General features: G+C 50.2%; 53 protein-coding genes, 1 tRNA gene and 4 pseudogenes (1 of these 58 running past the window's edge). 33 read left to right on the top strand and 25 right to left on the bottom strand.

Translation table 11 applies throughout. The annotated features are described in order from the left end of the window. Positions 1–165: the end of a reactive chlorine species resistance protein RclC gene (rclC, locus tag BEB54_RS20885; protein ID WP_001355150.1), read on the top strand. Its footprint begins 429 nt before the window's first position; 165 of the gene's 594 nt are visible here — the last part of the coding sequence; the start codon falls outside the window, past its left edge; it ends in the stop codon at positions 163–165. A 159-nt stretch (positions 166–324) separates the two neighbouring features. Here rclC and BEB54_RS20880 read toward each other — a convergent pair whose 3' ends face one another. Then, the gene (locus BEB54_RS20880; RefSeq protein ID WP_123059756.1) at positions 325–1194 is read right to left on the bottom strand and encodes an aldo/keto reductase; all 870 of its coding nucleotides are present in this window, start codon (positions 1192–1194) and stop codon (positions 325–327) included. A 247-nt stretch (positions 1195–1441) separates the two neighbouring features. Here BEB54_RS20880 and BEB54_RS20875 point away from each other — a divergent pair, with 247 nt between their 5' ends. Continuing rightward, positions 1442–2299 (top strand): helix-turn-helix domain-containing protein, encoded by an 858-nt coding sequence (locus BEB54_RS20875; protein WP_123059755.1) that lies wholly within the window; start codon positions 1442–1444, stop codon positions 2297–2299. A gap of 120 nt (positions 2300–2419) precedes the next feature. Here BEB54_RS20875 and fdeC read toward each other — a convergent pair whose 3' ends face one another. Then, positions 2420–6673 (bottom strand): inverse autotransporter adhesin FdeC, encoded by a 4254-nt coding sequence (gene fdeC, locus BEB54_RS20870; RefSeq protein ID WP_105277155.1) that lies wholly within the window; start codon positions 6671–6673, stop codon positions 2420–2422. A gap of 597 nt (positions 6674–7270) precedes the next feature. Between fdeC and BEB54_RS20865 the strand changes: the two are divergent. After that, positions 7271–7798, top strand: a pseudogene (locus BEB54_RS20865) (aldo/keto reductase); the annotation flags it as partial. 207 nt (positions 7799–8005) lie between these two features. Then, entirely contained in the window at positions 8006–8362 is a 357-nt protein-coding gene (locus BEB54_RS20860; RefSeq protein WP_001038968.1) for a hypothetical protein, read from the top strand. A gap of 288 nt (positions 8363–8650) precedes the next feature. On the opposite strand, the gene BEB54_RS20855 is transcribed toward BEB54_RS20860, so the two are convergent. Further along, positions 8651–9577, bottom strand: a complete 927-nt coding sequence (locus BEB54_RS20855; protein WP_001307603.1) for a LysR family transcriptional regulator — start codon at positions 9575–9577, stop codon at positions 8651–8653. Between the two features lie 156 nt (positions 9578–9733). On the opposite strand from BEB54_RS20855, the gene BEB54_RS20850 reads away from it, so the two are divergent. From BEB54_RS20850 to ykgO, 5 genes are all read left to right on the top strand, one after another. After that, the gene (locus tag BEB54_RS20850) at positions 9734–10654 is read left to right on the top strand and encodes an alpha/beta hydrolase (RefSeq protein ID WP_105277154.1); all 921 of its coding nucleotides are present in this window, start codon (positions 9734–9736) and stop codon (positions 10652–10654) included. A gap of 172 nt (positions 10655–10826) precedes the next feature. After that, the gene (locus BEB54_RS20845; protein ID WP_105282257.1) at positions 10827–11969 is read left to right on the top strand and encodes an NADH-dependent flavin oxidoreductase; all 1143 of its coding nucleotides are present in this window, start codon (positions 10827–10829) and stop codon (positions 11967–11969) included. Positions 11970–12428: 459 nt separating this feature from the next. After that, positions 12429–12530 carry a small membrane protein YkgR gene (gene ykgR, locus BEB54_RS29980; RefSeq protein ID WP_032183332.1) on the top strand — a complete coding sequence of 34 codons (102 nt, stop codon included), beginning with the start codon at positions 12429–12431 and terminating at the stop codon, positions 12528–12530. 364 nt (positions 12531–12894) lie between these two features. Then, the gene (locus BEB54_RS20830; protein WP_000803998.1) at positions 12895–13158 is read left to right on the top strand and encodes a type B 50S ribosomal protein L31; all 264 of its coding nucleotides are present in this window, start codon (positions 12895–12897) and stop codon (positions 13156–13158) included. Continuing rightward, positions 13158–13298 (top strand): type B 50S ribosomal protein L36, encoded by a 141-nt coding sequence (gene ykgO, locus BEB54_RS20825; protein ID WP_000866436.1) that lies wholly within the window; start codon positions 13158–13160, stop codon positions 13296–13298. The genes BEB54_RS20830 and ykgO overlap by 1 nt, the downstream gene beginning before the upstream one ends. A 34-nt stretch (positions 13299–13332) precedes the next feature. Here ykgO and ykgL read toward each other — a convergent pair whose 3' ends face one another. After that, positions 13333–13560 carry a protein YkgL gene (ykgL, locus tag BEB54_RS20820; protein ID WP_105277152.1) on the bottom strand — a complete coding sequence of 76 codons (228 nt, stop codon included), beginning with the start codon at positions 13558–13560 and terminating at the stop codon, positions 13333–13335. Positions 13561–14384: 824 nt separating this feature from the next. Here ykgL and ecpR point away from each other — a divergent pair. The 7 genes from ecpR (at position 14385) to BEB54_RS20780 (ending at position 21821) form a co-directional block, all read left to right on the top strand. Beyond that, entirely contained in the window at positions 14385–14927 is a 543-nt protein-coding gene (ecpR, locus tag BEB54_RS20810) for an ECP biosynthesis operon DNA-binding transcriptional regulator EcpR (protein ID WP_024166199.1), read from the top strand. Between the two features lie 74 nt (positions 14928–15001). Then, positions 15002–15589 carry a common pilus major fimbrillin subunit EcpA gene (ecpA, locus tag BEB54_RS20805; protein WP_105277150.1) on the top strand — a complete coding sequence of 196 codons (588 nt, stop codon included), beginning with the start codon at positions 15002–15004 and terminating at the stop codon, positions 15587–15589. 57 nt (positions 15590–15646) lie between these two features. Beyond that, positions 15647–16315 carry a fimbrial chaperone EcpB gene (gene ecpB, locus BEB54_RS20800; RefSeq protein ID WP_105277149.1) on the top strand — a complete coding sequence of 223 codons (669 nt, stop codon included), beginning with the start codon at positions 15647–15649 and terminating at the stop codon, positions 16313–16315. Positions 16316–16340: 25 nt separating this feature from the next. Next, positions 16341–18866 carry a fimbrial usher EcpC gene (ecpC, locus tag BEB54_RS20795; RefSeq protein ID WP_105277148.1) on the top strand — a complete coding sequence of 842 codons (2526 nt, stop codon included), beginning with the start codon at positions 16341–16343 and terminating at the stop codon, positions 18864–18866. Further along, entirely contained in the window at positions 18856–20499 is a 1644-nt protein-coding gene (ecpD, locus tag BEB54_RS20790) for a fimbrial adhesin EcpD (RefSeq protein WP_105277147.1), read from the top strand. The genes ecpC and ecpD overlap by 11 nt, the downstream gene beginning before the upstream one ends. After that, positions 20468–21178 (top strand): fimbrial chaperone EcpE, encoded by a 711-nt coding sequence (gene ecpE / locus BEB54_RS20785; RefSeq protein ID WP_105277146.1) that lies wholly within the window; start codon positions 20468–20470, stop codon positions 21176–21178. The genes ecpD and ecpE overlap by 32 nt, the downstream gene beginning before the upstream one ends. 313 nt (positions 21179–21491) lie before the next feature. After that, on the top strand, positions 21492–21821 hold the full coding sequence (locus BEB54_RS20780; protein WP_001307600.1) for a YkgJ family cysteine cluster protein: 330 nt from the start codon (positions 21492–21494) through the stop codon (positions 21819–21821). A gap of 248 nt (positions 21822–22069) precedes the next feature. On the opposite strand, the gene BEB54_RS20770 is transcribed toward BEB54_RS20780, so the two are convergent. Beyond that, the gene (locus BEB54_RS20770; RefSeq protein WP_001019920.1) at positions 22070–22684 is read right to left on the bottom strand and encodes a YagU family protein; all 615 of its coding nucleotides are present in this window, start codon (positions 22682–22684) and stop codon (positions 22070–22072) included. Positions 22685–23090: 406 nt separating this feature from the next. Between BEB54_RS20770 and paoA the strand changes: the two genes are divergently transcribed. The 4 genes from paoA to paoD are packed head-to-tail and all read left to right on the top strand — an operon-like array spanning position 23091 to position 27894. Further along, a complete protein-coding gene (gene paoA / locus BEB54_RS20760; protein ID WP_105277145.1) occupies positions 23091–23780 on the top strand; it encodes an aldehyde dehydrogenase iron-sulfur subunit PaoA in 690 nt (229 codons plus the stop codon). Next, positions 23777–24733, top strand: a complete 957-nt coding sequence (gene paoB / locus BEB54_RS20755) for an aldehyde oxidoreductase FAD-binding subunit PaoB (RefSeq protein WP_105277144.1) — start codon at positions 23777–23779, stop codon at positions 24731–24733. Before paoA ends, paoB begins: the two co-directional genes overlap by 4 nt. After that, complete coding sequence (gene paoC / locus BEB54_RS20750; protein ID WP_105277143.1) at positions 24730–26928, top strand: aldehyde oxidoreductase molybdenum-binding subunit PaoC; 2199 nt, start codon at positions 24730–24732, stop codon at positions 26926–26928. Before paoB ends, paoC begins: the two co-directional genes overlap by 4 nt. Positions 26929–26937: 9 nt before the next feature. Further along, positions 26938–27894, top strand: coding sequence for a molybdenum cofactor insertion chaperone PaoD (gene paoD, locus BEB54_RS20745; RefSeq protein WP_105277142.1), 957 nt, complete (start codon positions 26938–26940; stop codon positions 27892–27894). Positions 27895–28072: 178 nt separating this feature from the next. Here the strand turns inward: paoD and BEB54_RS20740 are convergent, their stop codons facing one another. Both BEB54_RS20740 and BEB54_RS20735 read right to left on the bottom strand, forming a co-directional pair. Then, positions 28073–29200 (bottom strand): MFS transporter, encoded by a 1128-nt coding sequence (locus tag BEB54_RS20740; protein WP_123059753.1) that lies wholly within the window; start codon positions 29198–29200, stop codon positions 28073–28075. Positions 29201–29341: 141 nt separating this feature from the next. Continuing rightward, positions 29342–30400: an alpha/beta hydrolase gene (locus BEB54_RS20735; RefSeq protein WP_123059757.1), complete on the bottom strand. Its 1059-nt coding sequence runs from the start codon at positions 30398–30400 to the stop codon at positions 29342–29344. A 264-nt stretch (positions 30401–30664) separates the two neighbouring features. Here BEB54_RS20735 and BEB54_RS20730 point away from each other — a divergent pair, with 264 nt between their 5' ends. Next, positions 30665–31549 carry a LysR family transcriptional regulator gene (locus tag BEB54_RS20730; RefSeq protein WP_001119037.1) on the top strand — a complete coding sequence of 295 codons (885 nt, stop codon included), beginning with the start codon at positions 30665–30667 and terminating at the stop codon, positions 31547–31549. 229 nt (positions 31550–31778) lie between these two features. Next, positions 31779–31847, top strand: a pseudogene (gene ykgR, locus BEB54_RS29815) (small membrane protein YkgR); the annotation flags it as partial. A gap of 412 nt (positions 31848–32259) precedes the next feature. Here ykgR (BEB54_RS29815) and BEB54_RS20720 read toward each other — a convergent pair. Both BEB54_RS20720 and BEB54_RS20715 read right to left on the bottom strand, forming a co-directional pair. Next, positions 32260–32538: a hypothetical protein gene (locus BEB54_RS20720; RefSeq protein WP_105277139.1), complete on the bottom strand. Its 279-nt coding sequence runs from the start codon at positions 32536–32538 to the stop codon at positions 32260–32262. A 163-nt stretch (positions 32539–32701) separates the two neighbouring features. Further along, entirely contained in the window at positions 32702–33424 is a 723-nt protein-coding gene (locus tag BEB54_RS20715; RefSeq protein WP_105277138.1) for an SDR family oxidoreductase, read from the bottom strand. Positions 33425–33522: 98 nt separating this feature from the next. Between BEB54_RS20715 and BEB54_RS20710 the strand changes: the two genes are divergently transcribed. Then, entirely contained in the window at positions 33523–34422 is a 900-nt protein-coding gene (locus BEB54_RS20710; protein WP_105277137.1) for a LysR family transcriptional regulator, read from the top strand. Between the two features lie 127 nt (positions 34423–34549). Here the strand turns inward: BEB54_RS20710 and BEB54_RS20705 are convergent. The 3 genes from BEB54_RS20705 to proB all read right to left on the bottom strand — a co-directional run bounded on the left by BEB54_RS20705 (position 34550) and on the right by proB (position 37107). After that, positions 34550–34625, bottom strand: a tRNA-Thr gene (locus tag BEB54_RS20705). Between the two features lie 114 nt (positions 34626–34739). Next, complete coding sequence (gene proA / locus BEB54_RS20700; protein ID WP_105277743.1) at positions 34740–35993, bottom strand: glutamate-5-semialdehyde dehydrogenase; 1254 nt, start codon at positions 35991–35993, stop codon at positions 34740–34742. A 10-nt stretch (positions 35994–36003) separates the two neighbouring features. Continuing rightward, positions 36004–37107, bottom strand: coding sequence for a glutamate 5-kinase (proB, locus tag BEB54_RS20695; protein ID WP_001285288.1), 1104 nt, complete (start codon positions 37105–37107; stop codon positions 36004–36006). Positions 37108–37394: 287 nt separating this feature from the next. On the opposite strand from proB, the gene phoE reads away from it, so the two are divergent. Next, positions 37395–38450, top strand: a complete 1056-nt coding sequence (gene phoE / locus BEB54_RS20690; RefSeq protein ID WP_105277742.1) for a phosphoporin PhoE — start codon at positions 37395–37397, stop codon at positions 38448–38450. A gap of 38 nt (positions 38451–38488) precedes the next feature. Here the strand turns inward: phoE and crl are convergent, their stop codons facing one another. The 3 genes from crl to gpt form a co-directional block, all read right to left on the bottom strand. Further along, positions 38489–38890, bottom strand: coding sequence for a sigma factor-binding protein Crl (gene crl / locus BEB54_RS20685; RefSeq protein ID WP_000174675.1), 402 nt, complete (start codon positions 38888–38890; stop codon positions 38489–38491). Between the two features lie 57 nt (positions 38891–38947). Next, the gene (gene frsA, locus BEB54_RS20680; RefSeq protein ID WP_000189544.1) at positions 38948–40192 is read right to left on the bottom strand and encodes an esterase FrsA; all 1245 of its coding nucleotides are present in this window, start codon (positions 40190–40192) and stop codon (positions 38948–38950) included. Positions 40193–40283: 91 nt separating this feature from the next. Continuing rightward, positions 40284–40742, bottom strand: a complete 459-nt coding sequence (gene gpt, locus BEB54_RS20675) for a xanthine phosphoribosyltransferase (protein ID WP_001291990.1) — start codon at positions 40740–40742, stop codon at positions 40284–40286. A gap of 260 nt (positions 40743–41002) precedes the next feature. Here gpt and pepD point away from each other — a divergent pair, with 260 nt between their 5' ends. Continuing rightward, the gene (gene pepD, locus BEB54_RS20670; RefSeq protein ID WP_032302480.1) at positions 41003–42460 is read left to right on the top strand and encodes a cytosol nonspecific dipeptidase; all 1458 of its coding nucleotides are present in this window, start codon (positions 41003–41005) and stop codon (positions 42458–42460) included. Between the two features lie 56 nt (positions 42461–42516). Here the strand turns inward: pepD and prfH are convergent, their stop codons facing one another. The 5 genes from prfH to lafU all read right to left on the bottom strand — a co-directional run bounded on the left by prfH (position 42517) and on the right by lafU (position 46945). Then, entirely contained in the window at positions 42517–43131 is a 615-nt protein-coding gene (prfH, locus tag BEB54_RS20665; RefSeq protein WP_105277741.1) for a peptide chain release factor H, read from the bottom strand. Continuing rightward, a complete protein-coding gene (locus BEB54_RS20660; protein ID WP_183083039.1) occupies positions 43128–44267 on the bottom strand; it encodes an RNA ligase RtcB family protein in 1140 nt (379 codons plus the stop codon). The genes prfH and BEB54_RS20660 overlap by 4 nt, the downstream gene beginning before the upstream one ends. A gap of 317 nt (positions 44268–44584) precedes the next feature. Next, positions 44585–45037 (bottom strand): GNAT family N-acetyltransferase, encoded by a 453-nt coding sequence (locus BEB54_RS20650; RefSeq protein WP_088542288.1) that lies wholly within the window; start codon positions 45035–45037, stop codon positions 44585–44587. Next, a complete protein-coding gene (dinB, locus tag BEB54_RS20645; RefSeq protein WP_105270901.1) occupies positions 45034–46089 on the bottom strand; it encodes a DNA polymerase IV in 1056 nt (351 codons plus the stop codon). Before dinB ends, BEB54_RS20650 begins: the two co-directional genes overlap by 4 nt. 70 nt (positions 46090–46159) lie before the next feature. After that, a complete protein-coding gene (gene lafU / locus BEB54_RS20640; RefSeq protein ID WP_000207580.1) occupies positions 46160–46945 on the bottom strand; it encodes a putative lateral flagellar export/assembly protein LafU in 786 nt (261 codons plus the stop codon). Here lafU and BEB54_RS20635 point away from each other — a divergent pair. From BEB54_RS20635 to BEB54_RS20625, 3 genes and pseudogenes are all read left to right on the top strand, one after another. Beyond that, a pseudogene (locus tag BEB54_RS20635) lies at positions 46911–48629 on the top strand (flagellar biosynthesis protein FlhA); the annotation flags it as partial. The gene lafU and the pseudogene BEB54_RS20635 sit on opposite strands and share 35 nt — an antisense overlap. 104 nt (positions 48630–48733) lie before the next feature. Beyond that, positions 48734–49012 (top strand): type II toxin-antitoxin system HicA family toxin, encoded by a 279-nt coding sequence (locus BEB54_RS20630; RefSeq protein ID WP_000598759.1) that lies wholly within the window; start codon positions 48734–48736, stop codon positions 49010–49012. Beyond that, a complete protein-coding gene (locus tag BEB54_RS20625) occupies positions 49005–49361 on the top strand; it encodes a type II toxin-antitoxin system HicB family antitoxin (protein WP_001030482.1) in 357 nt (118 codons plus the stop codon). The genes BEB54_RS20630 and BEB54_RS20625 overlap by 8 nt, the downstream gene beginning before the upstream one ends. A gap of 22 nt (positions 49362–49383) precedes the next feature. Here the strand turns inward: BEB54_RS20625 and BEB54_RS20620 are convergent, their stop codons facing one another. After that, complete coding sequence (locus tag BEB54_RS20620; protein ID WP_064735797.1) at positions 49384–50133, bottom strand: C40 family peptidase; 750 nt, start codon at positions 50131–50133, stop codon at positions 49384–49386. 209 nt (positions 50134–50342) lie between these two features. On the opposite strand from BEB54_RS20620, the gene dinJ reads away from it, so the two are divergent. The 3 genes from dinJ to dpaA all read left to right on the top strand — a co-directional run bounded on the left by dinJ (position 50343) and on the right by dpaA (position 51780). Beyond that, positions 50343–50603 (top strand): type II toxin-antitoxin system antitoxin DinJ, encoded by a 261-nt coding sequence (gene dinJ, locus BEB54_RS20615; RefSeq protein ID WP_032183287.1) that lies wholly within the window; start codon positions 50343–50345, stop codon positions 50601–50603. 2 nt (positions 50604–50605) lie between these two features. Further along, positions 50606–50884, top strand: coding sequence for a type II toxin-antitoxin system mRNA interferase toxin YafQ (gene yafQ, locus BEB54_RS20610; RefSeq protein ID WP_000615979.1), 279 nt, complete (start codon positions 50606–50608; stop codon positions 50882–50884). Positions 50885–51039: 155 nt separating this feature from the next. Next, entirely contained in the window at positions 51040–51780 is a 741-nt protein-coding gene (dpaA, locus tag BEB54_RS20605; RefSeq protein WP_001225681.1) for a peptidoglycan meso-diaminopimelic acid protein amidase, read from the top strand. On the opposite strand, the gene BEB54_RS20600 is transcribed toward dpaA, so the two are convergent. Then, entirely contained in the window at positions 51751–52518 is a 768-nt protein-coding gene (locus BEB54_RS20600) for a class II glutamine amidotransferase (protein WP_000333380.1), read from the bottom strand. The two genes, dpaA and BEB54_RS20600, sit on opposite strands and share 30 nt — an antisense overlap. Before the next feature lie 205 nt (positions 52519–52723). Further along, on the bottom strand, positions 52724–53302 hold the full coding sequence (lpcA, locus tag BEB54_RS20595) for a D-sedoheptulose 7-phosphate isomerase (RefSeq protein ID WP_000284050.1): 579 nt from the start codon (positions 53300–53302) through the stop codon (positions 52724–52726). 239 nt (positions 53303–53541) lie between these two features. Here lpcA and fadE point away from each other — a divergent pair, with 239 nt between their 5' ends. After that, on the top strand, positions 53542–55986 hold the full coding sequence (gene fadE / locus BEB54_RS20590) for an acyl-CoA dehydrogenase FadE (protein WP_000973094.1): 2445 nt from the start codon (positions 53542–53544) through the stop codon (positions 55984–55986). A 42-nt stretch (positions 55987–56028) separates the two neighbouring features. Here the strand turns inward: fadE and ivy are convergent, their stop codons facing one another. Next, a complete protein-coding gene (gene ivy, locus BEB54_RS20585; protein ID WP_001308392.1) occupies positions 56029–56475 on the bottom strand; it encodes an Ivy family C-type lysozyme inhibitor in 447 nt (148 codons plus the stop codon). 180 nt (positions 56476–56655) lie between these two features. On the opposite strand from ivy, the gene yafV reads away from it, so the two are divergent. Beyond that, the gene (gene yafV / locus BEB54_RS20580) at positions 56656–57426 is read left to right on the top strand and encodes a 2-oxoglutaramate amidase (protein WP_032183285.1); all 771 of its coding nucleotides are present in this window, start codon (positions 56656–56658) and stop codon (positions 57424–57426) included. Positions 57427–57554: 128 nt separating this feature from the next. Here the strand turns inward: yafV and BEB54_RS20575 are convergent. Then, a pseudogene (locus tag BEB54_RS20575) lies at positions 57555–57671 on the bottom strand (ISAs1 family transposase); the annotation flags it as partial.

Genomic DNA, 57671 nt, shown 5'->3' with positions numbered 1-57671 from the left:
GGTGACGCTCATCATGGTTTCCCTTATTTATCTGGTGCTGGTCGCCTGGTATTGAAAGATACTCTGATGCTGGCAGGTGCTGTCATGATAATGGCAGATTCGGCGCGGGATATTCTTAAACAACGCAGTAATGAATCCAGTTCAACGTTAAAAACTGAATATTGATAATCCGAACACTGTCTGTTGTTCACTTTTTCAGGCGTCAGGCTCCCTTTCTGATGATGAAGCCTGACGCCATATTACCGGAGATATGACAGAGTGAAGATCAATATCACTCCCCTGTTAAAAGATTCTTGTCGTCTCAGGTAAAATAAGTGATTAATATCAATCATGTATTTTTACAGCAAGACAACCACGAACAAACTCAGGATTAAAATGTTTTACCGATTCCCCAACATAACCCAAATCAAGCGAACTAATTTGCGCCATTTCTTTCTCTGTCAGTGAGAAATCCCAGATAGCAAAATTTTCTTCGATACGCTGTTGATGTGTCGATTTCGGAATAACGACCACTCCCCGTTGAATATTCCAACGCAGAATGACCTGAGAAATCGATTTTTGATGGGCATCTGCAATATTCTGAAGCAGACTATTTTCAAAGGGTTTATGTCTTCCACCGCCTAACGGAGCCCATGCTTCAGGCTGCACGTTATAATACTTCATGGTTGCCAGCGCCTCTGGTTGGGCAAAATAGGGATGCAACTCGACCTGGTTGACCATCGGTTTAACTCTTACCGTCTCACAAAAGTTCGCCAGAACATGAGGGTAGAAATTGGAAACCCCAATCGCTTTTAATTTTCCCTCTTCATAGGCATCTTCGAGTGCACGCCACGCACTAAAATAATCGCGCATGGCCTGGTGTAATAAATAGAGATCGAAGTATTCTAGTCCCGATTTTTTTAATGATTCTTCAATACCTGCTGCTGCAATATCCTGATTCAACATATCCTGCACCCACAATTTAGACGTTATAAATAACTCATCTCGGGTACATAAACCTTCAGATATAGCTTCACGAACGGCTTCACCGACGGCATCTTCATTACCGTATACCGCTGCAGTGTCGATGAGTCGATAACCCGTGCGGATAGCGTTCAACACTGACTGTTTGCACACGTTTTTATCGGTAACCTGAAAAACACCAAATCCCATCATCGGCATTTTCAGATTGTTACTTAATACGGAAAATTCCACTGTCAGTCCCTCCATTAGGTATGAACAATGAGTCTACGTTAAAACGTAACCTCAAATTAGTATGTGGATTTTGATATCACTTATGCAAAAAATTCATTAATAATGTAGGACGGAAACCTCTCTATTTTTGGGGCAATGAAGCAGACGCTACCAGTGCTTTTGCCTTCGCCCTTGCTGTTTTTGATACACTTAGGGCCCTGGGCATAACGAAAATGTGCGATATGACAAAGAATTAACGGAGAATGTGATGATCAGGCAGAAGATTCTACAGCAGCTCCTGGAGTGGATTGAGTGCAATCTTGAGCACCCTATTTCAATCGAAGATATCGCACAGAAATCTGGCTACAGCAGACGCAACATCCAGCTTCTGTTCCGAAATTTCATGCATGTACCTTTGGGAGAATACATTCGCAAACGAAGGCTTTGTCGTGCTGCCATTCTTGTCCGGCTCACCGCGAAATCAATGCTTGATATTGCACTCTCTTTGCATTTTGATTCACAGCAGTCATTCAGCCGCGAATTTAAAAAGTTATTCGGCTGCTCTCCCCGTGAATACCGCCACCGTGATTATTGGGATCTCGCAAATATCTTCCCTTCTTTTTTAATACGTCAACAGCAAAAGACGGAGTGTAGATTAGTCAACTTTCCTGAGACACCTATTTTTGGCAATTCATTTAAATATGATATTGAAGTGTCGAATAAATCACCGGATGAAGAAGTCAAACTGCGACGTCATCATTTAGCCAGATGTATGAAGAATTTTAAGACGGATATCTATTTCGTCTCCACGTTCGAACCGTCAACAAAATCGGTCGATTTGCTCACAGTTGAAACTTTTGCCGGTACGGTATGCAAACAAACCGATTCAGAGATGTCGAAAGAGTGGACAATTAACCGAGGACTGTATGCCTCTTTCCTCTATGAAGGTGAGTGGGAGCACTACCCTGAATGGGCGCGAAACCTCTATCTGATGGAATTACCTGCCAGGGGGTTAGCCAGAGTGAACGGCAGTGATATTGAGCGATTTTATTACAATGAAGATTTCGTAGAAAAGGATAGCAATGATGTTGTTTGCGAAATATTTATCCCTGTTCGTCCGGTTTAGTTATCGCTATGTCTAAATGAATTTATAACAAGACTACTGTCAGGCAATTCAATAAATAATGGCGTTGAAGATGTCAACGCCATTATTGTTTATTAGAATGTTACTTTCATACTCTTAATATTATTTCATCGCCTCCTCGCCCGTTGCCGTATTGGCATCCACCGCGGTAATGGTCACCGTCACTGGCTTCATTTCGTACCCGCCATAGGTCAGGGCGTTAAATGTGAACGTATAGACACCAGGCTTGCTGGTACTAAATGTACGCGTGATTTTTCCGCTCACGAAATGGTCATTTTTCGACGGCAGGAACTGATAATCCTTCTCCGTCACCCCTTCCGGCGTCTGAATGTCGACCCACATATTCCCGCCAACGGGGTTATTTGCCGACATCAGGGTCACCTCCAGCTTCGCAGTCGATTTCCCATCCGCCACCAGCGAAGGCACATTAGATGATGCGGTGAGCTGCGCGTTTTTATCATCCGCGACGAATTTAGCTTCGGCGGTTTTCGTTGATACCTGACCGTTGTTCTGACTCACTTGCGCCGTGAGTGTATATGTCGCCGCAACAGTCGTGGTGGCGGTGAAAATAGCCTGCCCTTGCTCATTCGTTGTCGCAGTGCCATTCGGTTCCAGGTTTAACGAAGCCGGGCTGGCGGTCAGCGTCACTTCGCTATCTTTCACCAAATTCTTATTGGCATCAGTCACCGTAACTTTATACGTTTGTTTGGCTTTGCCGTCCGCCAGTGCATAGTTGCCAATCACCTCAATACTGGAGACGGTTGCGGTAGCCTTATCGGCTACAAACGTTATAGTCTGCGTATTCGAAGGCTGGCTATTCCCTGCCGATGCCGTGATCTCATACGTTCCGGCAGTCACTGAAACCACCTGCAACTCTGCTTTCCCCTCATCGTTGGCTTTCACCCAGACATTATCGCCAGTAAGCGGCTTGACACCCCGGGGCAGATTAAATGTCACCAGAGTTCCTGGAACAGGGTTACCGTTTTTATCCTCAACGGTCGCCGTCAGCGTAAAGGCATCTTTGCCGTTTGCCACTTTTTGAACGGCGGTGTCTACCTGCAGGTTTGCCTGACCGGAGCTGGCATCCGCGTTGAATTTCACCGTGACCGTCTTCTGAGAGTTTTTCACCGCGGCCGCGATTTCAAGTTCCCCTGCAACGGTTGATATCAACTCAATATCCGCTTTACCTGCCGCATTGGTTGTTACTGTATTCCCCGTCTTGCTAGTCACACCCTGCGGTAAAGTCAGCGTAACTTCTTGCCCCTGCAACGGGTTACCATAGCTGTCCACGACGGTCAGGGTTACCTGGTTAGCAGACTGTCCATTTGCCAGTTGGTTATTCACCTTCACCGCCATATCACTGATCACTGCCCGGGAAGCGTCGCCTGCAACATTCAGCACCAATGGCTGAGCAACGGCATTTTGGCCGTTCACGCGTGGCATGACAGACAACTGACCTGCAGCCGATCCCAGCGTTAAGGTCGCCACGTAGACCCCATTACTTTGCTCTGTCCAGCTTCCTGCTGAAGGTCGCTCTGATCCCGTGCTGGCGGCACCGCTAAACACTGGTGCATCTGGCTTCAGCCCGGTGACCGGGTTCCCGTACGCATCCTTCACGGTGAAGGTGAGTTCCGTCGTCGTTTTAACCGTTGGAGTCTTATTGTCCGCAACAAGCGTAGAGTTCGCTGATGACATCTCCCCGGCAATGACCGTCAACTGCGCGGCTTCGGTGGCTGCTGGCTGGCCGTTGAAGAGCGGCATGACACGAAGCTCGCCCGTCTTTCCGCCTGTGGTCAACGTAGCAACATAGGAACCGTCACCTTTTTCGGTCCAACTTGAAACGGTCGCCCCTTCAGAGGCGGTCCCCGTCAAACTTGCCGACAACGAAAGACCACTGATAGCGTTGCCATGCGCATCTTTCGCCACCAGCGTCACGGTTGTGCTTTCGCCTGCTTTTACGCGATCTGCGGCTACAGACACTGTCGACTGGCCTGAAGATAACGCATCAGCCACCACGGTCACTTTAGCCGCATTCGCTGCCGCATCCTTTCCATTTAGCTTCGGCATAACTTCTAATTCACCCGCCGTAGAGCCGAGAGTAATCTGCGCAGTCCACGTCCCATCACCATTATTTGTCCAGCCAGATGCCGTAGAACCAGCAGCTGCTGCGCCCGATAATGACGGTGCATCCGGATTGAGGCCTGTTACAGGGTTGTCATTGGCATCTTTTGCCGTCCAGATTGCCGTAACTGTACCGCCGACCACCGGTTTATCAGGATTCAGGGTGATGGACGAATGTGCTGCATCAAGCGGCCCGGCAACGAACTTCAGCGTTTGTTGTAATGTGCCCAGCTGATACTGCTCGCTGAAGGCACGCACAACAACGTTTCCGGCACGGGTCGAAGAAACCGTGGCGCTGTAAACCCCTGGTTTTATTTCCGAAATGGCACCAACGGTAACACCATTAGTGTCTTGCGGAACAAGTCGCAGGCGGCTGGCTTCTCCCGTCACCGGATTACCCTCGGAGTCCACCGCAGTCAGCGTCAGCGTGTAGGTTTGCTGACCATCAGCAACCACATCACCTGACGGCTCGTTAGCGCTCAGGGTGGAGTTTGCCACATCCATCATCGTGGCCCGCAGTTCTGCAGTGACAGTTTTGCTCATGTCATCAACGCTAACAGTAATCGTTGCCTCACCTGACTGCGTTCCGGTAGTAAAGACAGACTGATACACCCCTGCTTCAGTTTCGGTGAACTCACCCAGTGTTGGCTTTGCCTGTGATTTAGTGGCCTTCAGGGTACGAGTCACAATATTTCCAGCCGGTTTGAAGGTTAGTTCAGTCTTGATCTGATCTTTCATGCCCGTGACTGGCTGGCCCTCGGCGTCGCGCAGAGACAGCACCAGCGGCTTTTGCTCATTACCGTTAGCAAGCATTTGAATACGGCTCTGACCGTCAAGCGTTAACGCCGTACGATCGGCGCTCATACCAGCTCCGCTAATAACCACTTCTGTCTGCACACGTTTCGAGGCATTGCCTTTGTTATCGTAGGCAACTGCTGAAATCGCATAATAATTGTCTTTGCCTGCCTGATAAGCCGGGAGCGTCACTTGCCACTGACTACCCTGACCGGTAATTTTGCCACCTTCAGCCAGTAATGACGGCGCTTCCCACTGCACATTTTTCAGTCCGTGAGTTGCTTTGCTGACCACAAGCCCCAGGGAAAGTGTCTGACCGCCCTTGCCTTCAATACGCTCAGGCAGAGCAATACGGATCACTTCAGATTTGCGGTACTCAAGAACGATGTTGTTATTACGCTCAACCAGGTCATAGCGGCTGCCTGCCAGCATTCGACGCTCGCGAATGCTGTCTGTATCGAGTTGTTTTTGCAGAGGTTCGCCAATCCGATAATTAACTTCCAGGCCAAAGCGAGTGTCATTCTCACCACTCTTGCCCTGCTTATGCCCGGCACTCAGGGTCAGAAGAGGCACTGGTGTATAGGTTACCTCGGCAAAAATAGCATGCGGGTCTTTCTGGCGTTTATCTTTACCAAACAGCCCGACTTCATCGCCATAATACTGCTCATACATCAGGCTTGCGCCAAGCTGCGGCCAGGCAGGTAAATAGCCCTCAGCACGAATATCCCAGCCATTCGCCGGGCGTTCCTGATAATCCTCAACATCCGGTGATTTTTTCCAGCCAGAAGCCCGGATATAACCATTGGCGCTCAGTTTCAAATAATCACGCCAGTATTCCGCACCAACACCAATGCGGGTATGACTACGGGATAAATCATGATCGATAAAAGTATTCACCCCCGCCATCCAGTCATTTCCTGAAAAATGACGCCAGCCAAAACCAATATTTGACTGAGTACGATCGTCGGTACGATGTATTGCCCCCTGAGTGAACAACATATTTGTCGGCGTGTCATAAATCGGATAAAGCATTTCCAGCGAAGAGTCCTTCAGCGAGAAATTTTTATCGACATTCAGTTTGACGCGCGCAGTACCATATTTCCCGAGCCACTCCTGTATTTCCTGGTTAGCTTTAGCTGTGGCCATTCCGGTAAAAAAGTTACGTGTCGCATCGCTATCTGGCTGACTGCTTAAAAATGTCCCGGCATTTGCGGCAAACGATGCGACATTTTTCTCCACATTATTATCAGCAGCTACCGTGGTATTTTCCATGCTCAACCGTGGCTGAACCGCATGCTGCGCGCGTGCTGCCATTACTGGGGTAAAGGTGACAGCGAGTGGGAAAAGAACCTGAACAGAGATATTTGCCCACGCCACGCAGCGGGCCAGAACTGAATAACGAAATCGTGGTTGTTTATGACCTGTTTTATAACGTGACATTGAGATAATTTCCTGATGAACGAATTAACGAACATAGGCAAACACAAATAATGGTGTCTGCTTGTCAGAAAAACCGGGGATTTCCCGGTTTCCTTTTCCGCAGAAAAGGAAATACCTTTATGTAAGAAAGTACACCGCCACCTAATATATCCAGTGCCTGTAGCCACTCATCAGGTGGTTGGGCGCGGGATTATATTTTTATTTATGGGTGAAAATTTAGCTTTTTGTGCAAGTCATTAAATAGATACCTAAGTTATATTTCTTACTCTGCGGACAGTGAATAATTCATTATTCAGAGTGAATAATAATGACCTACCTTTAATTAGCAACTATCGGAAATACGTCGAAGTAGGTATATACGCCAGGATAAACCGATATATTTTTTATGGATATTCATTTTCCTTCATCAGACTGTGAATTGCAGGGATATCGAACTTGCACGACTCATCGCAACACTCAAACAGATTTATGAATTTCGTTCATAACCCCTGACAAATCCTGCCGTCTAATCGAGCTCTTCCCTTTACGTTATGCTTCTCATGAACGATAACGGAAGGATAACACCATGCAAAAAGTAAAACTGACAACGGTATTGAAATGCCCCTGTTGGGCTTTGGTGTATTTCGGATGACCGATGCCGCCGAATGCGAAAGAGCGGTCATTGACGCTATTAACACCGGTTATCGACTGATTGACACCGCCGCCTCTTATCAAAATGAAATCCAGGTCGGGAACGCACTGAAACAAAGCGGTATCGCCCGTAACGAACTCTTTGTCACCACGAAACTCTGGTTGCAGGATACCAGTTACGAAGGGGCCAAAGCCCAGTTCGAACGCTCTCTGAATCGACTGCAACTTGATTACGTTGACCTGTACTTGATTCACCAGCCATATGGCGATGTCCACGGAGCCTGGCGTGCCATGGAAGAGCTGCAACAGGCCGGTAAAATTCGCGCTATTGGCGTAAGTAACTTCCATCCTGACCGACTGGCTGACCTTATCGCTTTTAATAACGTCGTTCCGGCGGTAAACCAGGTTGAAGTTAACCCTTTCAATCAGCAGCTACAGGCCGTTCCCTGGATGCAAAGTCGTGGCATTCAGCCAGAAGCCTGGGCACCGTTTGCGGTTACAGGGCGGTAAGCGATTATGCATCTACCTATTTACGTCGGTCACTCAGTCAGAGTCTTGCCCATATTCAATGAGGTTCAACACCGCAGCCAATGAAAAGTAGGCCATGCGGGGATTAATAGCATTACTCATTAATCAATCGCTCTTTTCATTTACGTGCTCTTTATGTAACATATTGCTTTTATTGATCTTCCTGGAGTTTGCATGAATAAGAATCTCATCCTCGCATTTGCATTATTTTCCTTACCTGTATTTGCAGAAGAAGATCTGGGGCCAGGCAAATATGTTTGTGACATTAGGATTTCCAGCCTGGATACCGCTACTCAAATTCTGTCAAAATCCGCAACAGTTCTCGATAATGGAAACAATTTCATCGTTCAAATGCCAAATGGAGATCAATTGTACTCTCCAGATCTGGAAAATGTTGATGATGGTATAAAACAAAAAGCAACAATAGGTGGAGTGACATTTATTCGTCGTCCAACTTTTAACGATCGCTTCATCGTGGAAGATGGAAATACAGGATTCTTCTATAAGATGCGAAACTGCGAGAAGAAATAAAGGAAGTTTGATAGCGATATCCTCCTGATTTTCAGGCTTTGTACCTGTTCAAGACTTACAACTACAAGCCGCTACGTGTTAACGCCTCCCAAAATAACCACCGTTAACCGTAGCGGTCATAGATACTATTATTTTAGCCACATTACTGGTGATAATGATAATTGATATTATGGCCGTATAGAAAATAAGCATTAATTATCAGAAAGTTTATTATGTAAACGCGTCCTAATGATTACGTTATTCCTCTTACCGATATTCGCCCAGAGCAACCATCAATTACACATATCATCAATTTTCGAGTTTTACTCTTTTCTCCACCATAAAATCAATAAAAGCACGAACTTTAGAGGGCATTCTCACCCGTGATGAAACATAAATATAAAATCCAGGAAATGAAACAGCCCAATCCTCAAGAATCGGCTGTAACTTGCCCGCATTGATATGTTCAGCGATTGCAAAATCCAGATGTTGAATGATACCCGTTCCATTCAGCGCCATTCGTATCATGCTTTCGTCATCATTAGAAATATACTTACCTGAAACCTCTATTTCGAACTCTTCATTACCCCCCACAACATTAGAAAACTCCCATGCAGAGAGTGCACCGCTACTTTTATGCCGCAACCGAAGGCAATTATGGTTACTCAGTTCCTGAGGCGTTTCAGGAATACCGTGTTCTTTTAAATAATCTGGCGATGCCACAGTAACCAGTTTAATAAGCGGAGAAACAGGAACGGCAGTCATATGCTCATCCAGTCCTTGCTCAAGACGTATGCCCACATCACAGCCGTCCGCAATAATGTTAGATAAACCGTCATCCATAATGAGTTCTATCTTTGTTTTGGGGTAACGAGTAAGAAACTCGCCAATATGAGGCTCAACAAGCATCCGTGCTGCAACACGGGAGGAATTTATTCTCAACAGGCCTGTAGGTTCAAGTTGGGTATCACCAACATCTTTCAAAGCATCATCAATTTGCCCCAAAGCCGACACCAGCACTTCATACAGACGCTGTCCTTCCTCAGTAAGCGACATATTGCGGGTCGTACGGTATATCAGCTTGGTGTTAAGACGTTCCTCAAGAGATTTTAAATTCTGGGACAATGCGGCCCGCGTAATACCCATTTCAGAAGCGGCTCTGGAAAAACTGCCGGCACGAACAATCAGCGCAAACCAGGCAAGAGAAGGCAAAATTGAAGGCTCTATTTTCATCATTGTAAACCTTAACTTAACACTGTGATAGATATTAGACCATTGATGATAACCAATACAAGTCATACTATTACGCCGTTCTCGATATGAACACAAATGCCAGTTGCGGATAATAGAAATGATATTTAAATCTGTTTAGGCAAATCCCTGGAGCTTGAAATGAAAACGGTTTCGATAAAACACACTTACTGGGATATAGCTGCTGATATCTATTTCCCTGACGATTTTAATAGTGAAAAAAAGTATCCTGCCATTATCAGTGCCCATCCAATTGGAAGCTGCAAAGAACAGACATCGGGTAGTGTGTATGGTGCCGCCCTGGCAAAAGCTGGCTTTATCGTCATTGCTTTTGATGCCAGTTTTCAGGGAAGCAGCGGTGGAGAACCGCGTTATCTGGAAGATCCAACAATGCGAGTAAAAGACTTCAGCATTGTCGTTGATTACCTTACCACCTTACCTTACGTTGATGCCGGGCGTATTGGTGTACTGGGTATTTGTGGTGGAGGTGGATATGCCATTAATGCCGCAATGACAGAACGTCGGATTAAAGCCATTGGTACTGTCACGGGTGCTAACTACGGGCGTCTTATGCGTGAGGGATTTACAGCGTTAAATCCTATCGGAGCACTCGAAGCAATGGCGCAACAAAGAACAGACGAAGCTAACGGCGCAAAACTTCGCGTAGATGATTTGCTCCCTTCTTCTCCGGAAGCAGCTCTTGAAGCGGGATTAACAGAAATAGACCTTTTTGAAGCAACAGAATATTATCGTTCGCCACGAGGCTGTGCGCCTAATGGGGTAAATCGTTCGCTATTTTCACATCAGACTGTTGCCGTGGGCTGGGATGCTTTTCATCTTGCAGAAGTCCTGTTAACTCAACCACTAATGGTTGTAGTGGGCGATAGAGTGGGCGCTTTTGGTGCCTATCGTGACGGCTGCGAAATTATTGGTCGTGCAGCCTCAAAACATAAAGAGTTGGTCGTGGTTGAAGGTTATTCACATTACGACCTGTATGATAAGCCAGAACCTGTGAAACAGGCGCTCGATAAATTAATTCCTTTTTACAAAACACATTTGTAATAACCTTGCAGGGAGATTCATTATCTCCCTGAGATTTATCCTTTATTGACTTCACGACAATAATAAAATTACTCAAAAAGAATTCTATTAAAGGAAAAAAGCATCAAAAAGTAGCAACTCAACTTATTAAGATTATACGCATTAAAATCAGATAAACATTTGAGGTATTGTTATGACAAATAAACACCCATCATTGTTTTCTCCTTTTATGCTGACAGAAAAAATAAAGCTACGTAATCGTATCGTTATGGCCCCTATGACGACCTGGTCAGCGAATCCTGATGGAACCATCTCTGAGCAAGAACTCGAATTTTATAAACGCCGCTCACAAAATGTTGGTTTAGTAATAACAGGATGTACCTATGTCACGCCAAGCGGCATTGGGTTTACTCATGAATTTGCCGCGTATGACGACCGTTTCATTAACAGCCTTGAAAAGTTAGCTGCTGCAGCCAAAAGTGGCGGTGCTCCGGCTATTTTGCAGATTTTCCACGCCGGTAATAAAGCCATCCCGGAGCTTGTGCCAAATTACGATGTTATTAGTGCCAGCGCATCAAGCGTAAAATCTGGTGACTTTATGAAGAGAGTGGTACAAAGCAGGGAAATGACTGAAAACGAAATTCAGGAAACCATTAGAGCATTCGGAGATGTCACAAAAAGGGCGATTAAAGCAGGTTTTGATGGCGTTGAACTTCATGGTGCGCACGGATTCCTTCTGCAGAATTTCTTCTCCCCTCTATTTAACCAGCGTAATGACCGATGGGGAGGAGATCTTGAAGGACGTATGCGCTTCCCGCTGGCCGTATTACAGGAAGTAAAAAATGTAGTCTATGAATATGCGACAAAGCCCTTTGCCATCGGTTACAGAATATCTCCTGAAGAATCTGCAACAGGGGGGCTGCGGATAGAGGATACTTATAAACTCCTTGATCGGCTCATTTCATCCGGTATTTCGTATATACATACCTCGCTGGTCAGTATTAACGATAGCTACCCTGTTGAGTCGCCAAATGGCCCCCGAACTATTGAATTGATTTTAAATCATATTGCAGGCAGAGTGCCGGTAATCGCTGCAGGTAAAATACGCACACCGTCTCAGGCTCAAGAAGCAATTTCCGCTGGCCTGCCACTTGTTGCGATCGGTAAAGGGCTGGTGATAAATCCAGAATGGGTGACTTTAGCTGAATCAGGTAGAGGCCATGAAATTCAAACAGCCCTTAATCCACAACGTGTTCCTGAATTAACCATTCCGGATAAACTATGGGATCAAATTCAGGCATCGAAAGGAACTGGCTGGTTTCCGTTAATGGATTAAATATCTATTACTCTCCCGAGAGTAAAACTATCAAACCAATGAGTAACCGATACAGCCTCGCAAATTCTTTCAGATAATTAACCCGTCACTGCGGCACGTTCTCTCATAAGGCGTGCCTGCTGTGTAATCCAGTATGTATCCGGCATACTTGACGGTTTAATAGAACTCAATTCCTTTCCCAGGTTACCAACAACGATATCTTGTATAACACCCCAGGAGATACGACATTATGATGAGATGAGGTATGCTCCTCAGCGCCAATCAACGCCAGGGCTGGGCCAGTTTTGAGATCAGACTCATTCCCGGACTGACTTCAGGCGACATATATCAATGACGTTGGGGCAATAAAAGATAGCCGATGTAATACATCCATTCAAATTTGTGATACATGTCAAAAAATTGGTTGACCAAACTCGTTATTTATATAAGTGCACTCTTTTTTAAAGCGAGGAAGTACCAATGAAAGAGAATAAAGTACAGCAAATCAGTCATAAACTGATTAATATCGTTGTTTTGGTAGCAATTGTAGAATACGCCTATTTATTTCTCCATTTCTATTAATAACGGCAATAAACTGTTCACTTCAGTGATATTTAAAATATGCATCCTCTCCCTTTTTTTTAATTAATTATTATATCCGTGGGAGAGGAATACACGCTGTCAGGTAATCAATCAAACTGCGATAAATCATCGGCCAGTAAAGTGGAGATAGCCTCCATTCTCGAAAAATTCATACTCTCAGCGAAACCATCATCAATCACTCATCCAGGCGTTTATGGGAGCGTCGCCAATGGCTGCTAACAATGCCAGACTTCCCCGTTGCCGAAATTCCACATACCACAAATGGTCACAGGGATTGGGTGTTGAAATGATCCGGATGAGCATGTATCTTTACGGTTATGTTATAACATAACAGGTAAAAATGATGAAACCCAATATCCATCCTGAGTATCGTACTGTGGTGTTCCATGACACCAGTGTTGATGAGTACTTTAAAATCGGCTCGACTATCAAAACAGACCGTGAGATTGAGCTGGATGGCGTAACGTATCCGTACGTGACAATTGATGTCTCTTCGAAATCGCACCCGTTCTATACAGGGAAGCTGAGAACAGTGGCATCAGAAGGAAATGTTGCACGGTTCACCCAACGTTTTGGTCGTTTTGTTAGCACGAAAAAGGGGGCGTGATGAAAGTCCTTAACTCTCTGCGTACCGCAAAAGAACGCCATCCAGACTGTCAGATTGTGAAGCGAAAAGGACGGCTGTATGTGATTTGTAAATCTAATCCACGTTTTAAGGCCGTTCAGGGGCGTAAGAAAAAGCGTTGATTCATAATTCGCCGGATTAACGATATTTGTCTGATTAATAATCAGACCGGATTAATGTTGGTGTATTGATTACACCAACATTAATTTTCCTGGAAATATATTCTTTAAGTTCATTTAAAGCCAACTGCCTGACGTTTCTCTCCGAATATTCCATTATATTAATGTTGATTTGTTGACCAACTTCGCCCCTGTATGCTGGTATCAACTCTCTTTTAGACTGAACAAGCCACTCCGCTCCCTCCCTTTGCGGAGCAGCCTGCATTTACACTCAAACTGTTAAGATGATAAATGTGGTAAATCTGTTGGTACTAACATAAAAACGTTTACGCCACAGGAACAGCCTGATCCACCGGTAACCCCATCGCCGACGTTCGAGTGCCAGTTAGAGTAACGCGCACAGATGACTGCACGCAGTGCCCTGTCAAAGAGACCATCGTTCCTGTGACAGCTGGCAGCCTTCGTTTAACTTCACTTAATTTGGCTCTTGGGGGGCTTACCGAACAGATGACGTAGTCACACCTATTCAATTTTTCACCACTTATTGGAGTAAACACCCATAACCATTTTGTGCGGCATGTTAATCCATTAAAACACCTTATTGATTGTCAAATCCTCTTTAATGATGGCCAATAATAGTTTTATGTTCTATTTATTATCATTAAAACTTGTTTTTTTACTAGTCGAGCACAAAACGCATTAAGACTATTCCTAACACCTCAGGGCAAAGTTCCTGGCTAATATAAAATGTAAGTAAGAATTGAACGTTATATTGCCAATAACCTTATGAAACTGAATGTCTTTTTCTTCTTATCAAAAAAGCAATATTTTCATTTTTAGTAAATATTGACTTAACCATGGAATTCCTTTTCTGTTCACATATTGACACTCATCAGGAAAAAAACATAAATTTAAGCCCAATCGAAAATAATTAAAACTTAATCTCGTTTAACCTATATTGATATGTGCTACGTATCTTATTTACTTCCGATTTACTAACAACACTGAATGTACCTGTAAAAATTACAGGTTTGGAAAGTAGTGACATGGCAAAATGATTACAGCAGGGACTATGAGGTTAAAAACCATATGGAATATCAAAACCGTTCTGATAAATACATCTGGTCTCCCCATGACGCCTACTTCTATAAAGGACTCTCTGAACTGATTGTGGATATCGACAGATTAATTTATCTATCGCTGGAGAAAATTAGAAAAGATTTCGTGTTTATCAATCTCAATACGGATTCTTTAACTGAGTTTATAAACCGTGATAACGAATGGTTATCCGCGGTAAAGGGGAAACAGGTCGTATTGATTGCGGCCAGAAAGTCAGAAGCCTTAGCAAATTATTGGTATTACAACAGCAATATTAGGGGCGTGGTATACGCTGGGCTGAGTCGTGATATTAGAAACGAATTGGCCTATGTGATTAATGGCAGGTTTCTCAAAAAAGATATTAAGAAAGATAAAATCACGGACCGGGAAATGGAAATTATCCGCATGACGGCCCAGGGAATGCTGCCTAAATCGATTGCCAGAATTGAAAATTGTAGTGTGAAGACAGTGTATACCCATCGGCGTAATGCTGAGGCCAAGCTGTACTCAAAAATATATAAGTTGGTTCCGTAAACTCCAGGCAAGTTAGTTTTAAAAAATGACTCACAGGGACATCATGTCCTCAATTTAACTCGGGAAGAAAAGCAATGAAAAAAAAGGTTCTGGCAATAGCTCTGGTAACGGTGTTTACCGGCATGGGTGTGGCGCAGGCTGCTGACGTAACAGCTCAGGCTGTAGCGACATGGTCGGCAACAGCCAAAAAAGACACCACCAGTAAACTGGTGGTGACGCCACTCGGTAGCCTGGCGTTCCAGTATGCCGAAGGCATTAAAGGCTTTAACTCACAGAAAGGTCTATTTGACGTGGCTATTGAGGGTGACTCAACGGCTACCGCCTTTAAACTGACCTCACGTCTTATCACCAACACCTTAACCCAGTTGGATACCTCAGGTTCCACACTGAATGTGGGCGTGGATTATAACGGCGCGGTAGTCGAAAAAACTGGCGATACCGTGATGATCGATACCGCCAACGGCGTACTGGGCGGCAACCTTAGCCCGCTGGCTAACGGTTACAATGCCAGCAATCGTACCACCGCACAGGATGGTTTCACCTTCTCCATCATCAGCGGTACCACCAATGGTACCACCGCAGTAACCGATTACAGCACTCTACCGGAAGGCATCTGGAGCGGCGACGTTAGCGTACAGTTCGACGCGACCTGGACCAGTTAATCTCTCTGATGTACCAGCAGGGGTAGCCCCCCTGCTTTATTCCTGGACGGAATTGTTATGAAAAAGCACCTTCTGCCTCTCGCTCTGCTGTTTGCCGGAATATCTCCGGCCCATGCGCTGGATGTCGGCGATATATCATCGTTTATGAACAGTGACAGCAGCACGCTGAGCAAAACAATCAAAAACAGTACCGACAGTGGTCGCCTCATCAATATCCGTCTCGAACGGCTCTCTTCACCGCTTGACGACGGGCAGGTTATCGCAATGGACAAGCCGGATGAGTTGCTACTCACTCCCGCCAGCTTGCTGCTACCCGCCCAAGCCAGCGAAGTGATCCGCTTCTTCTATAAGGGACCAGTAGATAAAAAAGAGCGCTACTACCGCATTGTCTGGTTTGATCAGGCCCTCAGTGATGCGCAGCGCGATAATGCCAACCGCAGCGCTGTGGCCACTGCTTCCGCCCGCATCGGCACCATTCTGGTCGTCGCCCCCCGCCAGGCGAACTACCGCTTTCAGTACGCCAACGGCTCCCTGACAAATACAGGAAATGCGACGCTGCGGATCCTCGCCTACGGCCCCTGCCTGAAAGCCGCCAATGGTAAGGAGTGTAAAGAGAACTACTACCTGATGCCGGGCAAGTCGCGTCGTTTTACCCGCGTGGACACGGCGGATAACAAAGGACGGGTTGCACTTTGGCAGGGTGATAAGTTCATTCCCGTGAAATAGATAGCTGTGCAGATGGATAACGACAATGCCTTTACGACGGTTCTCCCCAGGACTGAAAGCCCAGTTTGCCTTCGGCATGGTCTTTTTGTTCGTTCAGCCCGATGCCAGCGCTGCTGACATAAGCGCGCAGCAAATAGGTGGGGTGATTATTCCGCAGGCCTTCAGTCAGGCGCTTCAGGACGGCATGAGCATCCCGCTCTATATTCATCTCGCCGGTAGCCAGGGTCGCCAGGACGATCAGCGAATCGGCAGCGCTTTTATCTGGTTGGATGATGGACAGTTACGCATCCGGAAAATACAGCTGGAAGAGAGTGAAGATAACGCCAGTGTCAGCGAACAAACTCGACAGCAACTGATGACTCTGGCCAACGCCCCGTTCAATGAGGCCCTTACCATCCCCCTGACTGACAACGCGCAGTTGGATCTCAGCTTGCGCCAACTGCTGCTGCAGCTGGTGGTCAAGCGCGAAGCACTGGGCACCGTACTACGCTCACGTAGCGAAGACATCGGGCAATCCAGTGTTAACACCCTCAGCAGTAACCTGAGCTATAACTTCGGCATCTATAACAACCAGTTGCGTAACGGCGGGAACAATACATCCAGCTATCTGTCGCTAAATAACGTGACAGCACTGCGCGAACATCATGTGGTGCTCGACGGCTCGCTGTATGGGATCGGTAGCGGTCAACAGGACAGTGAATTATATAAAGCGATGTATGAACGCGATTTTGCTGGTCACCGATTTGCCGGTGGAATGCTCGACACCTGGAACTTGCAGTCCTTAGGGCCGATGACCGCCATTTCAGCAGGGAAGATTTACGGCCTTTCCTGGGGAAACCAGGCCAGCTCCACCATCTTCGACAGCAGCCAGTCGGCCACGCCAGTGATCGCCTTTTTACCGGCGGCGGGCGAAGTACATCTCACCCGTGATGGGCGGCTACTAAGCGTTCAGAACTTCACCATGGGCAATCATGAAGTGGATACCCGAGGTCTACCGTACGGTATTTACGATGTGGAAGTTGAGGTGATCGTTAACGGTCGCGTGATCAGCAAACGCACCCAGCGGGTCAATAAGCTGTTTAGCCGGGGGCGCGGTGTCGGTGCGCCGCTGGCGTGGCAGATATGGGGCGGCAGCTTTCATATGGATCGCTGGTCGGAAAACGGGAAAAAGACGCGACCAGCTAAAGAGAGTTGGCTAGCAGGAGCCTCGACCTCCGGCTCACTGAGTACGCTTAGCTGGGCGGCAACGGGATATGGGTACGATAATCAGGCAGTAGGTGAAACCCGTCTGACGCTGCCGCTTGGGGGAGCAATCAACGTTAACCTGCAAAACATGCTGGCCAGTGACAGCTCATGGAGCAATATCGGCAGCATCAGCGCCACACTACCGGGAGGCTTCAGTTCGCTGTGGGTTAACCAGGAGAAAACCCGCATTGGCAATCAATTGCGGCGTAGCGATGCCGACAACCGTGCAATCGGCGGCACACTCAACCTGAACTCACTGTGGTCGAAGCTGGGCACATTCAGCATCAGCTACAATGATGACCGCCGCTACAACAGCCATTATTACACGGCAGATTACTATCAAAGTGTTTACAGCGGTACCTTTGGTTCGCTTGGCCTGCGAGCCGGTATTCAGCGCTATAACAACGGCGACAGCAGCGCCAATACAGGGAAATATATCGCTCTCGATCTCTCGCTACCTCTGGGCAACTGGTTTAGCGCAGGGATGACTCATCAAAACGGCTACACCATGGCAAACCTGTCAGCACGCAAGCAGTTTGATGAAGGAACCATTCGCACTGTTGGTGCCAATCTGTCACGAGCCATCTCCGGCGATACCGGTGATGACAAAACCCTCAGCGGTGGGGCGTATGCACAGTTCGACGCTCGTTACGCCAGCGGAACGCTGAACGTCAATAGCGCGGCGGACGGCTACGTCAATACCAACTTGACCGCCAATGGCAGCGTCGGCTGGCAGGGTAAAAACATCGCTGCCAGCGGGCGGACTGATGGCAACGCTGGGGTGATATTCAACACCGGGCTGGAGGACGACGGTCAGATCAGCGCCAAAATCAACGGGCGGATTTTCCCGCTTAACGGCAAGCGCAACTACCTCCCGCTCTCTCCGTATGGGAGATATGAGGTGGAGTTGCAGAACAGCAAAAACTCACTCGACAGCTACGATATCGTCAGCGGCCGCAAAAGCCATCTGACCCTCTATCCAGGCAATGTCGCCGTCATTGAGCCAGAGGTGAAGCAGATGGTTACCGTCTCCGGTCGTATCCGTGCAGAAGACGGCACACTGCTGGCTAACGCACGGATTAACAACCATATCGGCCGAACCCGAACCGATGAAAACGGCGAGTTTGTCATGGACGTGGATAAGAAATACCCCACTATCGATTTTCGCTACAGTGGCAATAAAACCTGCGAAGTGGCACTGGAACTCGACCAGGCGCGCGGTGCCGTCTGGGTCGGTGATGTGGTCTGCAGCGGCCTCTCATCGTGGGCGGCGGTGACGCAGACAGGAGAAGAGAATGAGAGTTAACCTACTGATAGCGATGATAATCTTTGCGCTATTCTGGCCAGCAACCGCGCTCAGAGCTGCAGTGAGCAAAACAATCTGGACGGATGCACCGGCACGCGAGTTTGTGTTTGTCGAAAACAACTCAGACGACAACTTTTTCGTCACGCCTGGCGGGGCGCTGGATCCGCGCCTGACCGGTGCCAACCGCTGGACCGGTTTAAAATACACTGGCTCAGGAACCATCTATCAACAAAGCCTCGGCTACATTGATAACGGTTACAACACCGGCCTTTATACCAACTGGAAGTTTGATATGTGGCTGGAAAATTCGCCGGTTTCATCTCCTTTAACTGGCTTGCGCTGCATCAACTGGTACGCAGGGTGTAATATGACCACCAGTCTTATCCTGCCGCAAACCACCGACGCCAGTGGATTTTATGGCGCGACGGTGACCAGCGGCGGCTCGAAGTGGATGCACGGCATGTTGTCAGACGCGTTTTACCAGTATCTGCAACAAATGCCCGTTGGCAGCAGCTTTACGATGACCATCAATGCCTGCCAAACCTCAGTGAACTATGACGCCAGCAGCGGCGCGCGCTGTAAGGATCAGGCCTCCGGCAACTGGTATGTTCGCAACGTCACCCATACGAAAGCAGCAAATTTGCGGTTGATAAATACCCACTCGCTGGCGGAGGTATTTATCAACAGCGACGGAGTACCGACTCTGGGCGAAGGGAACGCCGACTGCCGGACGCAAACCATCGGCAGCCGTTCAGGATTAAGTTGTAAGATGGTTAACTATACCCTGCAAACAAACGGGCTCAGCAACACCTCAATCCATATATTCCCGGCGATCGCCAACTCGTCGTTAGCCTCGGCCGTCGGGGCGTACGATATGCAGTTCAGTCTGAATGGTAGTTCATGGAAACCGGTGAGCAATACCGCTTATTACTACACCTTCAACGAGATGAAGAGCGCAGACTCGATCTATGTTTTCTTCTCGAGCAACTTCTTTAAGCAGATGGTGAACCTGGGGATCAGCGATATCAACACCAAAGATCTATTCAACTTTCGCTTTCAGAACACCACATCACCGGAGTCTGGCTGGTATGAATTTTCTACCTCCAACACGCTGATTATCAAACCCCGTGATTTCAGCATCAGTATTATCTCCGATGAATATACTCAGACACCGTCGCGGGAGGGATATGTTGGCAGCGGCGAGTCGGCACTCGATTTCGGCTATATCGTAACCACCAGCGGTAAAACAGCTGCCGACGAAGTGCTGATCAAGGTGACCGGACCCGCGCAGGTGATTGGCGGACGCTCCTATTGTGTCTTCAGCTCCGATGACGGTAAGGCGAAAGTACCGTTCCCGGCGACGCTTTCCTTTATTACCCGCAACGGAGCTACAAAAACCTACGATGCCGGGTGCGATGATAGCTGGCGGGATATGACCGATGCGCTGTGGCTAACCACACCGTGGACTGATATCTCTGGCGAAGTGGGGCAGATGGATAAGACCACTGTCAAATTTTCGATTCCAATGGATAACGCCATTTCGCTGCGTACGATAGATGATAACGGCTGGTTTGGCGAAGTTAGCGCTTCAGGAGAGATTCATGTTCAGGCGACATGGCGTAACATTAACTAAGGCCCTGCTGACAGTGGTCTGTATGCTGGCGACACCTTTGACACAGGCGATTTCGGTCGGCAATCTGACTTTTTCACTGCCGTCCGAGACTGACTTTGTCAGCAAACGTGTAGTGAATAACAACAAAAGCGCGCGGATATACCGTATTGCCATCAGTGCCATCGATAGCCCAGGCAGCAGTGAATTGCGCACTCGACCAGTGGATGGTGAACTGCTTTTCGCTCCCCGCCAGCTGGCGTTGCAGGCTGGTGAGAGTGAGTATTTTAAATTTTACTATCATGGCCCCCAGGATAACCGCGAGCGCTACTACCGGGTCTCATTCCGCGAGGTCCCCACTCGCAACCAGACAAGACGTAGCCCAACCGGCGGCGAGGTCAGCACGGAGCCGGTGGTGGTGATGGATACCATTCTGGTAGTACGACCACGTCAGGTTCAGTTTAAATGGTCCTTCGACCAGGTGACAGGAACGGTAAGTAACACCGGCAACACGTGGTTTAAGCTACTGATTAAACCAGGATGTGATTCGACCGAAGAGGAAGGCGACGCCTGGTACCTACGTCCAGGGGACGTGGTTCATCAGCCTGCGTTACGTCAACCGGGGAATCATTATCTGGTCTATAACGACAAATTCATTAAGATTAGCGATTCCTGTCCGGCTAAACCCCCTTCGGCGGACTAAGACTTATCCATCGGACGAGGGAAGAATTCCACCTCAGAGACTCAAATAATCGTTTAAATGATGTGGAAGCGATCGTCAATGTCACCTGTAATGATGGGCTTTCTCATATGTACACCATAGTGTTCAGGAGACACGGAAAGGTGCCAGGCAGCCTGCTAACGAGTGGTTTCTTCACGAATTAGTACGTAAAATCGGTAACGGCTGGAAATCATTCAATACTCACACTATCGAAAGTTCCCCAGCCAACCGCGGTACGTTCTTACATACGATGTACCGCTGTTCTCTTTACGATTTATAGCTGTACTGGTGAATTATGAGCAATCTGAATCCATGCATGACGTGTGGTGCCTGTTGTGCATTTTTCCGCGTCTCTTTTTACTGGGCCGAAGCCGACGATGCTGGCGGTACCATTCCCGCCAGGCTCACTGAACAAATATCCCCTTTTCACCGATGCATGAGCGGTACCAATCAGAAAAACCCCCGATGTATTGCCCTTGCAGGAACACCGGGCAAAAATGCCTGCTGCACGATATATAAAAATCGATCGTCCACGTGCAGAGAATTCGCCATGTCTGGTGAGAACGGAGAAGTCAATGAGGCTTGCAATCGTGCAAGAGCTAAATACGGGCTGACACCGTTATAAATATGCAATAATTAATTGCACTGCCCCGCCAGCTATAATCGCGGGGCTTCGTTTTTCAGGGATAACAAAACCCGAAACTTCTTCCATCTGCCAGCAACAATGCCTCTTCCTCTATAGGGTTCTCCGGATCTACAGCATCCTGAAGTAGCGCGATGTACTCACTGGCTATCTGCATCAGAAAGTTAAAAACAATGTTTTTAACCTATAAAAATGGCGCTGTATTTGCGCCATTTTTATCATTCAATGCATTATCTGTTTGAGCCTAAAGGGATCTCAGGGTCTGGCTCATGAGTAATTCTGTTTCGTAAATCTCTGCGAATAATTTCAATGGACCAGAACCAGACTAAATGTCCAAAAATTTCAGAGACATTCTCATACCACGGAAGATCAAACAGAGGTGGCGTAAGTCCCATGAGAGGGAATGAAATCATATGAACAAAAAGTTGTGCTAAAGCACCTGCCAGTAAGCCCTGCCAAAGTTTAATTTTTGGAAATACTTCAGCGACCACACAATAACCGACAGCAAACACTATCGAAAAGATAATGTGCGTAACACCAACCCAGTTAAAGACATGCCCGGCAAAGGTATAAACAGCCGCATTGGGATCTGTCAGCCCCAGCCAGTCTCGAAGAAAAATATACGGAGGATTGAGAAAATTACGGGAGCAATCAATTTGCCCAGCAGCCCTGATTAATGATTCCGGGCCACACGCTGCATTAAACATATCCACCGGGCTACGTGGCGGCAATGGAACTTCAGCCCCCCACTTCACAAATGCGGAAACAACGCCAGCAATTAGCCCAATGAATGCAGCAAGACCATAACGTCTGCGGTTCGGTGGAGTTTGTTCAAATATATTCATATTTACCCTGTTTGTTTCATTATGTTGTACACCTCTTCAGGAGTATTCATAAAACAAGATAAATGTAAAGAACTGTATTGTTTTGTATAACCACATGGTTACCTAATCGCCAATTAATATAAGCTCCATTATTTCTTCATATTTTTTTGTTAGAAGTGACAACGATTTGCAGGGTGATGCAGAGCTGACAATCACAGGTTTCCTTATCGGTTTTTGCATCGCACAACTAAAGCAATAAACTAGCTCCCGTCATCGGCGAATATGAATTAATTAGCCGGGCTCATAGCTGCATTCGCGTTTTAAGAATAATCCTCCTGCTCTCACCGACTATGCTTAACGTTTAAAAAAGCATCAACACTCTCGCAACGCACTCTTATTTTCCCCTTTAGAATACCGGAGGCCTGGTATGAGCAACCAAGGCGAATACCCCGAAGATAATCGGGTTGGGAAGCACGAGCCGCACGATTTTAGTTTGACCCGTCGCGATCTGATTAAAGTGAGCGCCGCAACGGCGGCGACCGCCGTGGTTTATCCTCATTCTACGCTTGCGGCAAGCGTTCCGGCAGCTACACCCGCGCCAGAGATAATGCCCCTGACACTTAAGGTGAACGGCAAAACCGAGCAGCTTGAGGTGGATACCCGAACCACGCTACTGGACGCTTTGCGTGAAAATCTGCATCTGATCGGTACCAAGAAAGGTTGCGATCACGGACAGTGCGGAGCCTGTACCGTACTGGTCAATAGTCGCAGGCTTAATGCCTGCCTGACGCTGGCAGTCATGCATCAGGGGGCCGAGATCACCACCATTGAAGGCCTGGGTTCACCAGAGAATCTTCACCCCATGCAGGCGGCCTTTATCAAGCATGATGGCTTCCAGTGCGGCTACTGCACCTCCGGGCAAATTTGCTCATCAGTAGCGGTGCTAAAAGAGATTCAGGACGGCATTCCCAGTCACGTCACGGTCGATTTGGTTTCCCCTCCAGAAAGAACTGCCGATGAGATCCGTGAACGTATGAGCGGCAACATCTGTCGCTGTGGTGCATACGCTAACATCCTTGCCGCCATTGAAGACGCTGCGGGGGAGATAAAATCATGAAGGCGTTTACCTATGAACGTGTGAACACCCCTGCCGAGGCGGCACTTAGCGCTCAGCGCGTACCCGGCGCAAAATTTATCGCTGGCGGGACCAATCTGCTGGACCTGATGAAGCTGGAAATTGAAACGCCCCCCCACCTTATAGATGTGAACGGGCTCGGGCTCGATAAGATTGAAGTGACCGACGCGGGTGGGCTGCGCATCGGCGCACTGGTACGGAACACCGACCTGGCGGCTCACGAGCGCGTGCGTCGTGATTACGCGGTACTCTCCCGCGCTCTGCTCGCTGGCGCGTCTGGTCAGTTACGTAATCAGGCAACCACCGCAGGTAATCTGCTCCAGCGCACGCGCTGCCCCTATTTTTACGACACCAATCAGCCCTGCAATAAGCGCCTGCCCGGGAGCGGCTGCGCGGCACTTGAAGGCTTTAGCCGTCAGCACGCGGTGGTAGGCGTAAGCGAAGCCTGCATTGCCACCCATCCGAGCGATATGGCGGTCGCAATGCGGTTGCTGGATGCGGTGGTGGAAACCATCACGCCGGAGAGAAAAACTCGCAGTATCACACTGGCTGATTTTTATCACCCACCGGGGAAAACGCCGCACATTGAAACCGCCCTGCTTCCCGGTGAGCTTATCGTTGCGGTGACGTTACCTCCGCCGCTCGGCGGAAAACATATCTACCGCAAGGTGCGCGATCGCGCCTCCTACGCCTTTGCCCTGGTATCGGTCGCGGCGATTATTCAGCCTGACGGCAGCGGGCGCGTCGCGCTGGGCGGAGTAGCACATAAGCCCTGGCGCATTGAGGCTGCGGATGCTCAGCTATCCCAGGGGGCGCAGGCCGTGTATGACGCGCTGTTCGCCAGCGCCCATCCCACCGCTGAAAATACCTTTAAACTCCTGTTGGCGAAGCGAACGCTTGCCTCCGTACTGGCTGAAGCGAGGGCACAGGCATGAAATTTGATAAACCCGCAGGGAAAAACCCGATCGATCAGCTGAAGGTTGTCGGTCGTCCCCATGACCGCATCGACGGACCGCTGAAAACTACCGGCACGGCACGCTACGCCTACGAATGGCATGAAGAAGCCCCCAACGCCGCCTATGGCTATATCGTCGGTTCCGCCATTGCCAAAGGGCGCCTCACCGCCCTTGATACGGACGCCGCGCAAAAAGCGCCGGGCGTACTGGCTGTCATTACCGCCAGTAACGCTGGGGCACTCGGCAAAGGCGACAAAAACACCGCCAGGCTGTTAGGCGGCCCCACTATTGAGCACTATCATCAGGCCATTGCGCTGGTAGTGGCCGAGACCTTCGAACAGGCGCGAGCGGCGGCCTCGCTGGTGCAGGCGCACTATCGCCGTAATAAAGGAGCTTACTCCCTGGCGGACGAGAAACAGGCCGTCAGTCAGCCGCCGGAAGACACGCCCGATAAAAACGTTGGTGACTTTGACGGGGCTTTCACCTCCGCTGCGGTGAAAATTGATGCTACATACACGACCCCGGACCAGAGCCATATGGCGATGGAGCCGCATGCCTCGATGGCCGTCTGGGATGGAAATAAGCTTACCCTCTGGACCTCAAATCAGATGATTGACTGGTGCCGCACCGATCTGGCAAAAACGCTGAAAGTGCCCGTGGAGAATGTGCGTATTATCTCCCCGTATATCGGCGGAGGGTTTGGCGGCAAGCTATTCCTGAGAAGCGATGCGCTGCTGGCGGCCCTCGCCGCCCGTGCGGTGAAACGTCCGGTTAAAGTGATGCTCCCCCGCCCCACTATTCCCAATAACACCACGCACCGCCCCGCCACCCTTCAGCACCTGCGTATCGGTGCCAACCAGAGCGGGAAAATCACCGCTATCTCACATGAAAGCTGGTCCGGAAACCTGCCCGGCGGCACGCCGGAAACGGCGGTACAGCAAAGCGAATTACTCTACGCAGGGGCAAACCGTCATACCGGCCTGCGGCTCGCCGCGCTTGATTTGCCGGAAGGGAACGCCATGCGTGCGCCCGGCGAAGCCCCCGGTCTGATGGCGCTCGAAATCGCGATCGACGAACTGGCGGAAAAAGCGGGCATCGATCCCGTCGAGTTTCGCATCCTGAATGACACTCAGGTTGACCCCGCCGACCCGACGCGCCGCTTCTCTCGCCGTCAGCTTATCGAGTGCTTGCGCACCGGAGCGGATAAATTTGGCTGGAAGCAGCGCAACGCCACACCCGGACAGGTGCGCGACGGGGAGTGGCTAGTCGGCCACGGTGTTGCGGCGGGCTTTCGCAATAATCTGCTGGAAAAATCGGGTGCTCGGGTTCACCTCGAACAAAACGGCACCGTTACCGTAGAAACGGACATGACCGACATTGGCACCGGCAGCTACACCATTCTGGCCCAGACGGCAGCGGAAATGCTTGGCGTACCGCTGGAGCAGGTTGCGGTTCACCTCGGCGATTCCAGTTTCCCGGTTTCTGCGGGTTCTGGTGGACAATGGGGCGCGAATACCTCCACCTCCGGCGTTTACGCCGCCTGTGTGAAACTTCGCGAAATGATTGCCTCGGCGGTCGGGTTTGATCCTGAGCAGTCGCGGTTTGCCGACGGCAAGATTACCAACGGTACCCGAAGCGCCACGCTACATGAGGCCACCGCAGGCGGCAGACTGACAGCCGAAGAGAGCATTGAGTTCGGCACTCTCAGCAAGGAGTACCAGCAATCGACCTTTGCCGGGCATTTTGTGGAGGTCGGCGTGCATAGCGCGACGGGAGAAGTTCGGGTCCGGCGTATGCTCGCCGTGTGCGCAGCGGGGCGCATTCTGAATCCGAAAACTGCACGCAGCCAGGTCATTGGCGCGATGACTATGGGCATGGGCGCGGCACTGATGGAGGAGCTGGCGGTAGATGACCGTTTGGGCTACTTCGTTAATCACGATATGGCGGGGTATGAGGTGCCGGTTCATGCGGATATCCCAAAACAGGAGGTGATTTTCCTGGATGATACCGACCCCATCTCCTCCCCGATGAAGGCCAAAGGTGTCGGTGAGCTGGGCCTGTGCGGCGTGAGCGCGGCTATCGCCAACGCGGTGTATAACGCCACCGGTATTCGGGTACGGGATTATCCCATCACTCTGGATAAGCTGCTCGATAAACTGCCGGATGTGGTTTAAGGAGGAACAATGTCATACTCGCTTTTTGACAAAGACGAGCACTGGCATAAGCCAGAGCAGGCGTTTCTCACCGATGACCACCGGACCATTCTGCGCTTCGCCGTAGAGGCGCTAATGTCCGGTAAAGGAGCGGTGCTGGTGACGCTGGTGGAGATACGCGGCGGCGCGGCGCGCCCGCTCGGAGCACAGATGGTGGTGCGCGAAGATGGTCGTTACTGCGGTTTTGTCTCTGGCGGCTGCGTGGAGGCCGCTGCCGCTTTTGAAGCGCTGGAGGTGATGGGCTCAGGCTGCGATCGCAAAATTCGCTATGGCGAAGGTTCGCCGTGGTTTGACATCGTTCTGCCCTGCGGCGGTGGGATCACGCTGACGCTCCATAAACTACGCTCGGCACAGCCTCTGCTCGCCGTGCTGAACCGCCTGGAACAGAGAAAACCGGCGGGTCTGCGCTACGATCCGCAAGCTCAATCGCTGGTGTGCCTGCCCACGCAAACCCGAACGGGCTGGAATCTCAATGGCTTTGAGGTGGGGTTCAGGCCATGCGTCAGGCTGATGATTTACGGACGTTCTCTTGAGGCGCAGGCAACCGCGAGTCTTGCAGCAGCCACAGGCTATGACAGCCATATCTTCGATCTTTTTCCGGCCTCAACCAGCGCTCAGATCGATACCGATACGGCGGTCATTTTGCTGTGCCATGATCTCAACCGGGAGCTGCCAGTGTTGCAGGCCGCGCGAGAGGCAAAACCCTTTTATCTCGGCGCATTGGGGAGCTATCGAACCCACACGTTACGTCTGCAAAAGCTCCACGAGCTAGGATGGTCCAGGGAGGAGACAGCGCAAATCCGGGCACCCATCGGGATATTCCCCAAAGCCCGGGATGCGCATACTCTGGCACTCTCTGTGCTGGCAGAAGTCGCTTCTGTAAGTCTCCATCAGGAGGAGGATTCATGCCTGCCCCCGTCGTCGTGATCCTTGCGGCCGGGCGTGGAGAGCGCTTTCTCGCCTCCGGGGGAAATACCATAAATTAAGAGAAAAAACTGCAGTAGCCGTTTTAGAAAATCACCTAAATCGTTTAAAAGAGCGCCCAACCCATAGTGGGCGCTCATCGCCTTGTGTAACTTATTCAGCAACGCGCGCCCTCGCCGGACTAAAGCGCACTGGCCTTCTGGCGTGCGGTAACAAAGGTCAGTACGCCAGCGCAAAGGAGCAGCACGCTACTCATAGCAAACGTGCTCTGCCAGCCAAGGCGGTCGAACACAATGCCTCCTGCCGTTGATCCAAGGGCGATGGCGAGCTGAATCACCGCGACCATGAGCCCGCCTCCGGCTTCGGCGTTGTCAGGCAACGTACGCGCAATCCATGTCCACCATCCGGTTGGCGCGGCGGTGGCCAGCATGCCCCAGAGTCCTAACAGCAGCGAGACCGTCCAGACGTGATGCCCGATAAGCATCAGACCGATAGCAATGACGGCCATAAGTCCGGGTATGGCCATCAGCGTGGGGTAGAATTTTCTGTTGAGAAATGCCGAAACAACCAGCGTGCCAATAAAACCGGCCACGCCGATAATCAGCAAAATCAACGACAAGCCTAAGGAATTAACCCGTGTCACCGACTCCAGAAACGGGCGCACATAGGTGAATAGCGCAAACTGCCCCATGAAAAACAGGCCACAAGCTATCATGCCGACCACAACCATGCGGCGGCTAAATAAGCGGAATACCGTGCCAAATGACGTGTGGCTTTTATTCGCATCCATACTGGGCAGGCTGATGCACTGCCAGATAAAGGCGACCACCGCGATGGGCACCAGGCACAAGAAAGCGCCTCGCCATCCGACCGTGGCACCCAGATAGCTTCCCAGCGGCGCGGCCACGACCGTCGCCAGCGCATTACCGGCATTGAAAATCGCCAGCGCACGCGTGACCTGTTGCTGCGGCACCAGACGAATCGCCGTTGCCGCAGACATCGACCAGAATCCGCCAATCGCCACACCAATCATCGCGCGACCGATCATATACATCAGATAACTGGAAGCCAGCGCAATAATAAGCCCCGATACGGCCATCAGAACCGTCATCCCCAGCAGCAGGAACTTACGATTCATCTTTCCAGCTAGCGTTGAAAGCGTCAGGCTGGTCAGAACCGCCAGCGCGCCGGAGATAGCAATCCCCTGCCCAGCAAGCCCCTCCGTCACGCCTAAATCGCGGGTAATCGGCGTGAGCAGGCTGACGGGCATAAATTCAGAAGCAATCAGCACAAACACGCACAGGGTCATGGCAAAAATACCGCCCCAGTATGCGTGCTGATGATGAGGTGATGGTGTTTGGCTTAGTGTCGACATAGTGAAATTTCACAAAGATCAGGATAAAAGCCACCAGCCTATGGCCGGTGGCTTTGCATCAATTCAGGAGAGGTTTTATTTCAGTTTGGTCTGGAAAAATTGTTCGAACTTCGCGAAAGGTATTTTTCCGGCCACGTTATCGTACAGGTCCACGTGATTTGCCCCAGGTACCACCACCAGCTCTTTATCTTTACTGCCAACCGCCTTGTAAGCATCTTCAGCAAAATAGCGTGAATGTGCTTTCTCACCGGTCACAATCAGCGTCGGGATGGTGATTTCACTGGCGTAGCTGAGCAGCGGCATATTCATAAACGACAGCGGCATCGTTGCCGTCCACGCCCCGGTCGAGTTCACGGATCGTGCATGAAAACCACGCGGCATACGATAGTAATCGAAGAACTCTTTCAGTACCGGATGCGGATTTGCCGGCAGCGTTTCTGGCAGAATACGCTCGCCCGCACTGACCTTACCGTTGCTATCGACATTAATATCATGACCACCGTGAGCGAACGTTCCGCTCTGCGCATCCTTCCAGCGCTGTTCATTCAGATATTGCAGAACAGCACGACGGTCGGCGGTAGAATAACGGTCTTCGCCATCCCCCACACCATGGCCCATCGCCCGGCTCATGTCATACATCACGCTGGTAGCAACCGCTTTAACGCGGGTATCCATCGCCACGTCGTTCAGCGCCATGCCGCCCCAGCCACAAATACCGAGCAGCCCGATACGGTTGCGATCTACCTCTTTTTGCAGCCCTAAGAAATCCACCGCCGCGCTGAAATCTTCAGTGTTGATATCCGGTGAGGCGACGTTTCGCGGATAGCCGCCGCTTTCCCCGGTGTAAGAAGGATCGAACGCCAGGGTAACAAACCCTCGTTCCGCCAGCGTCTGCGCATACAGGCCGCTGGATTGCTCTTTCACCGCGCCAAATGGCCCACTGACCGCAATCGCCGCCAGCTTGCGATCGCCACGGTCTTTAGGCAGGTAAAGATCGCCCACTAAGGTGATGCCATATCGGTTCGGGAACGAGACTTTACGGTGATCGACTTTCTGGCTCTCGGCGAACGTTTTATCCCATTTATCTGTCATGGACACAGGGGCATTAGGATTGGTTGAATCAGCATAACTCATTGTCGTGACTCCACTTAATGATGCGAAAAGCAGCATGGTCGGCATCGCGGTTTTTAGCGTTCGGGTGAAGGCTTTCATAAAAATCCCCATAAAAAACAACAGAGAGATACAGGTTTCCGACGGACAACACTGCGGTGCTTTACTTTGATGGGGTCATTATAGTGAGCAGAATTAGTGCTGATTAGGGGGCGATTAATGCTAAGATTAATACCATATTGTTATAAATTAATGCGGAGATTGCCGGCATGAAGGGGGGATGTTTCAATGGCGAAAAGGGAGAACTACAACGAGCTGTACCTGTTTATGCAGGTGGTGCGGGAAGGCAGCTTTACCGCAGCGGCTCAGCGGCTGGGTCTTGCTCAGTCAGGAGTCAGCCGTTCTGTTCGCGAGCTTGAAGAAAGGCTCGGCGTCCAGCTGCTGGTGCGCACCACGCGTAAACTGTCGCTGACGCAAGCAGGCGAGCAGCTCTACCAGAAGACGGCATCTGGATTTGAAATGTTAGATCTTGGGCTTGCCACACTGGCGCACTATCGAGAGACGCCCTCCGGCACGGTGCGTATCAATGCCAGCCAGCACGCGATTGATAAATGCCTGCTGCCAAAGCTGGCGGTATTTAAACAGCGATATCCTGATATCCGGCTTGAACTGATAAATGAGAGCCGGTTCGTCGATATCATCGAGGAAAGATTCGATGCTGGTGTCCGCCTGGGGCCTGAAGTCGGCCAGGGTATGGTCGCGGTACGCATCACGCCCGATATGGAGATGGCAATTGTGGGGACTCCGGAACATTTTCGTCGCTATGGTTTTCCGCAAACCCCGGCGGATTTAAAGGCGCATCCCTGTATCGCCTATCAGTTTGCCGACGGCAGCGTATACCAGTGGGAACTCAATCAGGATGATAAAAAAATCACTCATCGCCCTGAAGGGCAATGGGCCCTATCCGACAGCTATATGGAAGCAGAAGCCGCACGGCTGGGCCTCGGATTGGCCTATGTTCCTGTTGAACTGGTTGCGGATGATTTAGAACACGGTAAGCTTATCAGAGTGTTGCAGCGTTACAGCCTGCGAATGGAGGGATTGTTTCTCTATTACCCTCATCGCAACGTCTCCCCCGCTCTGCGGATGGTCATTGATACATTGAAAATCTGAACGTTAACAACGACCGACTCTTCACTGTGCAATATTGTGTCAGGTAGTCATTCTGCGTTCAATTCCAGGGGCCGCTTTGAGCGAGAAAGAGCGGACTTATCTGTACAAGGGGACTATCCAGCAATGGAGATCACCCATAAGAAAAAAGTACCTGGCTCCCTCGACAACCTTCATCCGGGAATTTAGCCTCAATCAACATTTTTATATCTGTCAGGTTACTTCATTATGAAAACCGATCAATATCGTTGTTTTTGTTGCAATAGTAGAATACGCGTATTTATTCCTCCATCTCTATTAATAACGGCAATAAACTATTTACTTCACTGATATTTAAAATATATATCCTTTCCCTGCTTTTCAAGTTGTTCAGCGGCGTAAGAAAACGTATTAAATATGAATTCGACGATTTAACCATTTCTGTCTGATTGGTAATCATCTGTGATTAATGCTGGTCTATTGATTACGCCAGCATTAACCGCTTAGGGATGTATTCTTCCTGATCATATACAGCCCTCGAAAAAGAGAGAAAATAAAACTGTGTCCAATATTACTCTACTACTCCAGACCGAAGCATCGGTAGAATTAGCAGAACGACTGGTACAATAGATTGGGATAGCGTCATTTGTCAGGTATTCCATTGCCTGACAAATGACAATTTTGAGTCAATAGACGTGCTTCTTGATCATGTCTTAAAAATTATACCATGAGCCTTATGAAGCATCATTTTTACTGACTGGTGTTAACTTTGCTATCATATAAACTCTGTTCTTAAAAAACGCGCCCAGAATTTTATATGATTTCCCTTGTTTTTCTGCCTGTAAAGAAATTTCTTTTTCAGTGCTGTTAATGGTTGAACCGACGGCAGTAATCGTTTTGGCGACGCTACTGAATGATAATAAAGACAGTGCAACCACAACAATTAAAGAACAGATAGTATTCACGTTAATTCTCCTGACAATTGAGAGGGTGAGTAGTATATACATAGGTATTAAACATGAGTCATATTTACTCTAAGAGAAAATACTCCTTCTGTAATTAAACCTTCATCTCCTTCGGGGTGAGCAATACATAATGCATCTTGCTATGCAAAACAGGTGGATATAAATTCTCCTCCCGACCTATTTAATAAAACGTGAATATAAAAGTTATTCTTCAGTTTGCAGATGCAGTAGGTCTGATGGTAATTTCGGTTGTATCAACGCTTTCGGGAGATTCAATAATATGCCTTACAGCACGGGCAATATCCGCGGGTTGAAGTGCAACAGAACGGTAGGCGTCCATTGACTTCATGGTTTCCACATGGGTAATGGTTGAAGCCAGTTCACTTTCTACAACCCCAGGATTTACGCAGGTCACACGGATTTTCGAGCTTTCCTGCCGTAAGCCATCAGAAATAGCCCGTACTGCAAATTTTGATGCGCAATAGACTGCGCCTGTGGGCACAACAGAAAGGGCACCAATAGAACCAAGATTGATTATCTGACCGGAACCCTGTGCTTCCATCACCGGAAGTACAGCGCCAATTCCCCAAAGTACGCCTTTGATATTCACGTCAATAGTGAGCTCCCATTCATTTTGTTTTCCTGCTGCAAGCGGTGAAAGCGGCATAACGCCCGCATTATTGATAAGAACATCAACTCGCCCCCAGCTATCCAGCGCTGCTTGCACGAAATCTGCCATGGACTGTCGGTCTGTGACATCCAACTCCCGCGCTTTAGCAATTCCTCCTGCGCGGCAGATTTCTTTTGCAATGGCTTCGATACGCTCAAGTCTGCGTGCTCCCAGTAAAACCTTTGCACCTGCCGTTCCCAGCTCTCTGGCAATACCTTCCCCAATACCACTTGATGCGCCGGTGATTAATATGACCTTATCCATTACGTTCTCCTTCAAATGTGTTCGGAGAGATAATAGAACTTTATGATTGGTTCCAGTATCCTGCTTTCAATGTACTCAATGGTTAGCGGCATTAAACAATGAAAATCGATCTTAATCTTTTACCCATTTTTATCGCGGTAGCAGAAGAGAGTAATTTCAGTAAAGCCGCCGCACGACTGGGCGTTACCCGTTCAGCGGTCAGTCAGGGAATAAGACGTCTTGAAGATGCATTCGGGACAATGCTTGTAATGCGGACCACGCGCTCAGTTAATTTGACGGAAGCGGGAGAACGGCTGCATAAATCGTTGTCATTACCTTTATCCGGTATTGAGGCAGCGTTCGAAGAGATAGTCTCTGACCATGTACCACGTGGACATCTCAGAATCGCGGTGACGTCGATAGCAGAAGAATTTCTTTCAGGTCCGCTAATCGCTTCGTTTGCAGCTGCCAATCCAGCCGTTACGCTTGATATTGTTGTCACGGATGAGGAATTCGATATCGTTGCCGCAGGTTACGATGCTGGCGTAAGGCTCGGAGAGGTCATTGAAAAAGACATGATTGCTGTTCCCCTTACCGGTAAGCAGCGTGAAATGGTCGTTGCCTCCCCCTCCTATCTCGCAGCCAACAGCACACCTGTTCATCCGCGCGAACTTGTGAATCATAAGTGTATCGGCTGGCGTCAGTCCCCGGAGGTTGCGCCTTATCGCTGGCCATTTGAAGAAAACGGTAGAGCTTTCGACCTTGCGATTGAACCGCAGATTACGACGAATGATCTGCGTCTGATGTTGAGGCTGGCTCTTGCCGGCGGAGGAATAACAATTGCCACTCAGGAAACGTTCAGGCCATATATTGAAAGCGGTAAGCTTGTATCGCTGCTTGATGACTTTCTTCCACAATTTCCGGGCTTCTATCTGTATTTCCCACAGCGTCGCAATATTGCACCAAAGCTCCGCGCCCTGATTGACCACGTCAAGGAATGGCGGCAGCAATTGGCTTAAATGTCTGCACCTGCACTGCCTGATGTCAGAACAGTATTTTGAGAAATTGCCAGGGTTACAATGGCAGAAATATGGCACAGGAGAAAGGCGTGGTGTAATTGAATGTGAGGTAACTTATTGATTTTAATGGTGCCGATAATAGGAGTCGAACCTACGACCTTCGCATTACGAATGCGCTGCTCTACCAACTGAGCTATATCGGCCCTGAAAGGACATGTTCACGAGCGTGAATCACGGTGGACAAGGTTAAAACTAACCGGGCGATGCGTCAATGGCCTTGTGAATCAAATGGCTACTTTTGCATCACCCGGTTTTATTTACGCACGAATGGTGTAATCACCAATGCCGATCCACTTGTAGGTGGTCAGAGCTTCCAGCCCCATTGGGCCGCGCGCGTGGAGTTTTTGTGTGCTTACCGCAACTTCCGCCCCCAGACCAAACTGGCCGCCGTCGGTAAAACGCGTAGAGGCGTTAACGTAAACAGCGGAGGAATCCACTTCGTTAACAAAACGCTGGGCGTTGCGCATATCGCGGGTCAGGATCGCATCGGAATGTTGCGTGCCGTGTTCACGAATATGGGCGATAGCATCGTCAAGATCGCTGACGATTTTGACGTTCAAGTCTAATGACAGGAACTCATCGTCATACTCTTCGGCTTTAACAGCCACCACCTTCGCGGGGCCTGCCTGCAACTGCGCCAGCGCAGTTGCGTCAGCGTGTAATGTCACGCCGCTTTCCGCCATTTGCTTGCTTAATGCGGGCAGGAAGCTATCTGCGATGTTTTTATTTACCAGCAACGTTTCTACCGTATTACACGTGCTCGGGCGCTGAGTTTTCGCGTTGACAATCACTTTCAATGCTTCAGCGATCTCTGCACTTTCATCAACGTAAATATGGCATACGCCTATACCACCTGTGATTACCGGAATCGTCGACTGCTCGCGGCACAGTTTATGCAAACCAGCCCCGCCGCGCGGGATAAGCATGTCGATGTATTTATCCATACGCAGCATTTCACTGACCAGCGCACGGTCAGGATTATCAATCGCCTGCACGGCACCCGCCGGTAAGCCACAGGATTTCAGGGCGTCCTGAATCACCGCCACCGTTGCCGCGTTAGTGCGACACGTTTCTTTGCCGCCGCGCAGGATCACCGCGTTACCGGTTTTCAGGCACAGCGAAGCGACATCTACCGTCACGTTCGGGCGCGCTTCATAAATCACGCCAATCACCCCCAGCGGCACGCGACGGCGTTCCAGACGCAGGCCGCTGTCCAGCACCCCGCCATCAATTACCTGCCCCACTGGATCGGCGAGGTTACACACCTGGCGCACATCATCGGCAATGCTTTTCAGCCGTGCGGGCGTCAGTGCCAGGCGGTCTAGCATCGCTTCGCTAAGGCCATTGGCACGCGCGTCAGCAACATCCTGGGCGTTAGCATTGAGGATGCTTTCGCTTTGTGCTTCCAGTTCATCGGCGATTTTTTCCAGCACGCGATTTTTTTCGCGACTGGAGAGTTGCGCTAAATTATACGAGGCTTGCTTCGCGGCAATGCCCATTTGTTCCAGCATCGGCTGCTCCTTAACGGGTAATCATATCATCACGGTGAACGGCAACCGGGCCGTATTCATATCCCAGTATTGCATCAATTTCTTGCGAGTGGTGTCCGGCAATACGGCGTAATGCATCGCTGTTGTAACGACTGACGCCGTGGGCGATATCGCGACCTTCAAGGTTGCAAATGCGAATGACTTCACCACGCGAGAAGTTGCCGGTTACGCTTTTAATGCCTTTCGGCAACAGGGAGCTGCCGCGTTCAAGAATGGCGGCGGTTGCCCCTTCATCTACCGTGATTTCACCCGCAGGCGGCGCACCGAAAATCCAACGTTTGCGGTTTTCAAGCGGAGTCGCCTGGGCATGGAACAGCGTACCGACGGAAATACCTTCCATCACATCACCAATGACACCCGGCTTACTGCCCGCGGCAATAATGGTGTCGATACCCGCACGGCAAGCCACGTCAGCGGCCTGCAATTTAGTGCTCATGCCGCCGGTTCCAAGACCTGAAACGCTGTCACCAGCAATCGCGCGCAGTGCGTCATCAATGCCGTACACATCTTTAATCAGTTCTGCCTGCGGATTGCTACGCGGGTCAGCGGTATACAAACCTTTTTGATCGGTCAGCAACAACAGTTTATCGGCACCTGCCAGAATCGCCGCCAGTGCCGAAAGGTTATCGTTATCGCCGACTTTAATCTCTGCAGTAGCGACAGCATCGTTCTCATTGATTACCGGAACGATGTTGTTATCGAGCAGTGCACGCAAGGTGTCGCGGGCGTTCAGGAAGCGTTCACGGTCCTCCATATCAGCACGAGTTAGCAGCATCTGCCCGACGTGAATGCCATAAATCGAAAACAGCTGTTCCCACAGTTGAATCAGTCGACTCTGCCCTACCGCCGCCAGAAGTTGTTTCGAGGCGATAGTCGCTGGCAGTTCCGGGTAACCCAGGTGCTCACGTCCGGCGGCAATCGCCCCCGACGTCACAATTACAATCCGATGCCCGGCGGCATGTAGCTGCGCGCACTGGCGAACAAGTTCAACGATATGGGCACGGTTCAGGCGGCGCGATCCGCCTGTTAGCACACTGGTGCCGAGTTTTACCACCAGCGTCTGGCTGTCACTCATGATTCTCTGCCATTCAATTTTAGGGAAAATGATATCAAACGAACGTTTTAGCAGGACTGTCGCCGGTTGCCAACCATCTGCAAGCAAAGCATGGCGTTTTGTTGCGCGGGATCAGCAAGCGTAGCGGCAGTTGTTTACGCTTTTATTACAGATTTAATAAATTACCACATTTTAAGAATATCATTAATCTGTAATATATCTTTAACAATCTCAGGTTAAAAACTTTCCTGTTTTCAACGGGGCTCTCCCGCTGAATATTCGCGCGTTAATTAAAATCAGGAATGAAAATGAAAAAGAGCACTCTGGCATTAGTGGTGATGGGCATTGTGGCATCGGCATCCGTACAGGCCGCAGAAATATATAACAAAGACGGTAATAAACTGGATATCTATGGCAAAGTTAAAGCCATGCATTATATGAGCGATAATGACAGTAAAGATGGCGACCAAAGTTATATCCGTTTTGGTTTTAAAGGCGAAACACAAATTAACGATCAACTGACCGGTTATGGTCGCTGGGAAGCAGAGTTTGCCGGAAATAAAGCAGAGAGTGATACTGCTCAGCAAAAAACGCGTCTTGCCTTTGCCGGGTTGAAATATAAAGATTTGGGTTCTTTCGACTATGGTCGTAACCTGGGGGCGCTGTATGACGTGGAAGCCTGGACCGATATGTTCCCGGAATTCGGCGGCGATTCCTCCGCGCAGACCGACAACTTTATGACCAAACGCGCCAGCGGTCTGGCAACGTATCGGAACACCGACTTCTTCGGCGTTATCGATGGTCTGAACTTAACCCTGCAATATCAAGGAAAAAACGAAAACCGCGACGTTAAAAAGCAAAACGGTGATGGCTTCGGCACGTCATTGACATATGACTTTGGCGGCAGCGATTTTGCCATTAGTGGGGCCTATACCAACTCCGATCGCACCAACGAGCAGAACCTGCAAAGCCGTGGCACGGGCAAGCGTGCAGAAGCATGGGCAACAGGCCTGAAATACGATGCCAATAATATTTACCTGGCAACTTTCTATTCTGAAACGCGTAAAATGACGCCAATCTCTGGCGGCTTTGCCAATAAGACGCAGAACTTTGAAGCAGTCGCTCAATACCAATTCGACTTTGGCCTGCGTCCATCGCTGGGTTATGTCTTATCGAAAGGGAAAGATATTGAGGGCATCGGTGATGAGGATCTGGTCAATTATATTGATGTCGGTGCTACATATTATTTCAACAAAAATATGTCAGTTTTTGTTGATTATAAAATCAACCAACTGGACAGCGATAACAAATTAAATATTAATAATGATGATATTGTCGCGGTTGGGATGACCTATCAGTTTTAATGGAGATTGCCGGATGCGGCGCATCCGGCACTTTTCACTCACGCGGTTAACTTCACCGGTTCATCACGAAAATCATCCGCCGGTTCCAGCTTCAGATTCAGTGTCGTCAGCAGTTCACGCAGCTTCTCATGAAACTCACGCAGGGTATGTTCCAGTCGCTCAACCACTTCGGCATCTTTTACCGGAACGTTCTTCCAGTCGCCTGCTTTATCGAACAGACCAAACTGGTAGCTGTAAGTAAAACGGGATTCCTGCGCTTCAAGCTCCATCCACCAACCCCAGAACTCACGCACTTCCGGCGCTGGTTTCACGTTGACGCATACAGCCAGACAATCGAAAAAGAATCGATTATCTTCGCACTTACCTTCACGAATATAGGGGCCTAGTGCGGTAAATTTTTTGATCAATCTGCTCTTCGGGTGTCCACTCGGTAACGTCATTGCGATCTCCTGTTGTGATGCACCTGTTTTACCAAACTGGTAAAATTTAGCAAATTTTTAACACAATCGTTTTTCGATCCAGCTCGTGATTTCCTGAAGACCTTTGTCAAAATTCCGATACACCGGATTAAATGGAATCTCTAACAATTTACCATCAGCAGATGATGAGGTGATTAAGCGTGAGTCCTCTTCCGGGCTGAACGGATCGTTCTTCCAGTAGCCTGATAACATTGGCGTTGGGCAGCGACGGCCCAGCAATCCTTGCACTTTTAATGAATAACGATTCAGTTCCACACGCAACGCTTCATCGGAAGCATCATGCATCCCCAAGCGACTCGCCAGAACGTCAAGATACATTTCCGGCACCTGTTGCTGGCACTTAAAATCACTCAACAGGGTATGAACTACCGGACCAAGACAGGCAACCGCTTTCAGACGCGGCGATTCAAGATATGCCAGACGCACAGCAACGTTAGCGCCAAAACGGAAACCAAAGGCCGCGACACGGGTGTGATCCACCCACGGGACGTTAGGCAGCGCCTTTAAGACGTGCTGATGCAACAGGCTGGAGTCCTGGGTGAGCTTCCATTTTGAAGAAAAGCCCACCGACGGCATATCAATAGTCAGCATCGCAATGCCGCGCGGGGCAAAATAACGTTCATACAGACTGTAATAATCCGTCTGCATCGCATCCAGACCACCACACATTAATACCGTCGGGAACGGGCCATCGCCTTTCGGCATATGCAAAAAGCCGGTGATGGGCGCACCGCCTGGTACGGTAAACTCCATCTGCCGCATCGTGCCCGGCAGACGTTGGGCGGCCTCTTCATAGGCACGGTTTGACAAAGCCTGCGCTTGCTCGGCCAGGTCATCCCCTTTCAGATGAGGATAGGCGGCAATGTTGTACAACGTGGCCGCATGCAGCCAGTGACGACCACTGAGTTGTGGATCTTCTTCCGCACAAGCTTTTTGTTGCCACACCATCGCCTGGGTGGCCCATTCATAAATCCAGTTGCCGCCGCGGTAGCCAATCACCGTATCGTATAAATCATCGTCGGTACGTTCAGCATCGCTCATCACAATACGCGCCTGAACGTCGAGGATTTCACGTGGGTCAATGCCGCGCCAGATCCACATCAGACGGTTTATCATGCGATACCAGTGGGGGATGGTTTTACCATCAAGGGCCGACTGCACAGGCGGTTGTGCGCCGTGATTAAAGCGGCGGACTAGCGTCGAGGTTTCAGGATGTTTAAAGCGGGGTTTGAACAGGGTTTCGCTCAGGTTTGCCTGTGTCATGGATGCAGCCTCCAGAATACTTACTGGAAACTATTGTAACCTGCCTGAAGTTAAAAAGAACAACGCCCGGCAGTGCCAGGCGTTGAAAAGATTAGCGACCGGAGATTGGCGGGACGAATACGACGCCCATATCCCACGGCTGTTCAATCCAGGTATCTTGTGGGATATCAACAACATAATCATCAACCAGCGGACGACCTGCCGGTTTAGCGAAGATGGTGACAAAGTGCGCTTTTGGATACATTTCACGAATCGCAACCGCAGTACCGCCGGTATCCACCAGATCATCAATAACGATGAAGCCTTCGCCATCGCCTTCTGCGCGTTTCAGCACTTTAAGCTCGCGCTGGTTGTCGTGATCGTAGCTGGAAATACAAACGGTATCGACATGACGAATACCCAGTTCACGCGCCAGTAACGCACCCGGTACCAGACCGCCACGGCTTACGGCAATAATGCCTTTCCATTGTTCAGAAGGCATCAGTCGGCTTGCGAGTTTACGTGCATGGATCTGCAACATGTCCCAGGTGACGATGTATTTTTCGCTCATGTGAAGTGTCCCAGCCTGTTTATCTACGGCTTAAAAAGTGTTCGAGGGGAAAATAGGTTGCGCGAGATTATAGAGATCTGACGCACTAAAAACCAGTATTTCACATGAGTCCGCGTCTTTTTACGCACAGCCTCTCCCTGACGCGGGATAAAGTGGTATTCTCAAACATATCTCGCAAGCCTGTCTTGTGTTGACAACATTTTCTGCTAACCCTGTGACCTGCAATACTGTTTTGCGGGTGATCGACAAGGAGACTTAACGTGTCTGAACTGTCTCAATTATCTCCACAGCCGCTGTGGGATATTTTTGCCAAAATCTGTTCTATTCCTCACCCGTCCTATCATGAAGAGCAACTCGCTGAATACATTGTTGGTTGGGCAAAAGAGAAAGGTTTCCATGTCGAACGCGATCAGGTGGGTAATATCCTGATTCGTAAACCTGCTACCGCAGGTATGGAAAATCGTAAACCAGTCGTCTTGCAGGCCCACCTCGATATGGTGCCGCAGAAAAATAACGATACCGTGCACGATTTCACTAAAGATCCTATCCAGCCTTATATTGATGGCGAATGGGTTAAAGCGCGCGGTACCACGCTGGGCGCGGATAACGGCATTGGTATGGCCTCTGCACTGGCGGTTCTGGCTGACGAAAACGTGGTTCACGGCCCGCTGGAAGTGCTGCTAACCATGACCGAAGAAGCCGGTATGGACGGGGCGTTCGGCTTACAGAGCAACTGGTTGCAGGCTGACATTCTGATTAACACCGACTCCGAAGAAGAAGGTGAAATCTACATGGGTTGTGCTGGGGGTATCGACTTCACCTCCAACCTGCATTTAGATCGTGAAGCCGTTCCGGCTGGTTTTGAAACCTTCAAATTAACCTTAAAAGGTCTGAAAGGCGGTCACTCCGGCGGTGAAATCCACGTTGGCCTGGGTAACGCGAACAAACTGCTGGTGCGCTTCCTGGCGGGACATGCAGAAGAACTGGACCTGCGTCTTATCGATTTCAACGGCGGCACACTGCGTAACGCCATCCCGCGTGAAGCCTTTGCGACCATTGCTGTCGCAGCTGATAAAGTCGACGCCCTGAAAACGCTGGTGAATACCTATCAGGAGATCCTGAAAAACGAGCTGGCAGAGAAAGAGAAAAATCTGGCCTTGTTGCTGGACTCTGTTGCGAACGATAAAGCTGCCCTGATTGCGAAATCTCGCGATACCTTTATTCGTCTGCTGAACGCCACCCCGAACGGTGTGATCCGCAACTCCGACGTGGCAAAAGGCGTGGTTGAAACCTCACTGAACGTCGGTGTCGTGACCATGACCGACAACAACGTAGAAATTCACTGCCTGATCCGTTCTCTGATCGACAGCGGTAAAGACTACGTGGTGAGCATGCTGGATTCGCTGGGTAAACTGGCAGGCGCGAAAACCGAAGCGAAAGGCGCATATCCTGGCTGGCAGCCGGACGCTAACTCTCCGGTGATGCATCTGGTACGTGAAACCTATCAGCGTCTGTTCAACAAGACGCCGAACATCCAGATTATTCACGCGGGTCTGGAATGTGGCCTGTTTAAAAAGCCGTATCCGGAAATGGACATGGTTTCTATCGGGCCAACCATCACCGGTCCACACTCTCCGGATGAGCAAGTTCACATCGAAAGCGTAGGCCATTACTGGACACTGCTGACAGAACTGCTGAAAGAAATTCCGGCGAAGTAATTTTTTGATTTGCTGCCGGATGGCGTTTGATCGCCTTCCGGCAGTTTCATCCTTTCTTATCCTTCGATAAAAGCCATCCCTGTAAACGTCCGTCGCGGGTTGCCACGTTCAATCTGGTGATGGAACATTCGCCGCTGCGATTTCAGCGCCGCACTATGTTCCTGTTGTTGCTGTTCCAGCTTCCAGGCAATCAGTAATCGCGCCAGCCGTTTGTTAGCATGCTGACTGCGCTCTGACTGAACCTTCACACTAATACCGGATGCCAAATGCGTGGCGCGCACAGCCGAGTCGGTTTTATTGACATGTTGACCGCCCGGCCCCGACGAACGCAGCGTCTCATAATGGATCGCATCGGATTGCTCCTGCTCATCTGCAGTAAAACGCCCAATGCCCAGAAACCAGTTTTTGCGCCCATGATGAGGGCGATACGGACTCGGACAAATCCACTGGATAGTGCCACACCAGCTTTCGCTTAGTGCCCATGCGTTGTCGCCATCAAGTGAAACCAGCGCCGAACGTAGTGTGTCAGAGTAGCGACCCGTTTCTGTTTCCAGCACCGTTACCGCGACGTCTTGTCGGGCAGCTTCTTTAATCAGCCTGTCCAGTGCCTTTTTCACTGCGAGACAACATTCTTCCGGCCCCTGAGCTGAGGAGAGTTGTAGCAAGATCATCCTTTTTTCCCTCCACTGTTTTTGAGCGTCAGCACCGGACGCAGTTGCGCGACAGGAATAATTAAACCGGCCTGCACCAGACATTGCACCACACTTTCAGCCGATTTATAGGCTTGTGGCGCTTCTTCAAAGATGAGTTGTTTATCGCGACAAATTACCCGGCTGCCAAGTTCAGTACGTGAGAGCTGCGTCGCTGTGTATTTCGCTGCCAGACGCCCTTTACACTCGGTGCGCCCCCATTTACGCCCTGCCCCATGCGCCAGCGAGTGGAGCGTTTTTTCGTTCGCAACAGGCTTAACCAGCCAGGAGTAATCACCGCGTGAACCGGGAATAATCACCAGACCGTTGTCATCCGGCGTAGCCCCTTTACGGTGTAACCATCCTTGTTGATCGCCGATTCGACATGCGCTAACAAAGTTATGCGCCACATCCAGAACCGAATTTCCGTTGGCCTTAACTTGTTGCATTATGCGCAAAGCGATCAGCTGGCGATTAATACGCGCAAACGCCAGCGCATCATCATGTTCCGCAATATAACTTAGCGCGTCGTCACTGCCTTCCGGCAAACCATGATGCGAAAACGAGGCAATATGCCGCTGTAAAATAGACTGCCCTAAACCACGCGAGCCGCTATGGACCAGCAGTTGCAGATGCTGCGCATCCAGACCTGACAGTGCAAACAGTTCCGCGTCCATGATTTGATCAATCTGTTGCAGTTCTGCAAAGTGGTTACCGCCACCGATAGAGCCAAGCGCGCAGCGCCACGGATGCTGTGCAAACGCTGACGGCAGGTTTTCCTCCAGCCAGCTTTCTTCAGCAACGTCATCCAGCGCAGATAATCGCTTTTCAAACTTATCGGCGTTGTATTTACGCGCGAGAATATCTGTTTGCCATAGCGCCATACCGCAGCCGATATCATTGCCGACCAGTGCCGGGTAAAAACGGCCTACGGAGAAGAACGCTGCGCCAATCGGATAGCCGCGTCCAGGGTGTAAATCTGGCATCCCTACGACGCGTTGCATGTCGGGTAAATTTGCCGTGGTGTGTAATTGTTGGATCGCTGAACTCTCGATCCACAGGTCATCAGATGCGATGGTAAATACCGCATCGGATAAGGGACGAATATATTTGCCCATGTACCATTCCATTTATACTCGTCATACTTCAAGTTGCATGTACTGCGACTGCGTTCGTTCACCCCAGTCACTTACTTTAGTAAGCTCCTGGGGATTCACTCGCTTGTCGCCTTCCTGCAACTCGAATTATTTAGAGTATATAAATATAAAAATCAGGAAATGGCAGACGAATCCAGGGCAAGAAAAAAAGAATTAATCCTGGAAAGGTCTGCAAAGAGTCATTGATAAAGGATTTTTCATGATTTACCTCCTTGCAGTTTGTGGAATAAGAAAACGCGCACATATTAGGCGGGCGTTATTTTCATTGCAAGCTGGATTTAGTGTTGCGGTTTATATCGCATATGAAAATTAGTAAACCACGCTCCCCGGCATTCAACGCGCTGCTGCTTAACTGTCTGAAAACCATAACGTTCAAAAAAGGGTTTTGCGGTTATGCTGGCATCTACCGTAAGTTCGGATTCAGACTTAATCAAAGGTTTTAACAAAGCGCTGGCAACCCCGCAGCGGTTGTATTTCGGATCAACAAATAACATATCGATATAATGCTCAATGCAGGTAATAAAGCCGACCAGTTGTGTATTAATCACCGCAACCCGCACTTGTGATTTCGCGAGTTTCTCTTTCCATCGATGTTCATCAATCTGCGCCCAGGCGGCAATTTGTTGTGGTGAATAATGCTGACTGGCGGTCATCGTAACCGCTCTAATAAAAATAGCGCATAGCTGCTGAAAATCGCCAGGCTGATAGTCTCTTATTTGTATATTATTCATAATCCCAGCACCAGTTGTCTTTCCATTTGCGGATCAAGCAACGTCACATGCAGCCCCACCAGTCGCACACCGCGTCCGCCCCGGCGTTCATCCCAGGTTTTACGCGCAGTGGCGATCAAGTCAGCTTTATTCAGCCGCGGCCAGACGTGTTCCTGGGTGGTTTGCTGAAAATCGTCGAACTTTAATTTCACCCCCTGGCGGGCAATCAGTAAATCAGGTTTTACCTTTGCCAGACGACGCTCCAGTTCAGGGTAAAGCCGCTCGATGATCGCTTCACATTCAGACCAGTGATGAATATCTTCCGCCATGGTGCGTTCTACACCGACGGATTTTCGCAACCTTTCGCTGTTAACGTCGCGCTCGTCAATCCCCTGACTACGCTCCCACAAAATGCGACCAAATTTGCCAAAGCGTTTAAGCAACGTCACCAGATCACACTTTTGTACATCGCCGCAGGTCCGCAGCCCCATCGCTTCCAGTTTTGCCGCCGAGACTTTGCCGACACCGGGAATTTTTGCCAGCGGTAAGGTTTGCAGAAATGCCGGGACGTCCGCCGGCGTAATCACAAACTGTCCGTTGGGTTTATTCATATCAGAGGCGATTTTGGCGAGAAACTTGACCGGCGCAACGCCCGCAGACGCCGTCAGTTGCAGCTCGTTGAAGATCGTCTGGCGGATTTCCTGAGCGATAAGGGTCGCAGAGCCGTGGCAATGTACGCTGTCGGTGACGTCGAGATAGGCTTCATCCAGTGACAGCGGCTCAATACGCGATGTGTAGCGAGAGAAGATTTCGCGGATATGATTTGACGCTTCTTTGTAGGCGTCAAAGCGCCCTGGAAGCAAGGTGAGATGCGGACACAGTTTGAGCGCCATGCCGGTTGGCATTGCGCTACGCACGCCAAATTTACGCGCGGGATAATTGGCGGTGCTGATCACCCCCCGGCGTTCGCGGCTGCCGCCAATAGCAATAGGGATATCGCGCAGGGCGGGATTGTCGCGCATCTCCACCGCGGCGAAAAAGCAGTCCATATCCACATGAATGATTTTACGCATTGCTCACCTCTCAACACTGGTAAAGTATACAGTGATTTCAGAGTTTGAGAAATGCGTAAAGATTCAGCATTTAACGCGTTCGCTGCGAAAGCACCTGCTGCTTATCCAGCTTTTTCACCAGCGGCTGCACCACCTTATCCCCATGCTGACCAAAATATTGATACAACGTATCAGACGCGCTTTTGGTGAGCACCATAATCTCAATGCGCCGGTTACCCGCGCTTTGCGGATTTTTCGCGTCCAGCAGCATCTGGTCCGCCATTGCGCTCACCTGCATCACTTTATCTTCCGGCATTCCGGCGTCTTCCAGCACCCGACGGGCCGAGAGCGCACGATCGCCCGAAAGGTTCCAGTTGTTGTAGATATTGCTTTTATAGGCCATCGCATCGGTATGCCCGGTAATAATAATTTTGTTATCGAGCGAGTCGAATACCGGCGCGAGCTCCACCAGCAGAGTTTTAAAGAACGGCATAATCTTCGCGCTGCCGCGTTCAAACATATTGCGGTTCTGGTCATCTTTAATCAGCACGCGTAATCCCTGCGGGACAATCTCCATCTCCAGATTGGCTTCCATATGCGCATCGCGGGCGATGGTGTTGATACTGGTCGCCAGCTCGCCAAGCTCAGTGGCGGACTTCTTCTTCAGTAGCGCCGTTTTCTCGTTGACGTCGCGGGCTTTTTTCTCCGTCTCTTCCGGCACCGCCACGGTGGCAGGTTTCAGCGGATGCGTCGGGCTGATTTTATTTAACGGCGATAGCCCGCCGCCATTGAAAATCGACTGCCCGTGCAGCGCGGCGATAATGCTTTCACGCTCGGATTTACTGACGCTGTTGACAATCAACTTTATTGTCGTCACCAAAGGGGCTGAGCGTATTTCCGAGGTTTCTGCCCGCTTTACCCTGGACGCGATGCCCGGCAAGCAAATGGCGATTGACGCCGATCTTAACGCCGGGTTGATCAACCAGGCGCAGGCGCAGACCCGCCGCAAAGATGTTGCCAGCGAGGCCGATTTCTACGGCGCGATGGACGGGGCATCGAAGTTTGTGCGCGGGGATGCCATCGCCGGGATGATGATTCTGGCGATCAACCTGATTGGCGGCGTTTGTATCGGGATCTTCAAATACAACCTGAGCGCCGATGCCGCCTTCCAGCAATATGTGCTGATGACCATCGGCGACGGCCTGGTGGCGCAGATCCCGTCCCTGCTGCTTTCCACCGCGGCGGCGATTATCGTCACCCGCGTCAGCGACAACGGCGATATTGCCCATGACGTGCGCCACCAGTTGCTGGCAAGCCCGTCGGTGCTCTACACCGCCACCGGGATTATGTTCGTGCTGGCGGTGGTGCCGGGAATGCCGCACTTCCCGTTCCTGATGTTCAGCGCCCTGCTTGGTTTTACCGGCTGGCGAATGAGCAAACGCCCGCAGGCGGCGGAGGCGGAAGAGAAAAGCCTCGAAACGCTGACCCGCACCATCACTGAAACCAGCGATCAACAGGTCAGTTGGGAAACCATTCCGCTGATCGAGCCCATCAGTTTAAGCCTCGGTTACAAGCTGGTGGCGCTGGTGGACAAAGCGCAGGGCAACCCGCTCACCCAGCGTATTCGCGGCGTGCGGCAGGTGATTTCCGACGGCAACGGCGTGCTGCTGCCGGAGATCCGCATTCGGGAAAACTTCCGCCTCAAGCCCAGCCAGTACGCCATTTTCATCAACGGCATTAAGGCTGATGAAGCGGATATTCCGGCGGATAAACTGATGGCCCTGCCCTCCAGCGAAACCTACGGCGAGATTGACGGCGTGCTGGGGAACGACCCGGCGTACGGGATGCCGGTGACCTGGATTCAGCCCGCGCAGAAGGCGAAGGCGCTGAATATGGGGTATCAGGTGATCGACAGCGCCAGCGTAATTGCCACGCATGTGAATAAGATTGTGCGCAGCTATATTCCTGATTTGTTTAACTATGACGATATTACTCAGCTGCATAACCGTTTGTCGTCAATGGCACCGCGCCTGGCAGAGGATTTGAGTGCGGCGCTGAATTACAGCCAGTTGCTGAAAGTGTACCGGGCACTGCTGACCGAAGGCGTTTCCCTGCGCGATATCGTCACCATCGCCACCGTGCTGGTCGCCAGTAGCACCGTCACCAAAGATCATATTCTGCTGGCGGCCGATGTGCGCCTGGCACTGCGGCGCAGCATTACCCATCCGTTCGTTCGCAAGCAGGAGCTGACGGTGTATACGCTGAATAATGAGCTGGAAAATCTGCTGACCAACGTGGTGAATCAGGCGCAACAGGCCGGCAAAGTGATGCTCGATAGCGTGCCGGTTGACCCAAATATGCTCAACCAGTTCCAGAGCACGATGCCGCAGGTGAAGGAGCAGATGAAAGCGGCAGGTAAAGACCCGGTGCTGCTGGTGCCGCCGCAGCTGCGCCCGTTGCTGGCGCGTTATGCGAGGTTATTTGCGCCGGGGTTGCATGTGCTGTCGTATAACGAAGTGCCGGACGAGCTGGAGTTGAAGATTATGGGGGCGTTGAGTTGATTGAGGATTCTTTTCCATACTTTGCAGCACCTGACACCATTAATTGACGTCACACTGCAAAGAGACTACGATGACACCATACAATGACGTCATGGATTGATAGTATGATTAAGGTCAGCGCGCTAGGCTCTCGTCATAGAAAAACATTCGACGATGTAATGACGGAGCCGCCAAAATCTGGAATTAAATGGGATGATGTTGTTGCTCTCATTAAAGCGGTGGGTGGATCAATAAAAAATAACAACGGCTCCAGACGAAAATTTCAGATTGGAACGACCAAATTCAGCACACATGAGCCGCATCCAAAGAATGTGATGGATAAAGGCGCAGTAGCAGGTCTTAAGGAGTGGTTTGTTAACTGTGTAGGGGTAGATTATGAATAAAGCATCGAACATTATCACAATTAAAGGTCAACCAGCCGCAGTGACATTTGAAGCCGATATCAACGCATTTCGCGGCAAGTTCCTCAATGTAAACGGTTATTGTGACTTTGTAGCCACAAGTATTGAGGCATTATATCGTGAAGGCGAAAGCGCTCTGGATGAGTGGATGGCGGATTGTGAAGAGGACGGTATTGCCCCTTTTCGTGAAGAAGAAGAGCAAAAACGCCTGACGCTTCGTGTGCCGCATCACATCGATTCGCGGCTGACCATCGTCGCCAGACAACATTCCATTTCAAAAAACCAGCTCATTATTGATGTCTTAGAACGTGAGTTTTCAGCCCAGATGTAAACAGGTCGTCAATATTACCCATTTACAAAATCGTCTCTTCCGTCAAAATCCGCCGCGCGCCTAAAAAATGATCCTGCCAGAAAGGTTCAGCTAACCGACTTACCCGAATGGTTTCCCCGGTGCGCGGCGACTCGATAAACTGACCGTCTCCCAGATACACGCCCATATGGTCGGCAATCTCGCGGCTGTGAATATGGAAAAACAGCAAATCTCCCCGGCGCAGGTCGTTATTTGCCACAATGGTTGCCCGACGGTAGTGATACATCTCATTGGCCGTGCGCGGGAGTTTCGCCTCGAGGATCTTGTTGTAGGCATAAAAAACCAACCCGCTACAGTCGAAGCCTTTATCAGGCCGCGTACCTCCCCAGACGTAAGGCTTACCAAGCTGCTGCTCCAGACGGTGAATCGCTACTTCGGTGATGTTATGCAGATGGTCGCTGCTTAAGAAATGGTTGTTTTCCGCCAGCGCCTGCCAATGTTTATCGCTCAACTTCAACGGTGCAGGGAACCACTCAGGATGCTGTTTTATCTGCTCCCGGTTGTGCTGGCGCAGCGCCCTTCTGCTTTGTGCATCGCCTTCCACAATGTAGCTGGCCTGTTTTTTCAGATGCGCGTGGTATCGCTTTAGCAATCGCGTACGGTTTTGCATCCGCTGGCGGGCGGCGTAGCTGAAAGAGATATGTGATGCGGTGGCGCTGGCAAATGAAGAAAACGGCAAGCAAAGCAACAATAATCCCGACAACACAAAAGAGGGAATCGACGGCAAAGACATTCTCAATAATGGCTGGTCATGCATTGATGTTGCAGTGTATCCCGGCCCGTACCTGAACAAACTTAATAAACCATTATTATAAAATTAATAAATATATTTCAGTTAATTATGTAAAAACATCCGTTTATTAAATTACTCATGGATTGTCGTTGTTGCTCATTTGAGCTACAATTCAAGCTGAATAAATATACAGCACAGGAGATACCCCAATGGCTGCTAACGCGTTTGTTCGCGCCCGAATCGATGAAGATCTGAAGAATCAGGCGGCGGACGTACTGGCCGGGATGGGGCTGACCATCTCTGACCTGGTTCGCATAACCCTCACAAAAGTCGCGCGTGAAAAGGCATTGCCGTTTGATTTACGCGAGCCTAATCAATTAACCATTCAATCAATTAAAAACAGCGAAGCTGGCGTTGATGTTCATAAGGCCAAAGACGCCGATGATTTATTTGATCAATTAGGAATTTAAATATGATTCAAAGGGATATTGAATACTCGGGACAATTTTCAAAGGATGTAAAACTTGCACAAAAGCGTCATAAGGATATGAATAAATTGAAATATCTTATGACGCTTCTTATCAATAATACTTTACCACTTCCAGCTGTTTATAAAGACCACCCGCTGCAAGGTTCATGGAAAGGTTATCGCGATGCTCATGTTGAACCGGACTGGATCCTGATTTACAAACTTACCGATAAACTTTTACGATTTGAGAGAACTGGAACTCACGCGGCGCTATTTGGGTAAAGCCCGCTTCCGATGAAATTTGTAAACCCTGCGCCGACAGGCTTGCGTAAAACTCTTTTGGTGATAATGTGAGCCTTCCAAATCCAGACTATTCCGATTTGGGATCCATTTTGCCGTCCTGGCGTGTGTAACCGTTTTATCAAGGAATAAGCAGTATGCGTAAAATCGCATTAATTCTTGCGATGTTGTTGATCCCGTGCGTTTCGTTTGCCGGTTTGCTGGGCAGCAGTAGCTCGACCACGCCAGTGAGCAAAGAGTATAAGCAGCAGTTGATGGGCTCCCCTGTCTACATCCAGATCTTCAAGGAAGAACGTACGCTCGATCTCTACGTCAAAATGGGCGAGCAATATCAACTGCTCGATAGTTATAAAATCTGTAAATATTCCGGCGGTTTAGGGCCAAAACAGCGTCAGGGCGATTTCAAAAGCCCGGAAGGGTTTTATAGCGTCCAGCGTAATCAGTTAAAACCAGACAGCCGTTACTACAAAGCGATTAATATTGGTTTCCCCAATGCCTATGACCGTGCGCATGGTTATGAAGGGAAATACCTGATGATCCACGGCGATTGTGTTTCCATCGGCTGCTACGCGATGACCAATCAAGGTATTGATGAGATCTTCCAGTTCGTTACTGGCGCGCTGGTGTTTGGTCAGCCGAGTGTGCAGGTAAGTATTTATCCTTTCCGCATGACCGACGCCAACATGCAGCGCCATAAATATTCCAACTTTAAGGACTTCTGGGAGCAACTGAAGCCGGGTTACGACTACTTTGAGCAAACCCGTAAGCCACCAACCGTTTCTGTGGTCAATGGCCGTTACGTCGTCAGCAAACCGTTGAGCCATGAAGTGGTGCAGCCACAGCTGGCATCAAACTACACGCTCCCCGAGGCAAAATAAGCGCCATTCGCCTGGCATAATCTTTTGCCAGGTTTCATTGCCCGTCAGCGGCTGTGTCGCAATCACCGTGACCACATCATTCGGTGTGGTCTGCGAGCTGAAGTCGATTTCCACATCCTGATCCAGCAACGTTGCCACGCCAAACGGCGCGCGGCGGGTGATCCAGTGCAGATTGGTCGAGCAATACGCCATTACATAGCGTCCGTCCGAAAGTAGCATGTTGAAAACGCCCTTCTGCCGCAGTTCATCCGCCAGTGAGGCGATATATTTAAACACTGCCGCCATGTTGCCCGGTGTGCGCGGGTAACGCTGTGTTAATTTATGCAGCAGCCAGCAAAAGGCTTTTTCGCTGTCGGTTTCACCTACCGGACGGAAGTTGCCGGTTTCCAGTGACTTGTACCCCGTCAGTTGCCCGTTATGGGCATAAGTCCAGTTGCGTCCCCATAACTCGCGGGTAAACGGGTGAGTATTTTCCAGCGCCACCTCGCCCCGATTGGCCTGGCGAATATGAGCCACCACCGAACAGGATTTTATCGGGTAGTCCTGGACAAGTTTGGCGATGGGGGAATTAAAGCTGGGTTGTGGATCTTTAAATGTGCGACAGCCTTTACCTTCGTAAAAGGTAATGCCCCAGCCATCTTTATGTGGCCCGGTTCCACCACCACGCTGCACCAGACCGGTGAAACTAAAGCAGATATCGGTAGGGACGTTAGCGCTCATCCCGAGCAATTCGCACATGGGTAACCTCCACAACAGCGGGAGCGCATGGCCCCCGGCGAAGATTGATTTAAGAATTTTCAGGTCGGATGCGGCGTGAATGCATTATTCGGCCTACGGTTCGGGTACAGATTTGTAGGCATGATAAGACGCGTCAGCGTCGCATCAGGCATCAGCGCACAAGTGCCGGATGCGGCGTAAACGCCTTATCCAGCCTACGCCAGACTTACTTAACCATCTCTTTTTCAATTAACTGGATCAGGATATGGATCACTTTAATGTGGATCTCCTGAATGCGGTCGGCATAACCAAAGTGCGGAACGCGAATTTCAATATCCGCCGTGCCAGCCATTTTGCCGCCATCTTTACCGGTCAGGGTGATCACTTTCATCCCCTTCTCACGCGCCGCTGCGATCGCTTTGATCACGTTTGCAGAGTTACCGGAGGTAGAGATCCCCAGCAATACATCGCCTTCGCGACCTACCGCTTCAACGTAGCGGGAGAAAATATCATTGAAACCGAAATCATTACCGACGCAGGAAATATGACTAACGTCAGAAATGGCAATCGCCGGATAGCCCGGACGGTTTTCACGGTAGCGCCCCGTCAACTCTTCGGCAAAGTGCATGGCGTCGCAATGGGAACCGCCATTACCGCAGGAAAGCACCTTACCACCGGCTTTAAAGCTATCTGCTAACAGGACCGCCGCGCGCTGAATGGCGTGAATATTGGCGTCATCTTTTAAAAAGTTAGCCAGCGTTTCCGCCGCTTCGTTCAGTTCGTTACGAATAAGATCCTGGTACATGAGGATATCCTTCAGCATAAATGTAATAGACAAAATGCAGTGTACCGGATACCGCCAAAAGCGAGAAGTACGGGCAGGTGCGATGACCAGGACTTTTTGACCTGAAGTGCGGATAAAAACAGCAACAATGTGAGCTTTGTTGTAATTATATTGTAAACACATTGCTAAATGTTTTTACATCCACTACAACCATATCATCACAAGTGGTCAGACCTCCTACAAGTAAGGGGCTTTTCGTTATGATGATTTTGAGTATTCTCGCTACGGTTGTCCTGCTCGGCGCGTTGTTCTATCACCGCGTGAGCTTATTTATCAGCAGTCTGATTTTGCTCGCCTGGACAGCCGCCCTCGGCGTCGCTGGTCTGTGGTCGGCGTGGGTACTGGTGCCTCTGGCCATTATCCTCGTACCGTTTAACTTTGCGCCTATGCGTAAGTCGATGATTTCCGCACCGGTATTTCGCGGTTTCCGTAAGGTGATGCCGCCAATGTCGCGCACTGAAAAAGAAGCGATTGATGCAGGCACTACCTGGTGGGAAGGCGACTTGTTCCAGGGTAAGCCGGACTGGAAAAAGCTGCATAACTATCCGCAGCCGCGCCTGACGGCTGAAGAGCAAGCGTTTCTCGACGGCCCGGTAGAAGAAGCCTGCCGGATGGCGAATGATTTCCAGATTACTCATGAGCTGGCGGATCTGCCGCCGGAGTTGTGGGCGTACCTTAAAGAGCATCGCTTCTTCGCGATGATCATCAAAAAAGAGTACGGCGGGCTGGAGTTCTCGGCTTATGCCCAATCTCGTGTGCTGCAAAAACTCTCCGGCGTGAGCGGGATCCTGGCGATTACCGTCGGCGTGCCGAACTCATTAGGCCCGGGCGAGCTGCTGCAACATTACGGCACTGACGAGCAGAAAAATCACTATCTGCCGCGTCTGGCGCGTGGTCAGGAGATCCCTTGCTTTGCACTGACCAGCCCGGAAGCGGGTTCCGATGCGGGCGCGATTCCGGATACCGGGATTGTCTGCATGGGCGAGTGGCAGGGCCAGCAGGTGCTGGGGATGCGACTGACCTGGAACAAACGCTACATTACGCTCGCGCCAATTGCGACCGTGCTTGGGCTGGCGTTTAAACTTTCCGACCCGGAAAAACTGCTGGGTGGCGCAGAAGATTTAGGCATTACCTGTGCACTTATCCCGACCACCACGCCAGGCGTGGAAATTGGTCGTCGCCACTTCCCGCTGAACGTACCGTTCCAGAACGGACCGACGCGAGGTAAAGATGTCTTCGTACCGATCGACTACATTATCGGCGGACCAAAAATGGCCGGGCAAGGCTGGCGGATGCTGGTGGAGTGTCTCTCCGTGGGCCGCGGCATCACCCTACCTTCCAACTCAACCGGCGGCGTGAAATCGGTAGCACTGGCAACGGGCGCGTATGCGCACATTCGCCGTCAGTTCAAAATCTCTATCGGTAAGATGGAAGGGATTGAAGAGCCGCTGGCGCGTATTGCCGGTAATGCCTACGTGATGGATGCTGCGGCATCGCTGATTACCTACGGAATTATGCTCGGTGAAAAACCTGCCGTGCTGTCGGCTATCGTTAAGTATCATTGTACCCACCGTGGGCAGCAGTCGATTATTGATGCGATGGATATCACCGGGGGTAAAGGCATTATGCTCGGTCAGAGCAACTTCCTGGCACGAGCTTACCAGGGCGCACCGATTGCCATCACCGTTGAAGGGGCCAACATTCTGACCCGCAGCATGATGATCTTCGGTCAGGGAGCGATTCGTTGCCATCCGTACGTGCTGGAAGAGATGGAAGCGGCGAAGAACAATGACGTTAACGCGTTCGATAAACTGCTGTTCAAACATATTGGCCACGTCGGCAGTAACAAAGTTCGCAGCTTCTGGCTGGGCCTGACGCGCGGTTTAACCAGCAGCACACCAACCGGCGATGCCACTAAACGTTATTATCAGCACCTGAACCGCCTGAGTGCCAACCTCGCCCTGCTTTCTGATGTGTCGATGGCGGTGTTGGGCGGCAGCCTGAAACGTCGCGAACGCATCTCGGCACGTCTGGGGGATATTTTAAGCCAGCTTTACCTCGCCTCTGCCGTTCTGAAGCGTTATGACGACGAAGGCCGTAATGAAGCCGACCTGCCGCTGGTGCACTGGGGCGTACAGGATGCGCTGTATCAGGCAGAGCAGGCGATGGACGATTTACTGCAAAACTTCCCGAACCGCGTGGTTGCCGGGCTGCTGAATGTGGTGATCTTCCCGACCGGACGTCATTATCTGGCACCGTCTGACAAGCTGGATCATAAGGTGGCGAAGATTTTACAAGTGCCGAACGCCACCCGTTCACGTATTGGTCGCGGTCAGTACCTGACCCCGAGCGAGCATAACCCGGTTGGTTTACTGGAAGAGGCGCTGGTGGATGTGATTGCCGCCGACCCAATTCATCAGCGGATCTGTAAAGAGCTGGGTAAAAACCTGCCATTTACCCGTCTGGATGAACTGGCGCACAACGCACTGGCGAAGGGGCTGATTGATAAAGATGAAGCTGCTATTCTGGTGAAAGCTGAAGAAAGCCGTCTGCGCAGCATTAACGTTGATGACTTTGATCCGGAAGAGCTGGCGACGAAGCCGGTAAAGTTGCCGGAGAAAGTGCGGAAAGTTGAAGCCGCGTAATTGAATAACGGAGCCGAAAGGCTCCGTTTCTTTATCCGCTAATTATTTAAAATTAAAGCCATCCGGATGGTTTTCCAGGCTGCCGGTCAACGCCGCGAATAGCACCGTTTTACCATCAATCGAAAGCGCATCATTCACATTCAACCAGGTGAGTTTCTCTTGCGAGGTTTTCTCATCAATGGTCGAGAACAGCCCCGTCATCTGATTAGATTTCTCGGACCACATCACAGCGATACGTTGCGAGCCACAGTCATGCGGTTTGCACGCGCTCATCACCTGATACGTCTCATCCCCCAATGTCACGGTTTGTGCGGGGGTATAAGTACCGCCTTTCATCACCCAGGCTGGCAGCTTATGCCCTTGTACCATCTGATTAAATGCAGCTTTGGTGGTTTCGCCCTTTGCCAGGCTGCTAATGGTTAAATCATCCTGCGCCATTGCACTGGTGGCGATGACCAGTGCGGCGACTGTCGTTATTGCCTTAAACATCATTCCTCCCGAGCTTATCCTGCCCATGTTATTAACCTCCTAAAGCCTGGCGATAACACGATAATTTGCAAATCAGATATTTCCAATATCAGCATTTGTTATCAATTTATTCTGCGCTAAGGCAACTGCCTGATAAGGTGTTAAAGTTATAAAACCCTTCGCATAAAGGAGTTGTACACCGTGCCTGGTTTGAAGATTACGCTTTTGCAGCAACCACTGGTGTGGATGGATGGTCTTGCCAACCTGCGCCATTTTGATCGTCAACTGGAAGGTATTACCGGGCGCGATGTGATCGTTCTACCGGAGATGTTTACCAGCGGCTTTGCCATGGAAGCGGCAGCTTCGTCGCTAGCACAAGATGACGTAGTGAACTGGATGACAGCTAAAGCGCAGCAGTGCAATGCGCTGATTGCAGGCAGTGTTGCATTACAAACGGAGTCTGGTCCGGTTAACCGCTTTTTGCTGGTTGAGCCGGGCGGCACGGTACATTTTTATGATAAGCGTCATCTGTTCCGAATGGCAGATGAGCATCTGCATTATAAAGCGGGCAATGCACGAGTGATTGTGGAATGGCGCGGCTGGCGTATTTTGCCGCTGGTGTGCTACGACCTGCGTTTTCCGGTGTGGTCGCGCAATCTCAACGATTATGACCTCGCCATCTACGTCGCCAACTGGCCTGCCCCACGCTCTCTGCACTGGCAGGCATTGCTGACAGCCCGCGCGATTGAGAATCAGGCGTATGTGGCGGGATGCAATCGCGTCGGCAGCGATGGCAACGGCTGCCATTATCGCGGTGACAGCCGGGTGATTAATCCACAGGGCGAGATTATCGCTACTGCCGACGCGCATCAGGCAACGCGCATTGATGCGGAGCTGTCGATGGCGGTGTTAAGGGAATATAGAGAAAAGTTTCCGGCATGGCGGGATGCGGATGAGTTTAGGTTGTGGTGAGTGGTGTTGTGTTTAAGGCCGGGGAGAGTTGGGGTATGACTACGAAAGCCCGCTCTCCTGCGACCACTTTTTATCATAGGAGTGTGGAAGTGCTTTTCCATCAATCGCGATGACGTCTCAGGGAAAGATTACGAAAGCCCGCTCCCCGCAAGGACTGACGCCAGATGCTTTCTGTCCATGGCTGCTTTTCGCATCTTACGTCTTAACCCTGCCTTGAATACCTTATCATTCGTCAAAATATTAAT

Source organism: Escherichia sp. MOD1-EC6021 (assembly GCF_002965245.1).
GTDB classification, from domain to species: domain Bacteria; phylum Pseudomonadota; class Gammaproteobacteria; order Enterobacterales; family Enterobacteriaceae; genus Escherichia; species Escherichia coli_F.
Note: the sequence above shows the minus strand (reverse complement) of the source record. Positions and strands in the feature narration are given on the sequence as shown.

Coding starts and splice junctions, on each gene's coding strand:
- prfH (WP_105277741.1), bottom strand. CDS start 43,131: ATGATCTTGCTACAACTCTCCTCAGCTCAGGGGCCGGAAGAATGTTGT.
- BEB54_RS20770 (WP_001019920.1), bottom strand. CDS start 22,684: ATGAATATATTTGAACAAACTCCACCGAACCGCAGACGTTATGGTCTT.
- fadE (WP_000973094.1), top strand. CDS start 53,542: ATGATGATTTTGAGTATTCTCGCTACGGTTGTCCTGCTCGGCGCGTTG.
- ivy (WP_001308392.1), bottom strand. CDS start 56,475: ATGTTTAAGGCAATAACGACAGTCGCCGCACTGGTCATCGCCACCAGT.
- ecpD (WP_105277147.1), top strand. CDS start 18,856: ATGAGAGTTAACCTACTGATAGCGATGATAATCTTTGCGCTATTCTGG.
- dpaA (WP_001225681.1), top strand. CDS start 51,040: ATGCGTAAAATCGCATTAATTCTTGCGATGTTGTTGATCCCGTGCGTT.
- BEB54_RS20740 (WP_123059753.1), bottom strand. CDS start 29,200: ATGACCCTGTGCGTGTTTGTGCTGATTGCTTCTGAATTTATGCCCGTC.
- BEB54_RS20710 (WP_105277137.1), top strand. CDS start 33,523: ATGAAAATCGATCTTAATCTTTTACCCATTTTTATCGCGGTAGCAGAA.
- fdeC (WP_105277155.1), bottom strand. CDS start 6,673: ATGTCACGTTATAAAACAGGTCATAAACAACCACGATTTCGTTATTCA.
- crl (WP_000174675.1), bottom strand. CDS start 38,890: ATGACGTTACCGAGTGGACACCCGAAGAGCAGATTGATCAAAAAATTT.
- BEB54_RS20855 (WP_001307603.1), bottom strand. CDS start 9,577: ATGATGAAAATAGAGCCTTCAATTTTGCCTTCTCTTGCCTGGTTTGCG.
- dinB (WP_105270901.1), bottom strand. CDS start 46,089: ATGCGTAAAATCATTCATGTGGATATGGACTGCTTTTTCGCCGCGGTG.
- BEB54_RS20875 (WP_123059755.1), top strand. CDS start 1,442: ATGATCAGGCAGAAGATTCTACAGCAGCTCCTGGAGTGGATTGAGTGC.
- BEB54_RS20620 (WP_064735797.1), bottom strand. CDS start 50,133: ATGTCTTTGCCGTCGATTCCCTCTTTTGTGTTGTCGGGATTATTGTTG.
- ykgL (WP_105277152.1), bottom strand. CDS start 13,560: ATGCAGGCTGCTCCGCAAAGGGAGGGAGCGGAGTGGCTTGTTCAGTCT.
- BEB54_RS20845 (WP_105282257.1), top strand. CDS start 10,827: ATGACAAATAAACACCCATCATTGTTTTCTCCTTTTATGCTGACAGAA.
- proB (WP_001285288.1), bottom strand. CDS start 37,107: ATGAGTGACAGCCAGACGCTGGTGGTAAAACTCGGCACCAGTGTGCTA.
- dinJ (WP_032183287.1), top strand. CDS start 50,343: ATGGCTGCTAACGCGTTTGTTCGCGCCCGAATCGATGAAGATCTGAAG.
- BEB54_RS20730 (WP_001119037.1), top strand. CDS start 30,665: ATGGCGAAAAGGGAGAACTACAACGAGCTGTACCTGTTTATGCAGGTG.
- phoE (WP_105277742.1), top strand. CDS start 37,395: ATGAAAAAGAGCACTCTGGCATTAGTGGTGATGGGCATTGTGGCATCG.
- ykgO (WP_000866436.1), top strand. CDS start 13,158: ATGAAAGTCCTTAACTCTCTGCGTACCGCAAAAGAACGCCATCCAGAC.
- gpt (WP_001291990.1), bottom strand. CDS start 40,742: ATGAGCGAAAAATACATCGTCACCTGGGACATGTTGCAGATCCATGCA.
- BEB54_RS20735 (WP_123059757.1), bottom strand. CDS start 30,400: ATGAGTTATGCTGATTCAACCAATCCTAATGCCCCTGTGTCCATGACA.
- BEB54_RS20660 (WP_183083039.1), bottom strand. CDS start 44,267: ATGGGCAAATATATTCGTCCCTTATCCGATGCGGTATTTACCATCGCA.
- BEB54_RS20780 (WP_001307600.1), top strand. CDS start 21,492: ATGAGCAATCTGAATCCATGCATGACGTGTGGTGCCTGTTGTGCATTT.
- paoD (WP_105277142.1), top strand. CDS start 26,938: ATGTCATACTCGCTTTTTGACAAAGACGAGCACTGGCATAAGCCAGAG.
- ecpR (WP_024166199.1), top strand. CDS start 14,385: ATGGAATATCAAAACCGTTCTGATAAATACATCTGGTCTCCCCATGAC.
- BEB54_RS20715 (WP_105277138.1), bottom strand. CDS start 33,424: ATGGATAAGGTCATATTAATCACCGGCGCATCAAGTGGTATTGGGGAA.
- lpcA (WP_000284050.1), bottom strand. CDS start 53,302: ATGTACCAGGATCTTATTCGTAACGAACTGAACGAAGCGGCGGAAACG.
- ecpC (WP_105277148.1), top strand. CDS start 16,341: ATGCCTTTACGACGGTTCTCCCCAGGACTGAAAGCCCAGTTTGCCTTC.
- ecpE (WP_105277146.1), top strand. CDS start 20,468: ATGTTCAGGCGACATGGCGTAACATTAACTAAGGCCCTGCTGACAGTG.
- ecpB (WP_105277149.1), top strand. CDS start 15,647: ATGAAAAAGCACCTTCTGCCTCTCGCTCTGCTGTTTGCCGGAATATCT.
- BEB54_RS20625 (WP_001030482.1), top strand. CDS start 49,005: ATGAATAAAGCATCGAACATTATCACAATTAAAGGTCAACCAGCCGCA.
- ecpA (WP_105277150.1), top strand. CDS start 15,002: ATGAAAAAAAAGGTTCTGGCAATAGCTCTGGTAACGGTGTTTACCGGC.
- ykgR (WP_032183332.1), top strand. CDS start 12,429: ATGAAAGAGAATAAAGTACAGCAAATCAGTCATAAACTGATTAATATC.
- paoC (WP_105277143.1), top strand. CDS start 24,730: ATGAAATTTGATAAACCCGCAGGGAAAAACCCGATCGATCAGCTGAAG.
- BEB54_RS20850 (WP_105277154.1), top strand. CDS start 9,734: ATGAAAACGGTTTCGATAAAACACACTTACTGGGATATAGCTGCTGAT.
- proA (WP_105277743.1), bottom strand. CDS start 35,993: ATGCTGGAACAAATGGGCATTGCCGCGAAGCAAGCCTCGTATAATTTA.
- yafQ (WP_000615979.1), top strand. CDS start 50,606: ATGATTCAAAGGGATATTGAATACTCGGGACAATTTTCAAAGGATGTA.
- paoB (WP_105277144.1), top strand. CDS start 23,777: ATGAAGGCGTTTACCTATGAACGTGTGAACACCCCTGCCGAGGCGGCA.
- BEB54_RS20860 (WP_001038968.1), top strand. CDS start 8,006: ATGAATAAGAATCTCATCCTCGCATTTGCATTATTTTCCTTACCTGTA.
- frsA (WP_000189544.1), bottom strand. CDS start 40,192: ATGACACAGGCAAACCTGAGCGAAACCCTGTTCAAACCCCGCTTTAAA.
- BEB54_RS20650 (WP_088542288.1), bottom strand. CDS start 45,037: ATGAATAATATACAAATAAGAGACTATCAGCCTGGCGATTTTCAGCAG.
- BEB54_RS20630 (WP_000598759.1), top strand. CDS start 48,734: ATGATTAAGGTCAGCGCGCTAGGCTCTCGTCATAGAAAAACATTCGAC.
- BEB54_RS20830 (WP_000803998.1), top strand. CDS start 12,895: ATGAAACCCAATATCCATCCTGAGTATCGTACTGTGGTGTTCCATGAC.
- paoA (WP_105277145.1), top strand. CDS start 23,091: ATGAGCAACCAAGGCGAATACCCCGAAGATAATCGGGTTGGGAAGCAC.
- BEB54_RS20600 (WP_000333380.1), bottom strand. CDS start 52,518: ATGTGCGAATTGCTCGGGATGAGCGCTAACGTCCCTACCGATATCTGC.